The sequence below is a fragment of the Pseudomonas sp. SCT genome (assembly GCF_003864275.1).
GTDB classification, from domain to species: domain Bacteria; phylum Pseudomonadota; class Gammaproteobacteria; order Pseudomonadales; family Pseudomonadaceae; genus Stutzerimonas; species Stutzerimonas stutzeri_AE.
The window spans coordinates 1-45,804 of sequence record NZ_BDJA01000013.1 but is presented as its reverse complement, the minus strand read 5'-3'; the positions used below and the strand labels follow the sequence as shown (position 1 = coordinate 45,804).

Below are 45,804 nucleotides of genomic sequence, written 5' to 3'. Positions count from 1 at the left end.
TTAGTCGCAGGTGGAGTCGAAACCGTAGTAGATGTACTGGTCTTAGTGCCGTCTTTATATGTATTGGTTACGGTCTTATCGGTAGAGGTAACACTGTTGGGTTTAGTGCCGTAATCAAACTGTATAGGGGTGCATGCCGAGATAAGGGGAAATTTCACTCACTCCCGTTCTAACTGTTTGATTCCTAAGTGAATTCTACGCTCGAATACATTGACCGTGCCGACATACGCTACCCTCGTCACTTCGAGGTGATCTCTCGGGTCGCCTTTTTCAATGCCCCACATATCGATTGGTAAGTTGGAAGGCAGCCGAAAGCCTCCCTCTCCTTGGAGCTGATGATCATGCGCCACGTTGCTACCGAGCCGACGGAAACGACCTCAGACGTTACTTGCGACGCCTGTTGCCAGAGCACAAGCGTTGAAGGTTATGGTCACCAGTTCGGCGTTCTTCAAGCTTGCTGGGGGTACGGTTCAAAGCATGATGGCGAGCGCTATGAGATTCACCTTTGTGAATCGTGCTTTTTCCGAGCGCTGGCCATGCTTCGCCGCGAGCGAATGGTTAACACCATGTTCGATGATGAACCTGACACCAATCAGGATGAGTTTGGTTTGGTGCGAAAGGACGATTTCTGGGCCGAAGGTTGAGTGCGCCGATCAGGCAGCATTCGCAGTCACATGGTCAGTGACTCAACGGCGCCTGCAGGCTTTGCGTCCGCTGAGCCTGAAAATTGGTGAACATGGTTTGCCTGTCTGACCCGCCCACGGTACCGGTGTCTGTTTCTGGTCGCAGTGAGCCGGATCATGGGCTACTTGCGTCGCCGGGGACGGCAGGCGGCGCATGCCTGAGCAGCTTCAGCTGCGCGAGGGCTTCGGACAAGCGCTCCTGTAGGCCCTGGGCTCTTTGTGCCTGAGCATCGGTGGCTTCGCCAAGCCGGGCGACTTCATCCTGCAAAGCGTGGCAGCGCTGCTCCAGTGCATCATTCGTACGCTCCATTCCGGTCAATGTGCTCCGGGCGATCTCCAAGGCCTGAGTTTTCTGCGTGAGATGCTGTTCTTGAGCACGCTGATCCTTCTGCATCTGCCGCGCCTCGGTGAGTAGACGTGCATTGTCACGGTTAAGCTGGGTCAGCTCGTCCTGCTTAACTATCAGAGTCTGTCGGAGCTGTCGCAGCTCAACCTGCAGTTGCTGAACCTGGGCTTCGTGACGCCGCTGGTCTTGCTCGCGCTGATCCTTGCTGGCCTGCCGGTAGTGTTCCAGTGCATCACGGGCATGTTGGTGCTTGTCCTCCAGCGACACAATTTGGCTGTCGCGATCAATCAGGCGCGTCTCCTGATCGGCATTGGCCTGCGCTAACCGCGCATTTTCCAGCTCGACCTGCTTGCACTTCTGTTGCTCGTGCTGCAGTGCCTGCTGAGCAGCGTTGAGCTGCTCCCCGAGCGTAGAAGACTGACCTTCAAGCTGCTCTATTCGGCTTTCAGCCTGCCGCATCTGGTCCTGGTAATCGAGTCGCTCGCGTGCCAGCTGCTCGCGCTCCTGTGCTACGGCTGCCTGAGCCTCTTCTCTGAGCTGCTCAGCGAGCAGGCTCACCAAATTGCCCAATTGCTCGCTGAGAGACGGAGCCGTTTGCCGGCCGCGCTCAGCCTCCTCTATTTCTTTCAGGTAGCGGTGAATGGTGGTTTTCGAGCCGGTGTTGCCAAGTTCAACTCGCACCGCATCGATGCTGGGGTTCTCTCCCCGCGTCAGAATCACCTGTCGCGCCTTCTGAACCAGCGCTTTGTTGATGCCGCCCCGTGCCATGGTTGCTCCTACGATTTCGTAGTGTGTTACATACCATGTATTTACATATGAAAATCACCTGTTGTAAAGGAGGAATTTTCATATAATGTTAGACAGAATAATCTAGAATTATTCAATCGAAGCGGGAAAAAACGACTCGTTAACGCCATTTCTCATGTGATCATTTTTGAAAAAGTGGACTTTGGTTTTTAAAAACAAGACTGTCGAAAAATCAAACGCTTAGCAGATTTCGCTTGTCTCAAAGTGATGTCCTAATTTTTATAAAGTAGACACCGGTGCTATACGTCCAGGTTCATCTACGCGTCCGTCCCAGCTGTTATCCCAGCAGTTATCATTGTAGTCATGCATTAGGGAGTTCGTGGCGATCATGCGATCTGAGGGGCCGCTAGTCAGCTCCCCTGGACGTCTTCCTAGCCTGGGCGATGGCACTACTTACTGATCATTACATGCGGTTGCATGGCTTCCCTTGGCGGCTAATTAAATTGGGTGAGGAGTATCAGTCGCAAGCGGTTAGATGAGGCTGCTGCCAAAGCCCACTCAGGGGAGCTTAAAGCCCAGCTTAGCCAGTACAGGGCGCTCTGCTGGCTTGAGCTTCTTCACCGCCCAGATCAGTATATGCCGTGGTCTTGAGCTCGCTACGTAGGCAAATCGTGCTGCCTCCGACTCAGGATCGCGCAGCCAATCTTGCCAATGCGAGAGATGACTACCAGGTTGTAGGGACGAGACAACAACCGTCACGTCGTGGGTTTCTCCCTTTACGCCATGGATTGTCTCGTAGCGCATCGCGTCTGCCTGGTCGCCATGAACTTTCTGCCTCATCAGCCGGGCCGATACGAGCTTTGCGCCCTGTCCTTTTCGTGCCACGAGGTTTAGATGCCTCAGTGCCTCAAGGTATTTCCGAATCTCAGCGGGGACAAATACTTGATCGGGCAGTTGGCGGAGTGCCAATTTGGCGGTACGTACCCACATTGACCAGGTTTGGTCTGGGTTGCCTGCCCCATTAGCGACCATGAATTTAAGGCTTTCATGGATAAACTTGCGCCAAGCTAGCTTGGACTCCATCGCAATAGGGCAATGAGGGCCCACCTTGGTGACTTGCAAGTGGAGCCTTTCTGCTAGCCATTTGGCGAACACCCTCAGGTTTTCTTTGATGTCCTTCACGCTACCGGAGCCAGCACCAATACATGCAACCGCCAGCAGCTCAACGCCTTCGACGCTCTCCCCGTTGCGTAAACGATTAAGAGTCGTATATCCCCGGGCTACCACAACTACGTTGGTATACGCTTGAGTGAAGTTGCGAATCGTAGGCAGGAGTTCTGAGGGACAACGCTCATATTCGAGGATCATCGGCATCACGGAAGCGATGTTTTGATTACTCATCACCTGGCCAGTTCCTAAGATATTCGAGCAGAGATCAACGATAGCCTGCCCGCTTCGCCAGTTCGTGCTCAGTTCGTAGGACTCGAACTCAAGCTTCGCCATAAGCTTGCTAACGTTCTCTGGATTTGATTTGCGGAAGCCGTAAATAGACTGATTAAGATCTCCTACAAAGTGGAACCTCACTCCAAATTCGCTGAGTTTCTCCACGATCCGCAGTTGCTCAAGGGAAAGGTCTTGGCATTCGTCAACTATAACCACAGGGAAGCGGCGTGCTATGCGTGAAAAGTGAACCGCCAATTTTGGTTCCTTGAACGCCATGAGAGCGAGCATGTCGATGTCACCATGGGTGGCCAAGCCTGCTTGCCAGAGGTTTCGCTTGGTGGCAACAAGGTCGTCATGGATGTTTTTATCAAACACAGTTGAGTTCAGCTGATTGTCCAGGCCACGTTCGCCCGTAGAAAATATGAACCGCGCTCTTTCCAGATCAAAATTGTATCTGCAGGCTGAAATCTTACGGTCGCAAATGCTGTTGTGTGTGCGATAGATATTGGCTGTCTTTTCCACGATTCGGATGCGGAAATCGCCTTCTTTCCCTTTGTAGCCGGTGAGCTCGCTGGCGATGTTTGCCACTAGTCGTGTAAGAACGAAACCGTCAAATGTTGAGATGTAATGGGGGAAGCCGATCGGCTCCTTTAGATGCTTACGCACCCTGCCCCTGAGCTCATCCGTGGCACTGTTGGAAAAGGTCAATACCGCGATGCCAGAAGGGAACCGAGACCACTGCCGAACAGATTTGGACACCATCGCAGCAACCACTTCAGTCTTACCGCTACCAGGGCAAGCCTTCAGGTAAACATGCCGATCAAGCGGTGCGTCGATGTAGTCCAACTGTTCTTTGGTGAAGTCCATCGAATCGGCAGCCCTTTGCCCATCTCCATCGTCGAACGCAGCATTACGCGGGCCTTTGCTCCAACCCACAAGCCCAAAGGATGGCTAGTCGGATGTACTCCGGCACTACGAACTCACCATCTAGAGCATCCAGTGTATCCGCGAGCTCTTGCGCATACAGTCCCTTGCCGATTTCTTCGGAGTCAAGTCGGTGAAGCAAAGCGCCAGCGAAGACGGCCCTCTGAGCAGAACACGTGGCTGCGAAATCCAGTTTCGCGTCCTCTTCAAGACGCGCGACCACTTTGCCCTCTGGCACAGGCCAGAGTTTAGCCGCCACCGTCAGCATTGTTCTAAGGTTGCCGCCCTCAATAGCAAGGTCGTATTCGAATGTTTTGTATTTGCCAGCAAATAACCTCGCGAACTGAGACTGATTGATGGCGGCGGACAGCTCCAGTGCTGGGTTGTTTCCGATACGATACTCATCCGCATGTGGCAGGTACGGAACAGCGGTCTGTTCACCTTTTTCGCCTTCAACAGTCATGACAGTTTTAGGCGGGTCATTGTCAGTTAATCCGGCGCACCTTACAGGTATATTCTCGCCAGGTTGCTCACCCGTGACATCGCAGAACAACTGCATGAAGTGCTTGAAGTAGATCCCTCCCAGGTTGATGACTGAAACGCCGTAATCGTCCAAAGAGTCCTTACCCTTGCCGTAGGGGCGCAGAACAATGCGAGCGAGCTCAGGCAAAACGATCGCCTCGGCAATACCTTCAACCAAGAGCGCCCCCTTGGCGAACAGTAGATTTGACTTGGTTGCATCCAACCAGCGATCTACAAAGCGCCGACTCGGCTCGGGAAGCCCGCAGCTCCTGATTGACACCGCTTTAGGCGTGCGCTCATTAGAAATGTGGATGATGTGATCTACGGAGACCGCTGCGGAGATCACTGTCGAGTGGGTCGTAATGATCACCTGAATCCCCCGCTCCTCAGCTACTGTCTTCAGATGTCGCAGCAGGCGCAGCTGTAGCTGCGGATGCAGATGTGCTTCTGGTTCTTCAATCAGCAGTAGGCGCAGGTAGGTCTCCTCACCCCGATCCTCTTCGGCCTCAAGGATCAGCTCCGCCAGAATCGAGGCGATATACAAGAGATTGTTGTATCCGAGACTATTTTCCTCAAGAGACCTAAATTGGGCAGGGTCTGCCTGCGCGAGATCAGGGAAATACAGGAGCCTCAGTCCCTCAACGATGCGGGAGAAGCTGGCCTCTGAGAACTGGATCAAGGTGCCCTGAGATAAATGGATCCCGAGCGCGGCTTTGAGGTTGTCGCCGATCCTTTGGTTGGCCAATTTGATTGCAAACTCATCGCTTTCGGACAACTCACGGTTGAACTCACCTACGCGCTGTTCCAGAGCATGCGGTATGCGTGCTTCTCTGGCAGCCTTCAGGTCCTTACGGCAGAGTGCCTTTAAGAGGCGTGCCAGGCGAGAGTGGCGCCCCTCGCGCAGCTTGGTTTCGGCGTCACGCAGCGGCGGCAGATAGATACAGTGGATAAGGTCGAGCGTCTCGGTCTCCAGCGTCTTGGTGTACTCGTGACCACCATACGTGTAGTGCTTAAATCGGCCACGCGATTCTTGATTGAGCGCAGTGAAGGTCAGCTTCGCTTCGTCTTGATTTCCGCACCAGTCCTCAAAGGCAACGGCATCTTCCGCGTCCAAGCCTGAGAACGTCGCTTGAATCTGAATTGCTTCTGACGCAATCGCACCGGCGTTAAACCCTCTGTAAAAATCACGCTCGCCGATGATCCGCTTGCCCGACTCCGAGTCGTTGAATAGCTGGCGTATCGCGCTGATCACACCTGTCTTGCCTGCTCCGTTCTCACCTACCAAGACGTTCAGCCCATCATGTAGCTCGATGGCAAAAGACTCACCGAAGCACTTGAAACCGTTGATATTCAATGCTCGCAGATACATGAGCGCCCTTTCCTTCTACTTGCTTCCGCTCGCGGGCGGTGGCCTTACCTGACCGATGCTTTGGCAATACGCCGTTGTGAAGCTCGCTCCAATATTGACGATACGGTCTTCACTTTTAAGGAGCTTTGATGCTCTGGATCGCCACGGCTGGACGGCTCAGGGCAGCGGCAGCTAGGCGTGGCTTAACAGTCCGTACGTGCGATAGGTGATGTGCACATCGCTAAGGATGAAGCAGCGTGTGGCGTCAAATTGAGCTACCGAGCGAGGCGCTGGCACGGATGTGACCACAAATAGTGTCTGCTAGCCAATAGCCGTTGGTTTTCGCTGCCGTTTCGCCGGTATGGCCCGTGCGCGCTTTGCCGGCATCCGTTTGGCGAGTTGCTGCTCTAGGGTGCTTGCTCGGGCCTTCTCGGCGGCAGCGATCTGCCGTGCCTCACTGAGCTGCGTCAGTGTGATATCCAACCGCTGCCGCAACCCGTCGTGCTGCTTGAGAAGGGACTTGAGCTGCGCCGTTGCCCTCCTACTCTCCTCCCGGGCGCGATCGACCTCATGGTGGGCGCGATCCTCGACCCCACGTACATAGGTTGCCGTGGACTCTCGCTCCTGTGTCAACTGCTGCTGCACGGTCTGTAGCTCGTCCCGCACATGACCGGCCTCTTTCAGGGCCGTCTTACGCTCTTCAGCAAGTTCCGCGCAGCGGCTTTGCCGATCATCCAGCTGCGCCTGGCGCTGCACAAGCAGCAGCTCAAGGTCGTCTAGGCGGGTCTCGGCGTGCTGTTGAGCTGCCTGAGCGGTGGCTATCTGATCTCGGGCCTGAGCCATTATCTGGCGGGCTTCCTCCTCGAGCGCAGCGACCCGCAGCCGCTCTGCCTCCAGCAGGGCACGACGTTCCGCCATCGCCTGCTCGGCCACCCCCTCGGCCAATAACATGGCCTGCTGCCAAACTACGACAAAAGCCTGCGACACCTCCGCAGGCAACGCGGGCAGCCGCGTCTCGCCGCGCAGGCGTTGCGCCAGAAGCGCCCACCATTTGTCGAGCAAAGCTCCGACACGTGCCGGGCTGCCGCGACCCATCTCCTGGCGCACTCGCTCCACCGTCGGGCGTTCACCACGTTCCAGCACCGCATCCGCCGCTGCAAACACCACCTCTTCCGGTACGCCTACTGCCATGGGACACCTCAGGCTATATTAGGTCTGATAATTAAAGATTATCCGACCCTATTCAGTTGATTACGGAAATATAATACGTTGGACGTAGTAAATATTACAGATCAGATGCCGTTGATCGACGAGCCCACCCTAGACCCCCATAGATTGGCGTTGAAGGCTCAGGAAGCGGCAGCAGGCTTTGTTGCCAGCGGCACCGCTGAAAACACGGTGCGAAGCTATCGCAGCGCCCTCGCCTACTGGTCGGCTTGGCTGCACCTGCGCTACGGCCTTGCGATGGGCGATGCGCCTGTACAGTCGACCGTAGTCATTCAATTCGTAGTTGATCACCTGGCGCGACCACTGGCGGATGGTGCATGGAGCTATCTGCTACCATCGACCATCGATGCCGCGTTAGTCGCGGCACGTGTGAAGGCAAAGCCCGGACCTCTCAGCTACAACACAGTCTGCCATCGGCTGTCGGCACTGGGCAGATGGCATGGCTTCAACAACTGGGAAAGCCCTACTGAAGCGCTGGCAGTGAAAACGTTGCTGCGAGATGCGCGAAAAGCACAGGCGCGCCAAGGAGTAGTCGTCCGCAAAAAGACGGCAGCCGTGGTAGAGCCTCTGGAGGCCATGTTGGCGACCTGTACGGACGGAATTCGCGGTACTCGTGATTGCGCCCTCCTCCTGATGGCGTGGAGTGGCGGCGGGCGTCGCCGATCTGAGGTGACAGGTCTGCAGGTCGACGATGTGCGCAAACTGGATGAAGACACTTGGCTTTATACGCTGGGCGTCACCAAAACAGACACATCCGGATCCCGTCGCGAAAAACCACTGCTGGGTCGCGCTGCGCACGCGTTAACGGCTTGGCTCATCGCTGCGCCCGCCGATACCGGTCCGCTTTTTCGGCGTCTCTACAAGGGCGGCAAAGTCAGCCCATTCGGACTATCAACTGATCAGGTAGCACGGATCGTTCAGCGCCGCGCCAAATTGGCCGGCCTAGACGGTGACTGGGCCGCGCACAGCTTACGCTCGGGCTTTGTGACGGAAGCGGGTCGCCAGGGAGCCCCATTGGGTGAAGTGATGGCCATGACTGAACATCGCAGTGTCGAAACCGTTATGGGCTACTTCCAAGCCGGAGCGCTGCTGAGTAGCCGCGCCTCGATGTTGCTTCAACCCCTGCCGGCCCCATCTGGCCCAACCGACCTGCCTGACTAGCGGTCGACACATCGCGTCGACAAAAGCCGCGCAAGCATGTCCTATTGAGAGGTGAAGCTCTTGCTTATGAGTCGATTGCACGATAGCGGATTGTGAACCAGAACCAGATCAGCTAGCTGTCCAGTTTTATTACCGCTATTTCTGCGCACCTCTATTTCGGATCGAAATGCCCGGAGCCAGACCTGTATGAGAGAAAAATACGGATATGCAGAGAGGGTTGATGTGCACTTGCCGTCAGCGCCGCGCAAACCAACAAAGCTGAGCAAAAATACTAAATTTGCCTACCGGCAGGCGATCGAACACTTCGAGACCTCTTGGGGCGGGTATTTGCCGGCTACCACGGATAACATCGTCAGTTACCTAATTGGCCAAGCCGGGTTGCTGGCCACAGCCACGATCAAGTTACACCTCGCCGCGTTGTCCCATTGGCATGTCACGGGAGGCTTTTTCGACCCAACCAAGTCGCCGTTAGCAAAGGCCACCTTCAAGAGTATCTGCGTACTGCACCCAATCTCCCAGGCACAAGCCACGCCTTTGCAATTGGATCCGCTGGAGCTGATACATGGCGCTTTAGCGATGCAGGCTTCACTTGCTGAAAAGTCCGAAGACTGGGTTGAGGTAATGAGGTGCCGGCGGGATATCGCGATGCTTCTGATAGGTTTCTGGCGCGGCTTTCATAGCGATGAGCTCTGTCGTCTACACGCAGAACACATTAAATATGAAAACGAGGTGGCCATGTGGGTGCACCTGCCACGCATTGGGGATGGCCGCCGCTATGCTGAGCGTACGTTTTCTCTTCCTGCATTAAGCCGGCTATGCCCGGTACAGGCCTACTCGGATTGGCTAGCGGCGGCAGACATTATCTCTGGCCCGGTATTTCGCGCGATTAGTCAGCACGGGGCGCTGAGCGAAAGCGGTCTGTCCCGCGGCTCGGTAGATAGAATTATTAGATCAATACTTAAAAATGAAAATCATTCTTCTAAGCAGTTCTGTCGTCGTAGCGGGTTCGCACATTGGGCCAATTCAAGTGACTGGGACCTCAGATTTCTTATGAGCTATGTCGGTTGGAAGAATGAAAAGGCCGCTTTGCCTTACCTCGATTCAGCCATGAGCTTTGGCGATTTGATGCTCAACCCCAGCTGGGCGCTCCCGCCTCCGGGTGTAGCCAATATATGACCGCATGTCGATGCTTAAGCAGCCAGCATCGCAGGATCCTCCGTCCTACAGGGTAGAGTTATGCAGCTTAAGGTCCCGCACGACATAGCGAAGGCTCTATTGTGCAGGGCAAGATGGGCAAGTGTCTTAAACCAGCCGCTGTGGTCTGCACTCACCTTATGAATACACCCGGCCGGCACGTGCGCTTTAAATACCCACATTGAAAGTCTTACCAGACTCGACCTTGTGCTTGCCACATAAGTCGCGAAGCATTTCTTCCGAACCGTCGGGATGAATTTGTACGAGCCTGCCATCCTTCGCCATTATCAGGGAATGACCTGCCGCAACCGCACGCAAATACGCCGCATAAGTGGCAACGGCGGCCAGCCTAGGAATGATTGCCTCAAGTCGGTCGATTTCATCATCACTGAGTTCGCTCATGCTCCGCTCCTGCCAGGCTTATGCGGGTGCCGCCCGTAGAAAGATATCCATGAGCGACCTTACGCCCCGATCGCAGGTAAGTCGATCCCATCTTGACGCACGCAGCGGAGCATCGACTCAGCCGCTCAAATCGGAAGCACCCTTGAGGTGAAAAAGCCATCGTAGCCGTAGCAAGATGAGTGCATTCGCTCTAATCATCTGAGCTCTCTTCAGGTGGAAAACAATTGCCGTCAGCCTTTGGAAGGCTGGAGCGCCAGCTTTCACCGGGCATGATCCGGCACATGTACAGATCGAACATCGGCGTAGTGAAAGCGGTGCCGTTGTGGGTCGGCGTCCAGATCATTCCTTTGCTGATCAAGGAACTGCGAATTGAAGTAAGAGATTGGCTTGTACGGCCCAGGCGTGCCGCAATGCCGTCAAAGTGATGAGGCCCCTCCCCAAGCGAAGCCATGGCGCGTAGATAAATGCGTTCTGCCATGGTCATCCGGTCGAGCCTTACCCTAAAAAAACCTTCGTCCAAAGTAGCAATAACCTGCCCGGATGCCTTCTGGACGTCTGCAAGGGTGATGTGATTATTCTGCCCTGTGTTCCAAATATGCCTGCCCCACTCTTGAATGAAGTAAGGGTAGCCGCGTGTGAGTTGAGCAACCATGTCGGCCGCCTCTGAGTCTACAGTCACGCCCTCGGCCTCCGCTGGTTTTACAAAGGCCAGACGCGTCTGGTGTGGCTCCAGCGAGCCGACCTCGAGGTAGTCGAAGAGGCGCTCCGGGTGGTTTTTCACATTGCCAGCACGGTCTCGGAGTGGTGGCAGGCCTGCTCCGATGAGAGCAACCGGCAAGATCAATCGTGAAATGCGATGCAGCGCTGCGACAAGCGCGACGAGCTGTTCCTCTGCTACGTTTTGCGCCTCATCCAGGAAAATAACGAGGACGCTCTGAGCTGCTTTGGCGGCTTCACCGAGTTTTGTAAGCAGGGCAGCAAATTCCTCCTCGAGATCACCTTTGCCCGCCAGAGCTACCTCGGCTTCGTAGTCAATACCGACCTTGAGATCGCTAAACGTCGGCTCCAGAGCCTTGGCAAAACCGGCTAAAGCTCGCAGGCCGGTTATCGCTGCGTCCTTGGCTGCTTCGATACGGCTCAGCCGCAACAAGGCGAGGCGGAGCTGCGGCGCGAGTATCGCTGGCAGAGAGCGAAACTCGGATGACTCAACGTAGACGGTGTGAATGCCCGTGGCTTCGGCATCTCGCAGCATCAGATTCAACAGTACTGTTTTGCCGACACCCCGCAACCCAACCAGGATTATGCTTTTGGCAGGTCGGCCCACGCGAATGCCCCCGATCGACTGACGGACCCGCTCGCGCAGTTGATCGCGACCTGCCAGCTCCGGTGGAGGAGTACCAGCGCCAGGGGAGTATGGATTGCAGACGGGGTCCATGTGCACCCGCGTTAGTGGGAATAGCGAACAGCGAGAATAGGTCGATAAATTGCTAAATCCAAGCTTTCCACCCTGCCATCACCTGCAACCCGAGACCCGGCAATTGTTGGTCCAGCTGGAGCCGCCTATCAAGCCAAGCTGCCTCCGTCATTGAAAAAATCATCGCGAGCTACCCGTCCGAAATTGCCTAAATCTACGTCGACGTCGCTGAACATGGTATTCAGCATCCGCGCTCGCTTCAGGTCGGCCATTGTTCTGAAAAAACAGGGTTCGCAGAGATGGACCTCATAACGCTCACCATCATGAACCGAGCCGAATCCCCAACTGCCCTGAAGAGTCCCAAATTGCAACCCAAATCCTTCAACGCGCGTACTGCTCCCGCAAACGTCACAAAGGACGTCACTGACGCAGTCGAACTGTTCCGCCGCTCTGACTTTCATTAAAATGCCGCCTTTGGGGCCCATGATTCCGTTTGCTGCAGCGAGTCTGTTAAAGCTATCTGTCGGCACGGCCGGTTGTATTAGACCGCGTTTGGCAGCAGTGCCGACCGCCAACAGACGATCCTGGCTATCCATTCTGAGTGATTAGCAGATTGCACGGGGCAATGCGCGCTTTAGATGCCACGGCGCTGACACAGCGTCTCGAGCATTCCTTTAGTGCTTCCCTTCAGTCAGCAATCTACTCTTCAAACAGGAGACATAGAAACGCAATAAATTTGTTGCTTAGCTGCATCCAAGGTGTGGTGGCAGTTTCTTTGAGAATAGGTATGGCCTGAGGCCGTCTTAAAGTCGTATCCCAAGACTCGCTCGTCCTGATCATAGACCCTCACAAGCTCTGTGAGCATCTCCATCTTCCAATTATCGGATCCATTCAGTCGCGATGGCAGCACGACTTGAACTGCCTCAATCAGTGTTCCTTCAGCGCGTCTCACCAGCATTTGCTCAAACTCATCCTCCGTTGGAATCAAGAGCATCGTCCTCCATGCTGATGCCTTCTGGCGGCGGTTAATCATCACGTAAAACCATGGGCGATGATCCTCGAGTTCGACGAATCGCCACATCTGGGAGTCCTCTCCAAACAGCGTCGGATACGTGATTTCAGCGCGCTTGTACGTAATAAACATCAGCACACCCTCTTTTAAGCTGTATATAGCATAGCCCCAGAAGCACTAAAAAGGCTTCATCGTTCCTTTTGCGGGTCGGCAAATGGAACTTAATGAAGCGCTTGGTTTGGCAATCAAGAATCTGCGAATTTCTAAAGATATGCCTCAGGAAGGGCTGGGGCCTAGCCAGAGCTATATCAGTGCGATTGAACGCGGCAAGTGGAAGCCATCCATTGAAAAGGTTGAGCAGATTGCTGAGATTCTCGGCATTCATCCCCTGACACTGCTATTCGTGGCTTATCAAACGCAAACACCCGGATTAAAGCAGGAAGATTTACTGAAAAAAATTCAACGAGAAATCACGAGTTTGAAGGGCTGCCTAAGACTTGAGTAGGTTCGACATGGGATCGAATCAGCAACCGATAGCAGGGGCGCCATTGCGCTGCTGTCAGTCTCGCGGTCTTTCCTGCCCGTTACCAACCGCCAGTACTAGGTAACCCGAATAGCCGCTGCATGGATTCGGGGTGAAAATAGCCCTCGCCCATCGCTGCAACATTTAGAGGACACGTGCTCATCGAGAGCAGTGTTTCGTATATGGCGCTTGATTAGCTTACGCCCTCGCAGCTTGCTATTGATGGCGCTGGCTGAGGGATGCCATTAGCCCACCCGGCATGGCGCCCGTTAAGCGCCTGCACGGCTCGGAGCATCACGTTTCGTTGATCTGCACCTCCGCAGACTATTGATGGCATGAGCGATGGCGCCCTGCCGCGTCGGCAGATTTCTTGCTGATAGACTTTCCCATCGCCCCGCGCTGGCTGGTTAAAAAGCGACTAATTTTTGTTTATGAATGGACCTTTCAATTCGTGGCACAACCCCTCGAAAATCCCTTCAGAGCATCCGCCAGTTATCCAGTCAGCCAGCGAAACATTCGCAAACGCACGTCAGACCTGAGTCAGCGCCTCGACCCATTCATCCACCGAGATAGGTAGGTAACCGGTGATCTCCAGCGCGCGGTCCTCGAAGATATCCTCCCCGGGGTGCGTCGCCCGCCAGGCCTCGACAACCCGGTCGCGATGTTCGAGCAAAGCCTCGATATGCGGTCGGAACAGCTGCAGCAACGCGGTCAACCACAGATTGGTCGCCCAGGACGGATAGGCATGGTCAATCGAAAAGCCCGGCAGCATTTGTTTTACCGCCTCGGCGGGATACCAATTCTCGCCGGTCACCCAGCGATTGCAGGCGAACAGGCCTATTGGTTGCCCCCAAGCATCCATCGACACGGCGATTAGATGAGCGATGACCTCGTCGCCACTCGGCCAGGGTTCGCTGAATTCCGACGCCGACAAAAGTCGCACGTTACTAGGAATGCCCTGGCTACGAATAAAGGTATGAAAGTGGCCGTGCTCGACGCCGCCTTCACGATGGGCGTGGTAGTAATACTGGGCATGACTGTCCCGATCGTACACGTCGCCATCCGGATAGTGGTTCATCTCGTAGAACCCATCGTGCCCCTTGAGCAACTCGCCGACCACGTTCAGGTCAGCCTTGGATAGCGCCCGCTGACAGCGCTGAACCTCCTGCGCCGCAATCAACAGTGATTGGCGCTCAGTCGGCGTCAGCTGTTGGGCCTCGGGTAACTGGATGGTGAATTCTGGAAGCGCCGTAACAGAGGTGTGAAGTCGGGAATTCATCGCAAACTCTCAAAAAGGACCGGAACGGAGGAGCAGCCGCTCCGGCCAAAGCACGATGCTTACTTGGCCGCGCTGGGGCTCTTGGCAGCACAAGGATTCTTGGCCGCGCAGGGGCTCCTGGCCGCACAAGGATTTTTGGCGGCGCAAGGGTTTTTCGCGGCACAGGGATTAGCCGAACCGGGGTTCGGTTTGAAACTGGTCTGCAGGCTGGCCGTGTATGCGACCAGCGCCGCCAGCTCTTTCGACTCCCAATCCAGGGCTTTGGCCGCCATGGGTGCAACCATGCAAATCTGCACCATTTCGTCGAGGAACACCTGGGACATGCCGAACTGGTTCTTCGCCATGTCTACTTCGTGGGGATATGGCTTGGCAAAGCTCGCCTGGAAGAGGTTCCCGCCCTGGTGACAGGTTTCGCAGGACAGACCATTGGTACTCAGCTTCGTATCCCTGTAGAGCTTCTCGCCGTAGGCCCGAAGATCGGCGGCGGTGCCTTGGTAAGGTTTGTAGTCTGCTGGTCGTCTGACCGACTTGGCCGCACAAGGATTCATCTTCGCCGCGCAGGGGTTGGCAGCGCAGGGGTTCTTGCTGGCGCAGGGATTGGCCGCGTGAGGTTCACACTTCGCGGCGCATGGGCTTTTCGCAGCGCAAGGGTTCTTTGCTGCACATGGGTTCATTGCGACAGCTGCGCTTCCGGCTGCACAAGGGCTACAGGGATTCGCTGCGAGGGTGGGGCCGGCTAGTGCCATTGCCAGCACGCCGACCGACACCATTGCGGTGATCGGACGATGGCTTTGCCCACCGGGCTGGTCGGGACATAAGTAGCGCATGGTTCTTTCCTCTATTGAGTTTTGTTGGATCTTGTCCATGAGCATCGAAAAGACGTCTGGCCTTCGCCAGAGCAAAACAAAACCTATGCCTCTCTCGCGAGAGCGCCAGTACAGCCGGAGCTTGATGTCCGCTCCTAGCGGAGCGCTAGCGTTTCAACAACCGAGGGAACATTTACAACCGGTTAACCGCCAACATCGTCCTGCTCCTTGTTAACAAGCAGCGCTCTGAAACTGCAACTAACGCGTCGGTGGCGACAGAGCCGAGCTCCGCAGTTTTCACCAACCAAACGCTATGACCCGACAGAGCGCCACTCTAGAGCCGCTTATTGCTTCTTCGCCGCACAGGGCGATTTGGCCGCACAGGGATTTTTTGCTGCGCAAGGATTTTTCGCCTCGCAGGGATTTTTCGCTGCGCAAGGGTTCTTCGCGGCACAAGGGTTTGCAGAGCAAGGACTCATGGATGCCGGAGCGTCCTTAGCGGCGCAAGGGGAACAGGGATTGGCGGCTAGCGCCGGCCCTGCCAGAGCCAAACTCAAAGCGCTGGCGCATAGCATCGCAGCTAGTGGTCGGCGGGCCGCAGTGTTCGGTTTACCTCTTGGTTCATCAGACATAACGTTACCTCACGGGCTTAGGTGTGCAAGTGGCGGGGGCTGAACGTTGCGCTAGCCCCGCATCCATTAGCGCCAACGCCAAACCAGTCTCTTACCTGGCCAGCGCTTGCCCAACTCCGATGTAACAGCTGAGCTTTTGTTACAGCTTCGGCTTGAGCATAGGTGCACTTGCGCTCTGTCGCTGCCTCAGCTCGACTATCCTTTCCGCCACAGCGAAAAGCCTTGCAAATGCCGCCTCAGAGGCGAATCAATCGCGCTGTAACAACGGCGAGAAGCTTGCCTCTAATTAACGATGAGGCTGACTCCATACGATATTCCAGCCAACTGAGAGACGCCGATGGATGAAGAACAGGAAATACTCGTCAGACTAAGGCGGGGCGACAGCAGTGCCATGGAAAGCGTCATTAAGTTGCACCACTCCTTTCTGATAGCGATGGCCATGCCCTTGGTCGGGCCCGAGTCGGCCGATGATGTCGTCCAGGAAACGTGGATGAAGGCCTTTGCAGCGATAGGTAAGTTTGAAGGCCGCTCCAAGTTACGCACCTGGTTAGCGCGCATTGCAATCAATGAAGCTCACGCCATCAACCGCAAACGAGGCCGTGAGGTCTCGCTGGAAAACTGGGGTGTCGATAGTGGCTCGCCCATCGGTTCACGCTTCAACGAGAAAGGCGCCTGGGAGGCTCCGCCCAGCCAGTGGCACTATGAGACGCCAGAAGCGCTGCTAACCGAAGCCGAGCTGTATGAATGCATTCGCAAGCATCTACATAAGCTACCCAGCGACCAACAAAGCGTCGTAATGATGCGTGAACTGGGTGGATTGGATTGCCCCGAGATCGCCAAAGCTTTAGGCCTGGCCGAAGGCAATATTCGCGTACTGCTGCACCGAGGGCGACAGCGCATGCATGCAATGCTCAACCACTTCGAGGAGGACGGAACATGCTGACTTGCCGTCAAATGTCTGAGCTTGGTTCTGACATCATCGATAACCATCTGAGCGTCCGTACCCGACTGTCGGTGTTCATGCATTTGCATATGTGCTCACGCTGCAAGCGGTACATCAAGCAGCTCGAACTAACCTCCCAGGTGTTGCAACAGCTGCCGTTCAAGAACGAAGCTGTCGACAGCCAGTCCATCCTCAACAGACTGCAAGCGCCAGATTGATAGGCCGCGTTGTGCAGGGACATCAAATATTTGATTAACGTATCGTTGGGCTTCCGGACGAGCATTCCCCCGAGCACTCAGGAAAGTACTGTTGCTTTCAATAAATCCAGCCGTCCGTCATGCCTTTACTCTCCCGTCGGGCGCCTGCTCATCAGTCGATAGCATCCACCGAAGGGGCATGCCACTGACCGTTTCGGCCACCACCTTTCGGATCAATTCATGGTCAGCGTCGGGCTGTAAGTCCTGCGAGTTCCCAACCCGCCCCGTAGGCCGGGCGACGAGGTTGGCGTTGTCCCCTGCCGGCTCCAAAGCAAACTCTCCTCCACAGTTCCGGCAATAGATATGCTGGCCTGGCCGCAGACTGCGCTTGATCACTAATGTAGGGCCGCATACGGGACACGCCTGTAGCGGTATGCCGTCATCAGAATGCCCCATCGTATGGTCGAGCAGGCCACGTCTCCCCAGCTGTATAAAATGTCGACTCAACTCAGCGTCAAACTGGCTGGCGCTCTGACTTTGGATGATAGCCAGCGCCTGACCGCGGCTCATTCCCGTACGGTACGGACGACTACTAGTCATGGCGTCGAACGCATCGCATAGGCCGATGATTCGGGCGTCGATATGGATTTCTCCGGCCCGCAAGCCGCGTGGATACCCCTTGCCATCGGGGCGTTCATGGTGACTGTAGACCGCCTCCTTGACCAAGTCGGCTAAGGGATGCCCAGACAACATTCGCCAGCCCAGCTCCGGATGCGTGCGTATGATGCTGTATTCACCCTCGTTCAGTGCGCTGGTCTTGCGCAGCACTGCATCAGGAACGCCGATCTTCCCTAAATCATGCAAGAACCCGCCGAGGCAGACTCGAGCGACATCGGCAGTCGGTAGTCCTATTTCCTGACCGAGCAACCTGGCATAACGCGACACCCTCCAGAGGTGCCCACCCGTATAGGGATCTCTGGCTTCGACAAACCAAGCCATCAGCAGAAGGCTGCTGGCCAATGCTTTCGATGCGTCGTCGACTTCATGGGATGCCCGCATTGTCTTGTTCAACCAACCGGCGAGAAAGGATCGCATTCGGGATTACCCCTGTGCCAGTGCGAGGCATTCGGGCCTTCCCTCTGCCCAGCGCGTTGCCTTAGATAGCTATCTGCGACTTGCCGCTTATGGAACCTACCATCCAGAGATGGCCATCACTTCCTTGGGTCGTCGCTCCTCCAATCCGCCCCACCGCACTGCATCAACCTAAATGAGCTGTCTGTGCGAGCTACCTACAAACATGAATCGTGTGCTTTCGCTTGGTCGGCACGTCCTTGTACCTAAGGGCTGAGATACCTGCGTTGTTGGCGTCCCACCCAAGCCTCAAACGAAAACTGCGCACCAATCTATAGACATTCTCTTTGTCCCTCTTTATGACGGTGCCATTGTCCGTAGTTGCGAACCTAGCACTCGGACGGTTAGGGAGAATCTTTGTTACAACGATATCTGCCGAAGCGCCGATATCGTCTTCGATGCCCAAGCTGAGTCATCAGCGTCCCCAGAAGCAACGATCTTTCGGCCCGTTTCAGGTGCAACTCTGCTTCGATTAGCATCGACCTGCAAGCACAGGGCACTCCCGCCCCAAGCGCGTCCTGGCGCATGGGCCAAAACGGCCTCAACCACTGGTCAGTGCCGACAGCTAAAGCTGTAACGAGAGCGGGGCTGAATCTTCAAAAAACCGAACCCAGACTTGTGTCTGGATCGACTGCAAATCGACCGAAGGCTGTTCGAAGGGGAACGCGTCTGATCAGAGTGAATCGCATCTATAAGTGCTGCTGGTACGTCTTAGCCCAGAGGTCGCCTGGAGCACGCATAGAAACGACGCAATCTGCCGGAAGAGAATTCAACCATTAGGAGGATCTGATGAACAACTCGAAGACCGTCCAGGAACGAAATGTTTCAAAGGGAATACTTGCTGGATTCATTGCCACGTTGGTGTTGTCCGCCTTGATGATCATGAAGACGATGATGGGGGTAATGCCGGAACTCGATGTAATCGCCATGCTAAGCGGAATGTTGGGAGTAAGCAGCACGACCGCTTGGATGGTGCACTTGGCGATTGGCACGTTGGGTTATGGCATCACCATTGCGCTTTTGGCGCGCTCAATTCCAGGCTCAGCGGTCGTTACCGGGCTAATCCTGGGCACAGCAGGATGGTTGGTAATGATGGTCGTCATGATGCCAATGGCAGGCAAAGGCCTGTTTGGCATGAGCATCGGAATCATGGCGCCGATGATGACCCTTGTGCTTCACCTGATCTTTGGCGGGGTATTGGGTTGGGTCTATGGCCGAACCACCAAGCAGCTCCACGTCAATCATGATGCAACCGCTGCACGCGGCACGGGCCACTAAACCGTTGCCCTGTTACATCAGCAGGACCGACTCTGGCACGTTGCGCGTGCCTAGCAATAGGAGACTTCCCCATGCAAGCACCGCAAGCACACGAGCAAACCAAAGCCCAACAGACCCCAGCCACCTACAACTACGAACGATTTCAACCCAGTACGCTTGGTCAGGACGTGAAATTGGTAATGTCTTCACCAGGACCATTGCCTGGCGATATGGCTCCTGACTTCGCTCTGCAGGACATAGACGGCAACACATGGCGGCTAAGCGAGTTACGCGGCCAACCCGTCGTGCTTATTTTCGGCAGTGGCACCTGCCCCATGACGACCGGCAGCCTGCCAGGGCTCAATGCGCTGCATCAGGAGCGAGGGCATGACGGGGTGCAATGGCTTTTGCTCTATGTACGCGAAGCGCACCCAGGAGAAGAGATGCCTGCCCACCAGAGCATTGAGCAAAAAAATCAACAGGCTCGGCGCCTACGGGACGAGGACGGCGTGGCTTGGCCTATTTTGGTTGGGGAGCTGGACGGGGCCACCCATAGCCAATATACCGAGCTACCAAACCACCTCTTTCTCATCGATACGGAAGGTCGGGTTGCCTTTCGGAGTGAGTTCGCTCACGCCCCTACATTGTGGCGCGCGCTAAACCAACTGGAAGCCAGGGGCTGGCTTGGCCCGGTCGACGAAGGGGTGGATAAAACCATGCATATGGTCGGGCCCACCGCCTACGGCTGGACGGGACCCTCACGTGGCGGCAAGACTGCCATCAATGACCTTGTGAAAGGCGCGCCACCGCTCGCTGCCAATCTTTGGCTGGGACAATTCATGCGTCCGATGCTGGCCCCTATTGCGGCACGCAGTCGCCCGCTCCCACCTGGGGCAAAGTTTGGCCTGGCGGTGGCCGCCCTTGGCCTTGCTGCCATTACGGTAAGTATGCTCAACCGCAGAGATCCCGACTGAACCCCTAAACGTTGAGGAATCTCGGATGGCCTGCGTTGCAGGCCATCACGCCAGCGGGCTTGGACACTATGCATAAGGGCTATGCACAACGGTTAGATGTGTCTCCGCTATCGCTTGCGATTAAAGAGCAGATATTTCACCAGCGCGGCGACGCCGAGCAGCAGGAGCAATATCACCAACAGGCCAACGAGCCCCATCCCCCACATCATCGCCCCGCCACAGCAAGCCATCATTTCGTTCATCATCGTTTTCCTCAGCCGGTTCGTGTTCGCGTGCTAACAGAATAGATGCTCCGATACGTTGAGTACGTCAGGCCTTGTCCAGAACCATGCGGTCCTGATCCCGGAACGCGATCAAAAGCAAGCTGCTAGCGAAGATCACGAGTGAGGGATAGAAGAAAACGTTACTGCCTTCGAAGACCCAGCCCCATGGGTCAATGACAGACTGCATCACCGCCAACAGCGAAGCACCGTTGAGTAACACTTGTACGGGATAGACCCAGCGGCGTGCGAATCCAACGACTATCGCCACGCCAACAAGCATTTGCAGGACTCCACCCAGACGCAGCGCGTTTTCCATGGCCAGGAAACCAAAATAGTATTTGTTGGCGATCGCCATGCCATGTTCGGGGTTGAATGCCTTGTCGGCCCCCCAGATGACTAGCAACCAGCCAAGTGATGCGCGGAGAAAAAGCAGTGACCAGGTTTTCATTATGTGTCCTTTAGCTTTTATGCCGAGCGTAGGCCCGGGATTGGTCCAGTCCGGCGTTTCTGCCAGACACGGGTTGGCTTATGACTGGCGGGCCCCACCCAAGCGCCACCAGTGAAAGCGTGCCACCCAGCGCAAAGCAGCGGCCGGGGCATGGGCGCGCTTCCATTCGCCTGCCACCGATTTGTTGGCTTCGGTCAGCGTTGGATAGACATGAATGGTTCCGAGGATCTTGTTCAAACCGTAGCCGTGCTTCATCGCGGCGACGTATTCGGCGATCAACTCGCCGGCATGCGCGCCGACAATGGTTGCGCCGAGAATCCGATCTTTGCCTGGTTCGGTAAGGACTTTGATATATCCATAAGCGGCGTCATCGGTGATGGCGCGATCCAGTTCATCAATGCCGAATCGGGTCGTTTCGTAGGGAATTTGCTGCGCCTTGGCGTCTTGCTCATTGAGCCCTACCCGTGCGACTTCAGGATCGGTGAACGTTGCCCAAGGGATCACCCGATAATCGACTTTGAACCGTTTAAAGCCACCGAACAGTCCGTTCACCGCGGCAAACCAGGCCTGGTGCGATGCGGTATGGGTGAATTGATAAGGGCCGGTCACATCGCCGACCGCAAAAATATTGGGAAACCGCGTGGCCAGATACTCATCGGTCTCCAGGGTCCCCTTAGCACCTAGTGCCAGCTGCAGCGTTTCTACCCCGAAGCCGCTCGTGTTTGGCGCTCTGCCCAACGCGAACAGTACTTCGTCGAAGGGCAATACAACGTCGCTCTGGTCCGCCTTGTTTTTGCAGACTAGGTATTTATGCCCTTCGACTTCTTCGAAGCGCTGGGCCTCGTGGCCCAGGCGCAAGTCAATACCATCGGAGCGGAGGCTAGCCTCGACCGCTTCGCTGGCGTCCGGATCTTCTTTGGGAACCAAGCGCTGGTTTCGCTGCACCAGCGTCACGCTGCAACCCAAGCGCTGCAGAGCTTGCGCCAGCTCGCAGCCGATCGGGCCACCGCCAAGCACCAACAACCGCCTGGGTTGCTCGCGCAACGTCCAGAAGTTCTCGGACGTTAGCGGAGTGACAAGCTCGATGCCTGGAATATCCGGAACAGATGGTCGCGCCCCAGTGGCAATCACGATGGATCGGGTGCTCAAACTGCGCCCTCCAACCTCTACGGTCCACGGTGAAGTGATCGTTGCTTTGCCTTCGATAACTTCGACGCCAAGATCTGTATAGCGCTCAACCGAGTCGTGGGGCTCAATCTGCGCGATAGAGCGCTGCACACGCTCCATCACTGCGGGGAAATCCACCTCGCCCGTAACGCGCTTAAAACCGAGGTGTTCCGCCCTCTTTAATTCATGCGCCATCTTGGCGGAACGAATCAGCGTTTTCGATGGCACACAGCCCGTGTTCAGGCAGTCACCACCCATCTTGTGCTTTTCGATCAGCGTGACCTTGGCCTTGACCGCCGCCGCGATATAGGCAGTTACCAATCCTCCCGAACCAGCACCGACAACCACCATGTTGCGATCAAATTGCTTGGGTTTGGTCCACCCCGCATAGACCTTGCGCGCTTTGAACAGCCCAAGCAGTTTCCGTGAAATGATCGGCAGCAACCCAAGCAGCACGAAGGCGCCCAACACCCCGGGTGAAAGTACGCCGCTTAAGGATTCCAATTCGCTCAGTTCACGCCCGGCATTCACATAGATAAGCGTACCGGGCAGCATGCCCAGCTGGCTGACCCACCAGAAGGTTCGCACCGGCAACCGGCTCAGCCCCATAGCGAGATTAATGAGAAAAAAAGGAAAAACCGGCACCAGTCGTAAGGCGAACAAGTAAAACGCCCCTTCACGCTCCAATCCTTGGTTGATGCTCTTCAGGCGTTGCCCGAATCGATGTTGCACCCAGTCGCGCAAAAGAAATCGGCTGATCAACATGGCCAACGTAGCGCCCAGGGTGGAGGCTAACGAAGCCAGTAGCGTGCCGCCTAACAGGCCGAACAGCGCTCCACTTGCTAGCGTCAACAGGGCCGCGCCAGGTAATGAAAGGGCGGTTATCAATACATAAAACAGAAAAAACAGACCCGCTGCCATTCCAAAATTTGCCTCAACTTGAGCATCCAGAGTCTGCTGCTGCGCTTTCAGATAGTCCAAGTCCAAGTACTGGCCAAGATCGAAAAACCAGAACACTGCTATGAAGCAGACAACCGCCCCAAGCAGGGAAAGCTTACGTAAATTCATTATGATGAATGCTCGTTTGCATGGAGATGGGGCATTGTCGAAAACCACCCAACAACGCAGAGGAAGGACTGCCGGGCGAACAAGACAGCAGTCGCTCAGCGTAGGAAAGCGCCGCTGGGCTGCCCGCTGGCCATTGGCGGTGGAAGTCGATTAGAAATGCGGCGTGGTCGTATTGCAAAGCAATGGCTTCTACATACAACCCCTGCACGCGGGCCCTATACAAGGCCCTCGAGCATGGCGTAGATGCGATACGGCTGATGACGCCGTACTGCCCGCCGGTGAAGTTCGGCATACCAGCCGCACCGTTATTGATTACCGCCCCAATTCCCCAGCTCAACGCCACCGGCGCGCAGGTATGGCTGGTGGCAAACACGGAAATTTTCTGCTCATCCATCCAGGCGGTCAGTTGCCGCTGTCGCTCGGGGCGCTGGAGCGCCTGGCGCGAGCATTTCCACCCGGCCAACGAGAACTCATCGCCGTGGCTGACCGCAACCCGGTGTCCCGCCACTTCAAGCAACGCATGTGCCTTCCGCTCCATCATCTTCGCTCGGAGCGTTGGCATGTCTTGCAGTGTCTGCCGTAGGCTCTGGTGAATAAGATTCGACCATTCGACCGTTTCGTCGGCTACCTCATCCGGATAAGCACAGCCGCAGCCAGCTCCGGCATCAACAGCCCGTGCCAGCTCCGTCTCGACATTTCCGCGCAGCAATATATGTCGCGCAGCAAACTGCTCGACCTGTCGAAAAATGGCCGGATCTCGGTCAAACCAATGCAAATCGCCGTTGAATATCACCTGCGCGTGTGGCTCAGCCAACAAAAGCGAATCCAGCGCACGGAGCGCTTGCAGATTGCCGTACAGGCCGCCGATCACATACAGGCTTTCGCATTCATGCTGAGGTGGGCCATTGAACGCATCGGCCTTGATTCGGTAGTCCAACGGGCAGTCTCTACCAGGCCGAATCGCCGCGATATCAGGGGAAGCAGATATGCTCATGGCCGTGCCGCCCCAGCCCAGCGCAGGCTAAACACGCCAGGCAACAAGTAGCCAAGCGTGCAAAGAATCAAGCCATAAAGGTTGGTACCTAGCAGCGACGCATATTTGCCTTCGCCTATGGCCCAGCTTGACGGCACCCATCCGAGCGTCAACGCCAACCCGAGCCCCAAGCCGATCCAGAAACTCAAGTGAAACCCCAGCCGCGTCGGCCGCACCAGCCCATGTAGAAGGAACACCGGGGCCAGGCCGATAACCATGGTGCCGCTAATGGTGGTCGCCTTGAGGATATCGGTACCGGCCAGCATCGGTAGATTGCCGAGTAGTGCGAACGCCACCATGACTGCCATACCCACGCCGATGGCCTTCCGGCCTAGATCGCGCCCCGCAAGCAGTGGCAACTCCCGTCCAGCCAACTTGGCCAGGCTCGAAAACGTTGAATCAAGCGTCGAGCCTGCCGCAGAAACCATAACTACCGTCATCACCAGCAGCGCGATTACACCAGAAGACTTCGCCAAGGCGGCAGGCACGTTGTCCGACGCGCCGACGCCGGTAAGACTGGCGTGTACGCCAATCAGACTGAAGGCCAGAATGGCGAAGAACCCCAACACTCCGGCAATCAGAAAGGATCGGCGCACCGTCTTCTCGTCACTGATAAATCCACGGTCAGTCAGCACCGGGTCATGGAACGGGTAACTGAATATCTGCAGGCCAGCCACCAGTAGGAGGTCAACCCCTGCATCGAGCGCCCAATGACTTGTACTTACCAGAGCCGCCACGCTGTGTTGTGGCAATACCAAGCCAAGAACCCAGACCAGCGCGACCAGGAAAATAACCGCTTGCATCGCATCGGTCAGAATGGAACTGCGCAGGCCGCCACGCAGGCTATAAGCCAGGGTTACGGCTGTGAACAGCAACGCGGCAATGATGAACGGTGGGCTGCCGCTATCACCGTAGTAGCCGCCCACGACTGCGGTGTTGCTCCAGATTTCATTGAATAGCCGAATCAGAATGGCGGCGCTGAACAGGACAGCGGCAGCCCGGCCGTAGTGAGTGCTCAGAAAGCTGACCAGACCAGTCGCGCCGAAGCGCCGCCGCAAGCGGTAGATGACCAGTCCGGCCAAGGGGATCGAGAGCCAATAGGTGGCATAGGCCACCCCCCCGACCAGGCCGTAGCTGGCCCCCAGATTCGCCGCGTTGGTGACGGACTTGGCGAAAATCCAACTAATAAAAATGCTCGATGTCAGCAGCCAGGGCGCCGCCCGCCGCCCCTGGGCATCCTCACCATTAAAAAATCCGCCGAGCGTCACCGAGTGTGGCGACAGCGCGATCATCAGCGCGCCATACACCACCAGAAAACCCCAAAAAAATATCCCGATCAGCTGATGCGATTCCATAAAAACGTCACTCCCCAAGTGCGCCGCCACAACTAGACCCCTGCCCCGCCGTACAGGCATAGCAATGGTCGCGGGTGGTAATCGGGTTGCCCTGCAACACCGAGGGGTGGAGCAGATCGCGCAGGTGCGAGCGATCTCGGCCAATGGTTTCAAACTGCAGGGGCAGATCGAGCATCTGGTTGAAATCGCAGTCGTACAAATAGCCCTGCCAGTCCACGCTAACCAGATGGCGGCACATCACTGCATCGAGGTTCTCGAATCGGAAGCTGTCACGCAGCAATTGCATGTACCCGTTGAACTGGCCTTTGCTCACGAGAGTGCTGCCGAAGCGGGCAATAGGTTGATTGGTGATGGTGAGCAGATGATCGAAACGAATGCCAAAGTCTTCCGCCAGGTGGGTTTTGTAATCGGCTTCGAGCTCAGCCTGTGGAGGCGGAAGATTAGGGCCCTGGGGGTTGTACACCAGATTGAGGAGCAATCCGCTGCCCTCGGCAGCGTAGCCGAGGGCATTGAGCTTCTGCAGCCCGGTGATGCTGGCATCGAAGACACCATCCCCGCGCTGCCTGTCGACATTGCCACGTGAATAGCAAGGCAAGGACGCAGTGATCTCAACCCCTTGCTCAGCAAGAAACTCGGCGAGGTCTTCATAGCCCGGTTCGGAAAGAATCGTCAGGTTACAGCGATCGATCACCCGCAACCCCTCGCCACGGGCATGCACAACTAGCTGACGAAATCGTGGGTGCATTTCCGGCGCGCCGCCGGTGAGATCGAGAGTCTGCACGGAATGAGCGTCGATCACCTCGCGCAGCAGCGCCAGATTCTCATCGCTCATCGCCTCCTTTCGAGTTGGGCCTGCATTGACATGGCAATGAAGGCAACGCTGGTTGCAGCGGTAGGTAAGATTCACCTGCAGAGCCTGCAGATCACTACGCCGGATCGATGGAAAGCTCAAGGCATCAAGCAAAGGAAGAGTGGCATGCATTGCGGTTGTCCAGCTCCTGAATTGTAATGTTGGAGTCGAGAAGCACCTTGGCGTTACAGGCAATTTGTTGGATCTGTTGATATTGCCGGCGAGCCTTTCCGAGCAATGCCTGGCTCGCTTCCTCAGCGGCGGGTGCTGCGGAAGAGCTGCGGTAGCATCCGGTCGAGCTTGAAATCTCGTGCTTCGCGAAAGGTCTCGAGCCCCAGCGTCATGCCTAGATGACGCGCTGCAGGCTGGGCACGACAAGTGCCGAACAACCGGTCCCACCAAGGCAAGTTACAGCTGAAATTAGTATCGGCCTCTTGGCGCACTAGAGAATGGTGCATCCGATGTATATCTGGTGCGACGATGAGCAGTCGCAACCGGCGGTCTATCCACTACGAAGAACAAAACTGCACCGCGATGCGCCTAATCTCGTAACTGCGCTAATCGTTCCGGTCCTCACCGCATGGTTATCACGCAGGGAAGCCGGACGGTCTCGTCGGGTAACGACAAACAGCCACATGCATCGAGTACCAAGATAGCGAGCATCACCATTCATTTATGCAGCGATGCGTCGCTGGTTATCTCATGAGCAGCTTATTGTCTCGACGATGCTGCCAAAGTTCGCCACGGTCACGTCTGGCTCGATTTCCCATGGATCAAAGACCGCCTTCGGGTCACGGCGTAGCCAGGCCGTGCGCAGGCCGGCGTGCGCAGCGCCAAGAATGTCGAAGGGATTGCCTGATACTAGATAAACCTTCGACGCCGGTAAGTCGCAGACGCGAAGAAGGTGGGCATAGACTTGCGGGTCGGGCTTAAACGAGCGTACATCCTCGACGCTTACGACACCGTCGAAGTAATCGAGTATTCCGGCCCGCCGTAGCAGTCGCTCCACAGCCTCACGACTACCATTGGAAAAGGCATAAAGTTTCAAGCCATCTTGGCGAAGCGCTTCCAGGCCAGGCCGGACATCGGGAAACGCATCCAGATCGGCATAGGCTTGCATCGCCAGCTCGACTGCTGCCTCGTCGATATCCACAGCGGCTTCACGACAAGCGAAAATAAGGGCCTGGCGGGTGCAGACGGCAAAATCACAATAATCATGCATCAACCCACGGCGGAAGCTGTATTCGAGCTGCTTTTGTCTCCAAGCGCGGGATATCGCAGGGGCCTTTTCACCGATCAACTCTGCCAATCGGGCCGAAACCGCTTGGGTGTCGATCAACGTACCGTAAACATCAAACGCAATCGCATGGCTCATTGCCTCTCTCCTGTTTGACCGCATTACTTACTAAGTTTTGGTCGTTAATCCAAAGCCTTTGAAATTGGCCATCGCCAGATCAACGACGATGAGCAACTCCTGTTTGGGTAAACCAGACTTAACTTGGGTGCGCAGGCCAACCATCACGCAGTGCGTGTAAAGCGCCAGCGAATCCGGTGAATGGCTATCGCCTATTTGTCCGCAAGCTTGTGCCTGCTCGAAAGCACGCTCGAATACCTGGCGGAAGCGGCGTGTAGCGAGTTCGATTAGCCCTCGCACCGACGGGTCGCTGGTGGAAAATTCATTCGCCACATTGACTAGCATGCAGCCACGCGGCGTGCCCTGCCCCACCTCTTCGACTACGGACAGTAAGCAGTCATGAATGAAGGACAGCGGGGAACGGGCTTGCCCGAGTCTTTCATACATTTGTTTGGCTCGAGCATCGAAATACCGAGAAAACGCCGCCTCGAATAAGCTCTGTTTGTTGCCAAAGCTCTCATACAGGCTGCTCTTGGATAGGCCGGTGGCCGCAAGAAGCTCCTGCAGGCTCGTGGCCTCATAACCTTTGCTCCAGAAAAGCTGCATAGCGTTTTCTAAGACAAGGTCGGGGTCGAAAATTCGTGGGCGTCCGCGGTTCATGACCGCATTATGGACCGATCATTTCATAATTCAAGTCTAAGCTCCCAGGCATACACACGCCTTGGGGCCCGCTCAGAGTTTTGAGCAACGCAGTGTTGATCACTTGACATAAGGACCGATCAGTCCAGAATGAACGAAGGATCATCGGCCCCGATGCCCCGCTCTTGATCCACGATCTATCACTTGCAGAGGAATGAATCATGCTCAGCGAATATAAAATGAAGCTTCCTGAAGTAAGCCTCGACCACGCCGACGGCCGCGCTCGCGCGGTGCTAGAAAAAGCTAAAGCTCAGGTCGGATTCATCCCGAATATGTATTCGCGCATGGTGAATTCGCCAGGCCTACTCGATACCTATCTGAACGGATATAACGCGTTTCGCGAAGAGTCGGGGTTCACCCCTGCAGAGCAGGAATTGATCTTTCTTGTGATCAGCCGCGAAAATGGTTGTGAGTATTGTGTATCCGCACATAGCACCCTCGCCGACATGAAGGCCGGCCTGGCCCCTTCGGTCACTGATGCGGTCCGCGACGGGACCCGGATTGAGGATCCGAAACTAGCGGCGCTGGCTAAGTTCACGGCCACAATGTTCGACACCCGTGGCTTGCCTTCGCAAGGCGCGGTAGAAGAATTTCTGACGGCAGGCTACAGCGAGCGGCATGTGCTGGACATTGTCCTCGCGTTGTCCGTCAAGACCTTGAGCAACTACGCCAATCACCTGTTTCATACGCCAGTAGACAAGATGTTTGCAGGCCGGACCTGGCAACAGAAATGATGAAATGACTGTCGCTTTGCCTGGGTGGCTTCACGGTCAGCCTGCAATGTGGGCACTTTCCGCGACGCCATCGGGCTCGATCCGTTCATGGCGGGCCTGCTCGCCTCGGTGCTGGCGACCCGGGTGACCTTTGTCCCCTGTTTTCTGTGGATCTTCATCGGCGCGCCCTATGTCGAGTCTCTGCGGGACAACTAGGCACTTGGCGCAGCCCTGTCAGCGGTCACGGCGGCTGTCGTGGGCGTGGTGCAGAACCTCGCGATCTGGTTCGCGCTCCACGTGGTGTCGCTGAGGTCAACGTCGTCCGGTCCTTCGGATTGAAGCTGCAGGTACCGGTGTTTGCCACACTTGACGTAGCCAGCCTCGCCTGTCGACGGGGGCTTTTGTGGCCATGCTGCGCTTTCATGTCGGCATGATCCCGGTCATATTCGTCAGCGCCGCGCTGGGAGCGGGCTGGTATATGCTGGCGCGACGGCTACCTCTGCAAGAAGACTCGACCTGGGCCTATACAGACATGTCAATGAAGGCCGTGGAAAGCGTCCCGCGAGTTCTTGCAGGCAACTCAAAGCCTCATGACCCTACCCCGCGCAGCAGGACAACTGGTTAATATCCGTTGAAAAAGTCTGCGCGGCCAGCTTCAAGCCCTCGACCATCGTCAGGTAGGGAAAGAGCTGGTCGGCCAGATCCTGTACCGTCATGCGAGCACGGATGGCGATCACCGCGGTCTGGATGATTTCGCCCGCTTCCGGTGCCACTGCCTGCACGCCAAGCAGGCGGCCCGAGCCAGCCTCGGCGACAAGCTTGATGAAACCCCGCGTATCGAAGTTGGCGAGCGCGCGCGGCACGTTGTCGAGCGACAGCGTACGGCTATCAGTCGCAAAGCCGGCGCGCTCGGCTTCTGCCTCGCTGTAGCCAACGGTGGCGACCTGCGGATCGGTGAACACCACCGCTGGCATGGCATTCAAATCCAGCTCCGCATCGCCACCGGTCATGTTGATTGCCGCGCGAGTGCCTGCGGCAGCTGCGACGTAAACGAACTGTGGCTGGTCGGTGCAATCGCCCGCAGCATAAATGTGCGCTGCACTGGTGCGCATGCCCTGATCGACCAAGATGCCGCCCCGCTGATCCCTTTCCACCCCAGCACCTTCCAGGTGCAAGTCCTCCGTGTTGGGTGAGCGTCCGGTGGCTATGAACAGGTTGTCAGCCAGCAAATCGCCCTTTTCAGTCGAAAGGACGAACTCGCCGCGGGTATATGACACAGCGCTGGCCTGCGTGTGTGTCCAAACTTCGATGCCTTCGGCCCGGAAAGCGGCTGTCACGGCCTCGCCTATCGCTGGGTCTTCGCAGGAGAACAGCGTGCGCCGGGCAAGAACGGTGACTTGGCTGCCCAAGCGGGCAAATGCCTGCGCCAATTCCAGCGCGACGACAGACGAGCCAATCACTGCAAGCCGTTGTGGAATGGTCTTGCTGATCAACGCCTCGGTGGATGTCCAGTATGGAGTACCGTCGAGACCGGGGATCGGTGGGATGGTCGCGCTCGCGCCCGTTGCGACGAGGCAGCGGTCGAAGGTCACTTCTCGCTCACAGCCTTCGGCTGATGTCACCGTCAGCGTATGGCCGTCCTTGAACCGCGCAGTACCGCGGATAACGGTCACTGCATCGCTACTGTCCAAAATGCCTTCGTACTTGGCGTGGCGCAGTTCCTCGACGCGGTCTTGCTGCTGCTTTAACAGCCGGTCGCGAAGTACGGTCGGAGCTGCTGCCGAAAGCCCTTCATCAAATGGACTCTCGGCGCGTAGATGAGCAATGTGCGCGGCGCGGATCATTATTTTCGACGGTATACAGCCAGTGTTGACGCAGGTTCCGCCAATGGTGCCGCGCTCGATCAGGGTGACGTTCGCACCATTCTCGGCAGCCTTGAGAGCAGCTGCCATGGCGGCTCCGCCACTGCCGATGACGGCAACGTGCACCGGTTGCGCCCTGCCCGCCCGCATCGTTTGCCTGCTTGGCGCCTGGACGAATGGACCGGCAGAGTTGCCGACGACCTGCGCGCGATAACCGAGCGCCGCAACCACCGCGATAAGCAGCTCCAGGCCAACATGGCCATTGGTCGCTATCGCTGCTACCCCCTGCGGATAGGAAAGGCTCACCGAGCGCACGCCCGCCACCTTCTGCAGTGCCTGCTTGATATGTTCCGCGCACGATCCGCGGGTCATGTACTCCACGTTAAGCTGGATCATTAACTTTCTCCCTATGGGCATCGGCTGTGCAACACCCACCGGCTTTACGCTTTTCATGTACGGCGTAAAGGGTTAGGGCAATGAAGGCTGCTAAAGCCGGCAGCAGCACATAATCCAAGTGCCCCACCAAGGCGGATGAGCCGACAACCCCAAGGAGGACTACCAACACGGTTGTTACACAGACCACCGCCAACACCGATCCGGTCAGTCCAATTTTCATCAACGTATCGGAGTTGGCCATTGTGGCTTCTCCTTGATCGACGCCGGATAACCTGCGTTCGCGGTGGCTTTGATAAGCGCTTCCACACTGGTCCTGGCATCGTCAAAGGTGACGATGGCTTCACGATTCTCATAACTCACATCGGCGCCAGTCACGCCATTAACCTTGGTCAGTGCCTTTTTCACCGTTAACGGGCAGGCGGCACAGGTCATGCCAGGCACCGACAGGGTGATGGTTTGGGTGGCAGCCCAGATCGGCGCGGCGATGATGCTGGAGAAGATAAAGAAGAAGGCTGCGAGCACTTTTTTCATTGCGAAGTCCTGATCAGTAAAACAAAGGAAGAACGTAGGGGAAGCCAAGCGCGACCAGTACCAAGAACGCCACCAGCCAGAACAGCAACTTGTAGGTGGTGCGGATCCGTGGGATGGCACAGACCTCGCCCGGCTCGCAGGTTTGGACCGGACGGAAAATGCGCCGATAGGCAAAGAACATCGCGATCAGCGCCCCGCCAACGAAAAACGGTCGGTAAGGCTCTAGAACTGCCAGATTGCTGATCCATGCCCCGCTGATGCCTAGACTGATCAGAATGAGAGGTCCCAGGCAGCAAACGGAGGCGAGCATTGCGGCAAGTCCCCCAGTGATTAGCGCCGCACGACCGCTTGGTGGTCCCGTCATGGCTTCTTCCTTCCTATCGATGAGTGGATGGCCTAAGCTTCCTTCCGTAGTCAGCTACGGAGTCAAGCCTTATGAAAACAAAGCTCGACAACCTCACCATCGGGGTTTTCGCCAAGGCAGCCGGCGTAAACGTAGAGACCATTCGGTATTACCAGCGCAGGGGCCTATTACCCCAGCCGGAAAAACTCTACGGAAGTATTCGCCGCTACGGCGATTCGGATATAGCGCGCGTCAAGTTCATCAAGTTTTCGCAGCGCCTCGGTTTTAGCCTGGACGAAGTGGCACAGCTGCTTACGCTCGAAGACGGAACGAATTGCGCTGAAGCGGCGGGAATTGCAGAGCACAAGTTGGCGGATATAAGGTCGCGCCTGCAGGACCTGAAGCAAATGGATGCGGTATTGTCTAGGTTGGTGCGTCAATGCCACCACGGAGATAACAAGGTCTGCTGCCCCCTGATCGCCTCTTTACGGCAGGCCGCGAATACCGCTCGTTTTGCTTGATCTTATGGTTACTTGCTCCCCCGCCCAGGCCTGGGCCCAGCAAATTCTGCTGCAGTATTCTTGTTCATATCGCCTCTGGTCTGGCTAGCCCTTGAAGCCTCTCATGGCTAGCCCAGCACCGCCGAGCGCGCCTGCTGAAGTAGTCATTTGCTCCACCATCCCATTTGGGCTCATAGCGGGACCTGCGAAAGCTGCTCACCTCAACTGTCTATCATTCGATGACCGCTAGTCGCGATTGTGCATTGATAAAACGCAAATGACACAGCGGCAAAAAACCGAGTGATGCCTTGATAGGCGATAAGGCGCCGTACGTTGGTACGGTGCTAACGCTGAACGCTTTGTGTATGTGGGTATCAGTAAATAGACAATCGTTGCCTCTGGGCTCAGAGGCCGCTCGCGTTCCCAGCCCCAAGGGCATAACTAAGCGGCTTGGGATCCATCGTCGATGGAGGTTCTAATGACCGATAGATTGCTGGCAGGACAGCGAGCTTTAGTCACCGGGGCGAGTTCCGGAATTGGCTGAGCAATCGCCTGCGCGCTTGCAGACGCGGGCGCGGCGGTCTTGGTTAACTACCGTTCCAACCAGGAGGAGGCCGAACGGGTGGTGACAAATATCACTCAGCGTGGCGGTAAGGCTTTTGCGGTGCAGGCGGACGTGGCCAAACCTGGAGATTGCGAGAATATGTTCGGTGCGCTTGAGCAAAAGCTGGGCGGCGTCGACATTGTAATCGCAAATGCAGGCGTCCAACGTGATGCTGCTCTCACGGACATGACGCTGGAGGATTGGCATACAGTTATCGAAGTCAATCTAACCGGACAGTTCATATGCGCCCAAGAGGCGGTACGCCGCTTTCGTGATCAGGGGATCGATACCGAGCGTTCGCCGGCGCTGGGTAAAATCATTTTCACCAGCTCCGTGCACCAGGCGATCCCCTGGGCCGGGCATATCAACTACGCCGCCGCCAAGGGTGGGCTGAAGCTGCTCATGGAGAGCATGGCGCAAGAGTTGGCGCCGGAAAAAATTCGCGTCAATGCCATCGCGCCCGGAGCGATCAAGACGTCGATCAATCAGGACGCGTGGGAAACCGCAAAGGCCAAAGAAAAACTGCTAAAGCTGATCCCCTACGGGCGAGTCGGTGAGGCCGAGGATGTCGCCAAGGCTGCCGTTTGGTTGGCCTCAGATGAATCCGACTATGTTGTCGGCACAACCTTGTTTGTCGACGGCGGCATGCTGCTCTACCCCGCCTTCCGTGAAGGCAGCTAAGCGTGGCCCCAGCAAAACCACTAGCAACAGACAAGCCAGAAACTAGGGGATACCAACCTATCCGCGACTACGCCCTGATGGATTGTGTCGCCCTCAACGCGCCAGCCTGGTCGGTGCGTCTCGTGGAGAGCCTAGAGGGGCGCAGCGAGCTTCGCGTTGAATATCGAAGCGCCGCGCAGGCATTGGTAGAGGTTTCAGCCAGGACAGCGAAGCGCCGATGCTCTATTGCGATTCGGTGCCGACTGCTGGAGCTCCGATGCTGGACGCGGTGCTGACAGTAGTGGCTGGCGAGCGGCGAGTGTTCGTCATCGCCCCGAAATCGGTTGCTGCTCGCGCCCCTCTGGCATGGGCCGGCCGGTTGCAGGCCATAACGCGTGCTTTCTGGGACGCAGTGGAGGCGGTGGATGAACAATTACGTGTGGGTGACCACGTTCACCTCTACCTCACTGAGGAAGGTCTTCCGGGTGGCCAGGGTACGTTTCTGATCTGCAGCTTCTGGCTGGTTGATGCGCTAATGATCCGTGGCCGTACCGAGGTGACGCGCGCATTGTTCGAGCGGCTTTTGACCAAAGCCAACGACGTCGAGCTTTATGCCGAGGAAGTCGATCCGATCAGCCGGACCGTACTTAGCAACTATCCCCAAGCATTCACCCATCCGGCGCTGATCAACAGCGCTACCCAATGGCGGCTCCATGAGGAAGGCGGGGCCGAGGCGCTCAGCGGCACTCATGCTGACCGTTCGAAACGAGCCGCTGGGCGGATGGTTCATAAGCAGGCTTTGCGGCGCGACACCATTGAGGTGCCGGAGGAATCTGAATCCAAGCGATCCATTCTGTATCTGCGGGACTTGTTAGAGGCAGGCCCCCACGCTCGATCACCAAGAGGAGGAAACCATGACCAAACAATACGGGCTTATCGTTATCGGTGCGGGGACGGCAGCCATGGGAGCTGCAGTGCGGATTCGGCAAGCCGGCCGCACAGTGGCCGTTATCGACTACCGACCGTTTGGAGGGACCTGCGCCCTGCGTGGCTGTGACCCGAAAAAGATGATGATAAACGGCGCCCACGCGCTGGATCATGCGCGGCGCATGCATGGCAAGGGCGTTACCGGAGAGGTGAGCCTCGACTGGCCGGAATTGATGGGTTTCAAGCGCAGCTTCACTGATCCGGTCCCTGAAAAGCAGGAACGCCGCTACGCCGACAAGGGCATCGATACCTATCATGGGCGCGCCCGGTTCACCGGTCCCAATACGCTCGACGTCGAAGGCCAGTCACTCGAGGCGGAGAATATCCTTATCGCTTCGGGTGCGGAGCCGATTCCGATGGGCATTCCCGGTGAAGAGTATTTGATTACCAACGAAGGGTTCCTGACCCTGGAAAAACTGCCGAAAAAGATCGTCTTGGTCGGCGGCGGCTATATTGCAGCAGAATTTTCGAACCTTGCCGCCCGGGCGCGTGCAGAAGTTGTGGTCCTGCAACATGGTGCTCAGATGCTGAAACACTTCGATCCGGAACTGGTCGGTTGGCTGATGGCATCGTTCAAGGAGGCAGGGATCCAGGTGCACACCGGGACACAGGTCGAAGCCATCGAGAAAAGTGGCGAGGGTTACCGGGTGCAGGCGGCCAGCGGGGCGCAAAAGCTGCAGTTCGAGGCCGACTGCGTGATCCATGCCGCCGGACGGGCACCCGATCTTGACGCCCTGAATCTTGAGGCTGCAGGAGTCGCAACGGAAGGTGGCAAACTCAAGCTCAACGAGTATCTGCAAAGCGTCTCCAACCCCGCCGTTTATGCCGCAGGCGATGCTGCCCAGATAGGCCCACCCCTCACGCCGGTGTCGAGCCATGACGCCAAAGTAGTCGTAGCGAATTTGCTAGAAGGTAATCATCAAGTGCCCAACTACCAGGGCGTTCCAAGCGTGGCCTTCACGATCCCACCCATTGCGAGCGTCGGTTTGAGCGAGGCGCAGGCACGTGAGCAGGGCCTCAAGTTTAGTCTCAAAAGTGAACTGGCCTCCGGCTGGTTCACCGCGCGGCAGGCCGCCGAGTCGGTATATGGATTCAAGGTGCTGGTCGAGCAGGAATCCGGCCGGATACTTGGCGCGCATCTGGTGGGACCAAATGTCGATGAAGTGATCAACCTGTTCGCCCTGGCGATCCGTCATGGGCTGAAGGCTGACGACATCAAATCGACAATGTTTGCCTATCCCACCGGCGCCTCCGATATCGGCTACATGCTGTGAACACCGGACCCAGCCTCGTGATGAGATCTGGCGAAAATGAGTAAAGCTTTACAGCGCGTTCAGGGCTGGGCCAAGGCGCTTAAGCGTCAGGTCATGGTGTTGTGGTTCGCCTGTAGGCATCCGGCCACACCATGGCTGCCCAAGCTGGTGGCCATTGCAATCGTCGCTTACGCCCTGAGCCCCATTGATTTGATCCCAGACTTCATCCCGATTCTAGGCTACTTGGATGACGTGATCTTGTTGCCGTTAGGGATCTGGCTCGTGATCCGTCTATTGCCCCCTCTGGTCCTGGGGCATCGCCGTCAGCAGGCCGCCGACTGGGAGCGCAGCCAGTCACCGCGCCCGGTGAGTAAGAGCGCGGCGATTGTGATCATGCTGATATGGCTGTCACTAGTAGGAGGGATCTGGGCACTAGTCGCGCGCGATTGAGCGAAACCGTCGCAAGCGGCGAACCGATGCAGCCTGCAGAAAATGGCAGCCGGAGATGCTCGCCGCTGCTAAACGCAGAAAAGGCGGATGGCTCAAGCGTTTTGCTCAAATTGACCGCCTTTAAAAAAGTAACTGCTGAAAACAGCCTGCAACATGTGGCTATCTCAGGCCATCCCTAGCAATAGTCAATGACCTCCGCTGAACGATGGCTATTATCGGTCACTTATTTTTTAGTGATGGAGGTAATGGTCGAATCCATACCTTTGGAAGTGAACTCAAATTCCACTTCGTCGCCTTCTTCGAGTTGTTTGAGTTGTTCGGATTCGGCTTTGAAGCCCATTGTCATCGACGGCCAGCTGAGTTCAGCCACCGGCCCATGAGCGATGGTCACAGTGCCCTTGTCCGAGTTGATCTTCTTCACCGTGCCGGTGGCCTGAGCGGTTTTGGCATCAGCTTTGTGTTCCATCGGCATGTCTTTCATATTTTTGTGATCCATGGACATTCCTTCCATCTGCTTTTGCTCGGCATAAGCGGTGGGTACCAGGGCAAGTGCAGCGAGGATGCAAAGGGTGGTTTTCATGGTTGTACTCCGGTTTCATCGGTGGGTTGCGATTGCTTGAGGGCACGGATTCGTCGACGGTGCATCAATAGATACGCTGCCGGCAGGACGAACAGGGAAAGCAACGGCGCGGTGACCATCCCACCGACCATCGGTGCCGCGATGCGGCTCATGATTTCACTCCCGGTACCGCTGCCCAAGAGGATAGGTAGCAAACCGGCGATGATGACCGCGACGGTCATTGCCTTGGGTCGCACGCGCTGGACCGCGCCTTCGCGGATCGCATCGAGCAATGCATGCTCATTCTGCGATCCAGCATCCACACGATCAGTCCATGCGTTCTTAAGGTAGAGCAGCATGATCACGCCGAATTCGGCCGAAACCCCGGCTAGGGCGATAAAGCCGACCCCGGTCGCTACTGATAGGTGAAAGTCCAGCAGGTAGAGGAACCAGACACCTCCCGTCAGGGCGAAAGGAAGGGTGGCCATGATCAGCAACGCGTCGCTGAACCGAGCAAAAATCAGGTACAGCAGTACGAAGATAATCACCAAAGTAGCCGGCACCACGAGCTTCAGCTTTGCGTTGGCACGCTCCATGAATTCGAACTGGCCGGAGTAGCTGATGCTCATGCCGCTCTCGAGCTTCACCTCGTCGTTGACTTTAGCGCGGAGCTCTTTCACGACCGTGGCCATGTCACGGTCACGCACGTCGACATAGACCCAGCCGGTCAGGCGCGCATTTTCGCTCTTCAGCATCGGTGGGCCATCGGTGACCTGGACGGTTGCCACCGTTCCCAAAGTGATCTGGCTGCCCTGCGGGGTGTAGATTGGCAGGTTGCGCAAGTCACTCAGCGAATCACGCCATTCGCGCGGGTAACGCAGGCTGATCGGGTAGCGTGCCAGCCCCTCGACCGTCTCCCCGATATTCGCGCCGCCTATTGCTCCGGAGACGATGGCTTGCACCTCAGCTATGTTCAACCCATAGCGCGCGGCAGCCGCCCGATCAATATCGACATCAATATATCGCCCGCCTGTCATCCGCTCCGCCAGCGCTGAGCTGACCCCAGGCACCGTCTTGGCGATCCGTTCCACGGCCTGGGTAGTCTTGTCTATTTGAGCCAGATCAGTGCCGTACACCTTGACCCCGATGGGGCTCTTGATTCCCGTGGCGAGCATGTCGATACGGTTGCGGATCGGTGGAATCCATAGATTAGCGAGGCCCGGCACCTGTACTGCCTGGTCCAGCTCCTTGACCAGCTTATCCGGCGTCATGCCGGCGCGCCATTGGTCCCTTGGCTTGAACTGAATGGTGCTCTCGAACATGGTCAGCGGTGCCGGATCTGTCGCGGTATCGGCGCGGCCGGCCTTGCCGAACACATGGGCGACCTCGGGCACGGTCTTGATCAGGCGGTCGGTTTGCTGCAGCAGCTCTGATGCCTTCTGTGGCGAAAGGCCCGGCAGCGCGGTCGGCATATAAAGCAGATCACCTTCGTCCAACGGCGGCAGAAATTCACCACCAAGGCGAGCAACGGGCCAGAGACCGGTGAGAAATACCAGGACAGCCACCAGGAGGGTTGCCTTCGGCCAGCGCAGCACGGCGTTCAGGGCCGGCTGGTAGACCCAGATCAGCCCCCGGTTGATCGGGTTGCGGTGTTCATCGGGAATTTTTCCTCGGATCCAATAGCCCATGAGCACCGGGACCAGCGTCACCGAGAGGCCGGCGGCCGCCGCCATGGCATAGGTCTTGGTGAATGCCAGCGGGCCGAATAATCGTCCTTCCTGAGCCTCAAGGGTAAATACTGGAATGAAAGACAGGGTGATGATCAGCAAGCTGAAGAACAGCGCCGGACCGACCTCCATAGCCGCATCGGTGATTATCCGCCAATGCGCTTCGCCTTCGAGCTTGCTGTTCGGGTGTTTTTTGTGCCACGCCTCGATGTGCTTGTGCGCGTTTTCGATCATTACGATCGCAGCGTCAACCATCGCGCCGATGGCAATAGCGATTCCCCCCAGGGACATGATATTGGCATTGACCCCTTGCCGCTGCATGATAATGAAGGCGATCAAAATGCCCACCGGCAACGAGACGATCGCCACCAGAGATGAGCGCAAGTGCCAAAGAAACAGCGCGCAGACCAAGGCGACAACAATGAATTCCTCGATCAGCTTGTGGCTAAGATTCCTCACCGCGCTGTCGATCAGCTTGCTGCGATCATAGGTAGTGACGACTTCGACCCCCTCCGGCAGGCTTTTCTTCAGCTCTGCCAGTTTCGTTTGAACGGCGGCAATGGTTTCACGTGCATTTTTCCCGCTACGCAGAATCACCACTCCGCCGACCACCTCGCCCTCCCCGTCGAGCTCGGCAATGCCTCGGCGCATTTCCGGACCGAGCTGGATATGCGCGACATCTCCGAGCGTCACCGGTACGCCGCTGTTGTCCAGGCGCAAAGGAATGGCCCGAAAGTCACTGAGCGTTTGCAGATAGCCAGAGGCGCGGACCATGAATTCGGTCTCCGCGAGTTCCAGCACACTGCCGCCGGTTTCCTGGTTAGCGTCCTCGATCGCCTTGGTGATCTGCTGCTGGGTCACGCCAGCGCTGGCCATGCGGACAGGGTCGAGGACCACCTGATATTGCTTGACCATCCCGCCGATGGGCGCCACCTCGGCGACGTTGGGCAGGGTTTTCAACTCATAGCGCAGAAACCAATCTTGCAGGGAGCGCAGCTGGGATAAGTCGTGGCTGCCCGTGCGGTCGACGAGAGCGTACTGGTAGATCCAGCCCACGCCGGTGGCGTCCGGTCCTAAGGCGGGCTTGGCCGCCGCCGGCAGCCGGCTCTGCACCTGACTCAGGTATTCGAGTACGCGCGAGCGCGCCCAGTAAAGATCGGTCCCGTCCTCGAACAGCACATAGACGTAACTATCGCCAAAGAACGAATAGCCACGCACCGTCTTGGCACCAGGCACCGAGAGCATGGTGGTGGTCAAGGGATAAGTGACCTGGTTCTCGACAATTTGCGGCGCCTGCCCCGGATACGGCGTGCGGATGATGACCTGCACGTCGGAAAGGTCTGGCAACGCATCGACCGCGGTATTCTTCACCGACCATACGCCCCAGGCGACGGCGAATAGGGTCGCTAGCAGGATCAGGAACCGGTTGGCCACTGACCAGCGGATCATCGCCGCGATCATGGCTGACCTCCAAGCTTCTCGATGCGCTTGATCACCAGCCCCTCGTCGCTTTCGCTCACACCGACACGCACGCGATCACCCTCCTCCAGGCCTTCCAGCGGAGCATCGCTTGCAACCGCAAAGGACATGGTCATACCGGGCATGTTGAGCGTTTTGAAGGGACCGTGAGAGAGACCGACCATGCCATCTTCGAGGCTGACGACGGTGCCTTCGGCTTCATGCAGGGCCGGCTCAGCGTCGGGTTGCGCCGCCCCCAGCTCTTGAGCGGTCAACCCGCGCAGGCTCGCTTCGGAATCGAGCAGGAACTGGCCGGACGCAACGACCTGCTGACCGGCTTTCAGCCCCTCAAGCACTTCGGTCTTGTCGTTGTATTCGCGGCCGGTGCGGATCACTACAGGGCGGTAACGGCCTCCTTCTTCGGCTACCATGACCAGGGCGCGCCGGCCGGTACGGATCACCGCTTCGGTCGGTATCACCAGGGCGTCGTCAATATCGCGACTCAGGGTAACTTCAGCGGTCATGCCCGGACGCAAGCGCTGATGTGGGTTGGGTAGTTCCACCCGCACACGTACCGTGCGGCTATCCAGATTGGCTTGTGGCAGCACGGCCTGAATGGTGCCTTCCAACGTCTCGCCAGCAAATGCAGGCAACCGCGCTGTTACCGTTTGGCCTTGCGCAAGATGAGCGACCTGCGCCTCCGGGACTGCGATCTCCAGCCAAACGCTGTCCAACCCATTTATCCGTGCCAGCGGTGCACCCGCTGACATAATCATGCCCTCTCGCACGTCCAGCGATTGGATAACTCCACCGATCGGGCTCGTCACGGTCCAGACTGGTCGAGCTTTACCACTGCGTTCGAACTGTGCGATGAGGTCTGATGGCATACCGGCCAGACGCAAGCGCTGGCGAGCCGCTGAAAGCAGCTGCGGCTGACCGGCTCCCCGTAACGCCAGATATTCTTCCTGGGCTGCAGCCCACTCGGGCACAAAGAGATCGGCAAGCGGCGCGCCCTGCTCAATAACGTCTTCGGGCGCATGCTCGTAGACCCGCTCGACGAAGCCGCCGCTACGCGCCTGGACTATCGCCACATCACGCTCATCGAAGGTCAGCGCACCTACCGCATTGAGTGACTGACTAATAGATTCGCGCGTGGCGGTAGCCAGGCGCATGCCGAGATTCTGCATGATGCTGGAATCAATCGTCATGGACGCACTATCGCCACCCTCATCGGCGTATCGCGGCACAAGGTCCATATCCATGAAAGGTGAAGGGCCAGGTTCATCGAAACGCTGCTGCGGATACATGGGGTCGTACCAGTACAACACTTCCTTGTCCTTTTCCTCGGCGGCTTGCACGCTCCCAGCCATCAAGGGCAGAGCAACGAAGCCTGTCGTATTGATAAGCACCGGGAGGCTTATGAGCAGCGCCAGCCGCTTAAGTCGAAATATCATGGTCGGGTATCTCCAAAGGCGAAATGCAGGCTGGCGTTGCTCTGGGAGCGATCACGGGCAATATCGATGCGCCGCAAACGGGTCTCGATCAGCTGGCGGCGGGCGTCGATCACAGCGGTCAGTTCGCCGCGGCCGCCGCGATAGTCCGCCATGGCCAGGCGTACCTTTTCTTCCGCGAGCGGCAACAGGGCTTGCTCGAGACGAACCAGCGCTCGATCGAGGCGCTGATACTCAGCCAGGTCCGCAGAGAGCTCCTGGTTATGCATGCGCAACGTCGTCTCGCGCTCTGCCTCAACTTGCGCAAGGCGGGCGCGCTCGGCGGCAATCTTCGGATCCTGGCGGGCGCCGGCGAACAGCGGCAAGTCAAAGCTAACGTTTAGACTGACCATGTCGCCAAATTCCCGGCCGCGCTTCTGATAATCGACGCCCCAACTCCAGTCCGGCGTCTTTTCGGCGATGGCCTGGCGTACGTTCGCCTCCGCCTGACGGGTCAGGGGATCGAAAGCCAGCAGGCTCGGATGACGGTACAGGTTGTGCTGATAGTGTTTAAGGTCGGCCAGCCATTGCGGCCAGTCTCCAGTAAGCGGCTCGCTTGCAGCATCACCGATCCAGCGCCGGAGTTCGGCACGGGCAATTGCCTCATCACGCAGAAGTTCGTCCTCCTGCTCGGCCAGTAGTGCCGCCTCTTGCTTCGGCGATACAGCGTCCACTGCCAAGCCACGGCCACCTGCAATTCGCGCGGTGATCGCCCGGGCAAAAAGGCGGTTCTCGCTAAACAGCTCCCTGAGCAGGGTCAGCTTTTGCTCGACCGCCAGGACGGCGATCCATGCCTCGGCAGTTTGCTGGCGTACCTTTAGCCGCTCGATGGTTTGCTGAACGTCAGCCAGCGCGACACCAGCCTTTGCGGCCTCGACACGTGCGCGGCGCTTATCGCGGTTAGGAACGTCCTGCACAATTCCAATCATGCGCATGGTCATCGCCTCTTCATCCAGGCGCCAGCGCGCGTCGCCTTCGATAGGCACGTTTTGAAGCCCGAGTTTCAGCTTGGGGTCGGGTAGCTCGCCGGCGGGGATGGCAGCGCTTCGCGCCGCTTGGAGATTCGCCGCCTGGGCATCCAGCGAAGGGGCTTCACGTTCGGCCAGGCTCATCGCCTGCTCCAGCGTAAGAGCGGTTGCCAGCCCGGGAAAAGCCAACGCGCACGCCATCAGGGCAGCCGCATGTCGGCGCGCCCAAAAAAATCGGAGTTTCATTGAGAAGTTATTCCTGATCTTCCATGCGAGCCGAAAGGTTCGCAGTAACCAGCCCGATGCTTAAAACTTCGAGATGGTGCTTAGGATGTGATCGGAATCAGGCCCGGGGGGGATGCCAGACGGCATCGGGCGCAAGAGAAGGAATGAGGTCAGTGTAAGGGGCCGAAACGTGCTGCCCAAGGACCACCAAGGGCGCTTTCATGCTTACGACTTTCAGCAGACTGCTGGTCTTGCATTCCTGACCAGTCTTGCAGACGGTAGGATCGCCTTGCTCGTGCTGCCCACAGCATTCATGCTCGGCGTCGGCCATGGACATGTTGGTCATACTAGCCTGATGGTGCATCTGCTGTATCGGAGAAGATCCGGCTGTCATGAGTATCTGCGCCATTCCCGTCACGGGAAGCGCGATGCTCAAAATCACTAAAAGGCAGAGCCGGATACAGATTTTCATAACCGGCGAGTCTATTAAAGGCCAGTCCAAACCGCAAGCGCCGCATCGCCTGTTCGGTCGGATATCGGCGCCGGGCGACCTGCCCCAGGACGTAGGCCAAGCGTTATTATTGGAGAAATACATTGTCATCTCGAATATCACCAGCCGAATATCCGTCGATTGCCTCACACGCAGCCATCGGTGACGGGCGCTCCATGGCCCTGGTAGGGTCGGACGGCAATATCGAATGGTTCTGCCCGGGACGCTTCGATGCTGCCCCGCTGATCTGGCCATTGCTTGACCGTCAGCGTAGCGGTCGGCTTCAGCTGAAGGCGCAGGAGGCTGACAGCCGAATCCGTTACCTGGACGAAACCGCCATCCTCGAATTCGACATCAAGGGCTCGACCGGTCGGGCGCGGGTGACGCTGTGCATGGGATGGCCGGAATCAACAGACGGGCAGCACCTTCTCTGGCAGATAGAGGGCGTTGCCGGACACTGCGACTTCGAGCTGATCTTCGAGCCTCGGCCAGATTTCGGAAATATGCCCGGCGAGGCGAGCCTGTCAGCCGAAGGGCTCTCTTTCGGCTATCAAGGACAACAGCTACTGCTTCATGCAGATTGCCCGCTCCACCCTCATGGCGATGGCTGGGCCGGGCAGCTATCGGTGGCTGCTGGCGAGCGGCGGCGCTTGCATTGGCGGCTCCTAGCTGGCTTGTATAGTGGATTCGGCTCGGCGCACGTCTTCTAGCAGCAGATGGATCTGCTCCGCGATGACGTCAGGATGATCCTCTGGAGTGAAATGCAGGCCACCCTCAATGCGCAACAGCGGAGCCTTTAGATCCCGGGCGAAGCGCTCTCCATACTCAAGCTTCTGAAACTTGTCATCTGCCCCCCAGACCACGCGGGCCGGTATGTTCAGCGACGGCAAGGCATCGGCAACCGCCAGGGTATCGTTCACATCCAGCGCCTCGACCTGACGGATTAAGCTCGCAGCTCCCTCATGCCGGGCGTAGCGTTGCCAGTGCAGATCCAGGGATTCGCTGGCAAGCGCGTTGTCGTCATGTCCGCGGTACATCATGGTGCGAAGAATCTGCCTCCCCGCGGTGTCCGGCAGATGTTTGACTAATGCTGCCGCTGCGTTTAACGCCTTGACGCTAGGAATCGGCCATGAGTCGTAACCAATAGAATTGGTTAGCAACAACCCGGCGCAGAGTCCCGGTTGACGCACCGCCGCGATCTGCGCCACACCACCGCCGAGATCGTGTCCGACAAAAACCGCTCGCTCGATACCTAGATGCTTGAGCCAGGCCACTAGATAATCGGCCTGCCGCGCAACCGAGATATCGTGCCCCTCGCCCGCTTTCATCGAGTCGCCATAGCCAACCATCTCGAAAGCCATACAACGGACGCCGCTAACCTTCGGCATTACGTGGCGCCACAACACCGGGGAGGTCGGAATGCCGTGGATGAAAACGACAGGAAACCCCTCGCCCTGCTCGGTCCAACGCATAGTGATGCCGCCAATGGTTGCGGTTTGGTTTGTCATAATTTGCCTCTCTTCGGTCGGGGCGCTGTCTGGCGTCTGAGGCCTTTCGGCAGCTACAGAACGACCAAGCATGAACGCCAATGGCTGTATTCCAAGCTGCTATGGGCGATTCGCCAGATAATTGGGGTTAGCCACAATCCACGCTGTTACACCTGTGACAAAGACAGTGCTCGGAAATTCGGGTACGAATAGCCCCGGTTAAGCGTAGTCATTGACCTAAACCAGATCAGGTTGTGCCTAAAGTTCTCCTTATCGATCAGGAGGAGATAGATTGTTGCCAGAAGCGCACGGGGGTAATGCGTAGGAATCCGCCAAGCAGAGGGAGAATTGTTTTTCAGGGTCCACGACACATCAGGCAGAACTTCCACCGAAATAAAGTTGGACCGACCCGGACTTCGACACAAAGGAACAGACCGATATGAGGCGTAGACAGAATCGCTTCAGTAAGCCGAGCGGCCTATCCATGGCCTGTCATCCTTCGCGGCGTCGAGCGATGAGCCTGTCAGCTCCGGGCCATGGCATGGACAACATATGAGCGATGCACATCGAGCTGTAGTGGTCAACCCATCCCGGACAGTGGGTTAAGTTTTTCTTCGGCCACCGCAGGCGGCAGCCCGTCGTTGAATTGATGCGGTCTGATCCAGTTGTAGCGATGCATCAGGTAATGGCTGATGTCTC

At 57.1% G+C, this 45,804-nt stretch carries 44 protein-coding genes and 1 pseudogene; 17 read left to right on the top strand and 28 right to left on the bottom strand.

From position 1 onward, the window contains the following. The first annotated feature begins 335 nt into the window (after positions 1-335). Positions 336-644: a hypothetical protein gene (locus BHD08_RS22155; protein WP_044463159.1), complete on the top strand. Its 309-nt coding sequence runs from the start codon at positions 336-338 to the stop codon at positions 642-644. A 154-nt stretch (positions 645-798) separates the two neighbouring features. Here the strand turns inward: BHD08_RS22155 and BHD08_RS22150 are convergent, their stop codons facing one another. The 4 genes from BHD08_RS22150 to BHD08_RS22135 all read right to left on the bottom strand — a co-directional run bounded on the left by BHD08_RS22150 (position 799) and on the right by BHD08_RS22135 (position 7,204). Beyond that, positions 799-1,797 carry a DNA-binding protein gene (locus BHD08_RS22150; RefSeq protein WP_044463160.1) on the bottom strand — a complete coding sequence of 333 codons (999 nt, stop codon included), beginning with the start codon at positions 1,795-1,797 and terminating at the stop codon, positions 799-801. A 537-nt stretch (positions 1,798-2,334) separates the two neighbouring features. Next, the gene (locus BHD08_RS22145) at positions 2,335-4,086 is read right to left on the bottom strand and encodes a UvrD-helicase domain-containing protein (RefSeq protein ID WP_125025051.1); all 1,752 of its coding nucleotides are present in this window, start codon (positions 4,084-4,086) and stop codon (positions 2,335-2,337) included. 43 nt (positions 4,087-4,129) lie between these two features. Then, positions 4,130-6,034, bottom strand: a complete 1,905-nt coding sequence (locus tag BHD08_RS22140) for an ATP-dependent endonuclease (RefSeq protein WP_125025049.1) — start codon at positions 6,032-6,034, stop codon at positions 4,130-4,132. A 300-nt stretch (positions 6,035-6,334) separates the two neighbouring features. Then, a complete protein-coding gene (locus tag BHD08_RS22135; protein ID WP_125025047.1) occupies positions 6,335-7,204 on the bottom strand; it encodes a DNA-binding protein in 870 nt (289 codons plus the stop codon). Positions 7,205-7,282: 78 nt separating this feature from the next. Here BHD08_RS22135 and BHD08_RS22130 point away from each other — a divergent pair, with 78 nt between their 5' ends. Both BHD08_RS22130 and BHD08_RS22125 read left to right on the top strand, forming a co-directional pair. Next, positions 7,283-8,401 carry a site-specific integrase gene (locus BHD08_RS22130; RefSeq protein WP_177412711.1) on the top strand — a complete coding sequence of 373 codons (1,119 nt, stop codon included), beginning with the start codon at positions 7,283-7,285 and terminating at the stop codon, positions 8,399-8,401. A gap of 186 nt (positions 8,402-8,587) precedes the next feature. Then, on the top strand, positions 8,588-9,577 hold the full coding sequence (locus BHD08_RS22125; protein ID WP_125025045.1) for a hypothetical protein: 990 nt from the start codon (positions 8,588-8,590) through the stop codon (positions 9,575-9,577). Positions 9,578-9,763: 186 nt separating this feature from the next. Here BHD08_RS22125 and BHD08_RS22120 read toward each other — a convergent pair whose 3' ends face one another. The 4 genes from BHD08_RS22120 to BHD08_RS23105 all read right to left on the bottom strand — a co-directional run bounded on the left by BHD08_RS22120 (position 9,764) and on the right by BHD08_RS23105 (position 12,555). Next, complete coding sequence (locus tag BHD08_RS22120; protein WP_125025043.1) at positions 9,764-9,997, bottom strand: hypothetical protein; 234 nt, start codon at positions 9,995-9,997, stop codon at positions 9,764-9,766. Positions 9,998-10,187: 190 nt separating this feature from the next. Then, complete coding sequence (locus BHD08_RS22115; protein WP_125025042.1) at positions 10,188-11,432, bottom strand: ATP-binding protein; 1,245 nt, start codon at positions 11,430-11,432, stop codon at positions 10,188-10,190. 128 nt (positions 11,433-11,560) lie between these two features. Then, positions 11,561-12,007, bottom strand: coding sequence for a hypothetical protein (locus tag BHD08_RS22110; RefSeq protein ID WP_307719194.1), 447 nt, complete (start codon positions 12,005-12,007; stop codon positions 11,561-11,563). Positions 12,008-12,117: 110 nt separating this feature from the next. Then, positions 12,118-12,555: a hypothetical protein gene (locus BHD08_RS23105; RefSeq protein WP_177412710.1), complete on the bottom strand. Its 438-nt coding sequence runs from the start codon at positions 12,553-12,555 to the stop codon at positions 12,118-12,120. Between the two features lie 82 nt (positions 12,556-12,637). On the opposite strand from BHD08_RS23105, the gene BHD08_RS22100 reads away from it, so the two are divergent. Continuing rightward, positions 12,638-12,928 carry a helix-turn-helix domain-containing protein gene (locus BHD08_RS22100; RefSeq protein WP_125025040.1) on the top strand — a complete coding sequence of 97 codons (291 nt, stop codon included), beginning with the start codon at positions 12,638-12,640 and terminating at the stop codon, positions 12,926-12,928. Between the two features lie 547 nt (positions 12,929-13,475). Here the strand turns inward: BHD08_RS22100 and BHD08_RS22095 are convergent. Both BHD08_RS22095 and BHD08_RS22090 read right to left on the bottom strand, forming a co-directional pair. After that, the gene (locus BHD08_RS22095; protein ID WP_125025038.1) at positions 13,476-14,225 is read right to left on the bottom strand and encodes a DUF6969 family protein; all 750 of its coding nucleotides are present in this window, start codon (positions 14,223-14,225) and stop codon (positions 13,476-13,478) included. Positions 14,226-14,284: 59 nt separating this feature from the next. After that, positions 14,285-15,091: a hypothetical protein gene (locus BHD08_RS22090; RefSeq protein ID WP_218567516.1), complete on the bottom strand. Its 807-nt coding sequence runs from the start codon at positions 15,089-15,091 to the stop codon at positions 14,285-14,287. Between the two features lie 909 nt (positions 15,092-16,000). Between BHD08_RS22090 and BHD08_RS22080 the strand changes: the two genes are divergently transcribed. Both BHD08_RS22080 and BHD08_RS22075 read left to right on the top strand, forming a co-directional pair. Next, positions 16,001-16,606 carry an RNA polymerase sigma factor gene (locus BHD08_RS22080; protein WP_125025034.1) on the top strand — a complete coding sequence of 202 codons (606 nt, stop codon included), beginning with the start codon at positions 16,001-16,003 and terminating at the stop codon, positions 16,604-16,606. After that, positions 16,600-16,824 carry a zf-HC2 domain-containing protein gene (locus BHD08_RS22075; RefSeq protein WP_125025032.1) on the top strand — a complete coding sequence of 75 codons (225 nt, stop codon included), beginning with the start codon at positions 16,600-16,602 and terminating at the stop codon, positions 16,822-16,824. Before BHD08_RS22080 ends, BHD08_RS22075 begins: the two co-directional genes overlap by 7 nt. Positions 16,825-16,941: 117 nt before the next feature. On the opposite strand, the gene BHD08_RS22070 is transcribed toward BHD08_RS22075, so the two are convergent. Further along, complete coding sequence (locus BHD08_RS22070) at positions 16,942-17,898, bottom strand: HD-GYP domain-containing protein (RefSeq protein WP_218567515.1); 957 nt, start codon at positions 17,896-17,898, stop codon at positions 16,942-16,944. An 825-nt stretch (positions 17,899-18,723) separates the two neighbouring features. Here BHD08_RS22070 and BHD08_RS22065 point away from each other — a divergent pair. Continuing rightward, positions 18,724-19,212, top strand: a complete 489-nt coding sequence (locus tag BHD08_RS22065; protein ID WP_125025030.1) for a DUF6789 family protein — start codon at positions 18,724-18,726, stop codon at positions 19,210-19,212. A gap of 71 nt (positions 19,213-19,283) precedes the next feature. Next, entirely contained in the window at positions 19,284-20,165 is an 882-nt protein-coding gene (locus BHD08_RS22060) for a peroxiredoxin (protein WP_125025028.1), read from the top strand. 107 nt (positions 20,166-20,272) lie between these two features. Here BHD08_RS22060 and BHD08_RS23290 read toward each other — a convergent pair whose 3' ends face one another. From BHD08_RS23290 to BHD08_RS22025, 8 genes are all read right to left on the bottom strand, one after another. Next, entirely contained in the window at positions 20,273-20,407 is a 135-nt protein-coding gene (locus tag BHD08_RS23290; protein WP_256678758.1) for a hypothetical protein, read from the bottom strand. 67 nt (positions 20,408-20,474) lie between these two features. Continuing rightward, entirely contained in the window at positions 20,475-20,876 is a 402-nt protein-coding gene (locus BHD08_RS22055) for a DoxX family membrane protein (protein WP_125025026.1), read from the bottom strand. Positions 20,877-20,954: 78 nt separating this feature from the next. Next, positions 20,955-23,111, bottom strand: coding sequence for an FAD-dependent oxidoreductase (locus BHD08_RS22050; protein ID WP_125025024.1), 2,157 nt, complete (start codon positions 23,109-23,111; stop codon positions 20,955-20,957). Continuing rightward, the gene (locus BHD08_RS22045) at positions 23,098-24,048 is read right to left on the bottom strand and encodes a hypothetical protein (protein ID WP_125025022.1); all 951 of its coding nucleotides are present in this window, start codon (positions 24,046-24,048) and stop codon (positions 23,098-23,100) included. The genes BHD08_RS22050 and BHD08_RS22045 overlap by 14 nt, the downstream gene beginning before the upstream one ends. 53 nt (positions 24,049-24,101) lie before the next feature. After that, positions 24,102-25,499 carry a sodium:solute symporter gene (locus tag BHD08_RS22040; protein WP_125025020.1) on the bottom strand — a complete coding sequence of 466 codons (1,398 nt, stop codon included), beginning with the start codon at positions 25,497-25,499 and terminating at the stop codon, positions 24,102-24,104. Positions 25,500-25,506: 7 nt separating this feature from the next. Then, positions 25,507-26,481 carry an arsenosugar biosynthesis radical SAM (seleno)protein ArsS gene (arsS, locus tag BHD08_RS22035; protein WP_125025018.1) on the bottom strand — a complete coding sequence of 325 codons (975 nt, stop codon included), beginning with the start codon at positions 26,479-26,481 and terminating at the stop codon, positions 25,507-25,509. Positions 26,482-27,049: 568 nt separating this feature from the next. After that, positions 27,050-27,724 carry a haloacid dehalogenase type II gene (locus BHD08_RS22030; RefSeq protein WP_125025016.1) on the bottom strand — a complete coding sequence of 225 codons (675 nt, stop codon included), beginning with the start codon at positions 27,722-27,724 and terminating at the stop codon, positions 27,050-27,052. Positions 27,725-27,754: 30 nt separating this feature from the next. Next, positions 27,755-28,309, bottom strand: a complete 555-nt coding sequence (locus tag BHD08_RS22025) for a TetR/AcrR family transcriptional regulator (RefSeq protein ID WP_125025014.1) — start codon at positions 28,307-28,309, stop codon at positions 27,755-27,757. A 254-nt stretch (positions 28,310-28,563) separates the two neighbouring features. Here BHD08_RS22025 and BHD08_RS22020 point away from each other — a divergent pair, with 254 nt between their 5' ends. Together BHD08_RS22020 and BHD08_RS23000 are read left to right on the top strand one after the other, a co-directional pair. Continuing rightward, the gene (locus BHD08_RS22020) at positions 28,564-29,136 is read left to right on the top strand and encodes a carboxymuconolactone decarboxylase family protein (RefSeq protein ID WP_125025012.1); all 573 of its coding nucleotides are present in this window, start codon (positions 28,564-28,566) and stop codon (positions 29,134-29,136) included. Between the two features lie 48 nt (positions 29,137-29,184). Further along, positions 29,185-29,331 carry a hypothetical protein gene (locus tag BHD08_RS23000; RefSeq protein ID WP_160128689.1) on the top strand — a complete coding sequence of 49 codons (147 nt, stop codon included), beginning with the start codon at positions 29,185-29,187 and terminating at the stop codon, positions 29,329-29,331. 380 nt (positions 29,332-29,711) lie between these two features. Here the strand turns inward: BHD08_RS23000 and merA are convergent, their stop codons facing one another. The 4 genes from merA to merT are packed head-to-tail and all read right to left on the bottom strand — an operon-like array spanning position 29,712 to position 32,268. Then, the gene (gene merA / locus BHD08_RS22015; protein WP_125025010.1) at positions 29,712-31,373 is read right to left on the bottom strand and encodes a mercury(II) reductase; all 1,662 of its coding nucleotides are present in this window, start codon (positions 31,371-31,373) and stop codon (positions 29,712-29,714) included. Then, on the bottom strand, positions 31,360-31,614 hold the full coding sequence (merF, locus tag BHD08_RS22010) for a mercury resistance system transport protein MerF (RefSeq protein WP_125025008.1): 255 nt from the start codon (positions 31,612-31,614) through the stop codon (positions 31,360-31,362). The genes merA and merF overlap by 14 nt, the downstream gene beginning before the upstream one ends. Further along, the gene (gene merP, locus BHD08_RS22005) at positions 31,593-31,904 is read right to left on the bottom strand and encodes a mercury resistance system periplasmic binding protein MerP (RefSeq protein ID WP_125025006.1); all 312 of its coding nucleotides are present in this window, start codon (positions 31,902-31,904) and stop codon (positions 31,593-31,595) included. The genes merF and merP overlap by 22 nt, the downstream gene beginning before the upstream one ends. Positions 31,905-31,917: 13 nt before the next feature. Beyond that, positions 31,918-32,268: a mercuric ion transporter MerT gene (merT, locus tag BHD08_RS22000; protein ID WP_125025004.1), complete on the bottom strand. Its 351-nt coding sequence runs from the start codon at positions 32,266-32,268 to the stop codon at positions 31,918-31,920. A 71-nt stretch (positions 32,269-32,339) separates the two neighbouring features. Here merT and merR point away from each other — a divergent pair, with 71 nt between their 5' ends. The 5 genes and pseudogenes from merR (at position 32,340) to BHD08_RS21980 (ending at position 36,701) form a co-directional block, all read left to right on the top strand. Beyond that, complete coding sequence (gene merR, locus BHD08_RS21995; protein ID WP_125025002.1) at positions 32,340-32,768, top strand: Hg(II)-responsive transcriptional regulator; 429 nt, start codon at positions 32,340-32,342, stop codon at positions 32,766-32,768. Positions 32,769-33,225: 457 nt separating this feature from the next. Beyond that, positions 33,226-34,032: pseudogene (locus BHD08_RS21990) on the top strand (glucose 1-dehydrogenase). 256 nt (positions 34,033-34,288) lie between these two features. After that, positions 34,289-35,068 carry a hypothetical protein gene (locus BHD08_RS23285; protein ID WP_256678756.1) on the top strand — a complete coding sequence of 260 codons (780 nt, stop codon included), beginning with the start codon at positions 34,289-34,291 and terminating at the stop codon, positions 35,066-35,068. Next, the gene (locus tag BHD08_RS21985) at positions 34,974-36,272 is read left to right on the top strand and encodes an NAD(P)/FAD-dependent oxidoreductase (protein ID WP_256678759.1); all 1,299 of its coding nucleotides are present in this window, start codon (positions 34,974-34,976) and stop codon (positions 36,270-36,272) included. Before BHD08_RS23285 ends, BHD08_RS21985 begins: the two co-directional genes overlap by 95 nt. Before the next feature lie 36 nt (positions 36,273-36,308). Beyond that, the gene (locus tag BHD08_RS21980) at positions 36,309-36,701 is read left to right on the top strand and encodes a YkvA family protein (RefSeq protein WP_125024998.1); all 393 of its coding nucleotides are present in this window, start codon (positions 36,309-36,311) and stop codon (positions 36,699-36,701) included. A 223-nt stretch (positions 36,702-36,924) separates the two neighbouring features. On the opposite strand, the gene BHD08_RS21975 is transcribed toward BHD08_RS21980, so the two are convergent. From BHD08_RS21975 to BHD08_RS21960, 4 genes are read right to left on the bottom strand one after another with little or no spacing between them, the layout of a single operon-like run. Further along, positions 36,925-37,281, bottom strand: a complete 357-nt coding sequence (locus BHD08_RS21975; protein ID WP_125024996.1) for a copper-binding protein — start codon at positions 37,279-37,281, stop codon at positions 36,925-36,927. Continuing rightward, positions 37,278-40,448, bottom strand: coding sequence for an efflux RND transporter permease subunit (locus tag BHD08_RS21970; protein WP_125024993.1), 3,171 nt, complete (start codon positions 40,446-40,448; stop codon positions 37,278-37,280). Before BHD08_RS21970 ends, BHD08_RS21975 begins: the two co-directional genes overlap by 4 nt. Beyond that, entirely contained in the window at positions 40,445-41,899 is a 1,455-nt protein-coding gene (locus BHD08_RS21965; protein WP_125024991.1) for an efflux RND transporter periplasmic adaptor subunit, read from the bottom strand. Before BHD08_RS21965 ends, BHD08_RS21970 begins: the two co-directional genes overlap by 4 nt. Continuing rightward, complete coding sequence (locus BHD08_RS21960) at positions 41,896-43,149, bottom strand: TolC family protein (protein WP_125024989.1); 1,254 nt, start codon at positions 43,147-43,149, stop codon at positions 41,896-41,898. Before BHD08_RS21960 ends, BHD08_RS21965 begins: the two co-directional genes overlap by 4 nt. A 169-nt stretch (positions 43,150-43,318) precedes the next feature. Between BHD08_RS21960 and BHD08_RS22995 the strand changes: the two genes are divergently transcribed. Beyond that, on the top strand, positions 43,319-43,573 hold the full coding sequence (locus BHD08_RS22995) for a hypothetical protein (RefSeq protein WP_160128687.1): 255 nt from the start codon (positions 43,319-43,321) through the stop codon (positions 43,571-43,573). 149 nt (positions 43,574-43,722) lie between these two features. Then, positions 43,723-44,328, top strand: coding sequence for a trehalase-like domain-containing protein (locus BHD08_RS21950; RefSeq protein WP_256678755.1), 606 nt, complete (start codon positions 43,723-43,725; stop codon positions 44,326-44,328). On the opposite strand, the gene BHD08_RS21945 is transcribed toward BHD08_RS21950, so the two are convergent. Next, complete coding sequence (locus BHD08_RS21945) at positions 44,284-45,126, bottom strand: alpha/beta fold hydrolase (protein ID WP_125024983.1); 843 nt, start codon at positions 45,124-45,126, stop codon at positions 44,284-44,286. The two genes, BHD08_RS21950 and BHD08_RS21945, sit on opposite strands and share 45 nt — an antisense overlap. Positions 45,127-45,804 lie beyond the last annotated feature (678 nt).

Coding starts and splice junctions, on each gene's coding strand:
- BHD08_RS22155 (WP_044463159.1), top strand. CDS start 336: ATGATCATGCGCCACGTTGCTACCGAGCCGACGGAAACGACCTCAGAC.
- BHD08_RS22150 (WP_044463160.1), bottom strand. CDS start 1,797: ATGGCACGGGGCGGCATCAACAAAGCGCTGGTTCAGAAGGCGCGACAG.
- BHD08_RS22145 (WP_125025051.1), bottom strand. CDS start 4,086: ATGGACTTCACCAAAGAACAGTTGGACTACATCGACGCACCGCTTGAT.
- BHD08_RS22140 (WP_125025049.1), bottom strand. CDS start 6,034: ATGTATCTGCGAGCATTGAATATCAACGGTTTCAAGTGCTTCGGTGAG.
- BHD08_RS22135 (WP_125025047.1), bottom strand. CDS start 7,204: ATGGCAGTAGGCGTACCGGAAGAGGTGGTGTTTGCAGCGGCGGATGCG.
- BHD08_RS22125 (WP_125025045.1), top strand. CDS start 8,588: ATGAGAGAAAAATACGGATATGCAGAGAGGGTTGATGTGCACTTGCCG.
- BHD08_RS22120 (WP_125025043.1), bottom strand. CDS start 9,997: ATGAGCGAACTCAGTGATGATGAAATCGACCGACTTGAGGCAATCATT.
- BHD08_RS22115 (WP_125025042.1), bottom strand. CDS start 11,432: ATGGACCCCGTCTGCAATCCATACTCCCCTGGCGCTGGTACTCCTCCA.
- BHD08_RS22110 (WP_307719194.1), bottom strand. CDS start 12,007: ATGGATAGCCAGGATCGTCTGTTGGCGGTCGGCACTGCTGCCAAACGC.
- BHD08_RS23105 (WP_177412710.1), bottom strand. CDS start 12,555: ATGTTTATTACGTACAAGCGCGCTGAAATCACGTATCCGACGCTGTTT.
- BHD08_RS22100 (WP_125025040.1), top strand. CDS start 12,638: ATGGAACTTAATGAAGCGCTTGGTTTGGCAATCAAGAATCTGCGAATT.
- BHD08_RS22095 (WP_125025038.1), bottom strand. CDS start 14,225: ATGAATTCCCGACTTCACACCTCTGTTACGGCGCTTCCAGAATTCACC.
- BHD08_RS22090 (WP_218567516.1), bottom strand. CDS start 15,091: ATGGACAAGATCCAACAAAACTCAATAGAGGAAAGAACCATGCGCTAC.
- BHD08_RS22080 (WP_125025034.1), top strand. CDS start 16,001: ATGGATGAAGAACAGGAAATACTCGTCAGACTAAGGCGGGGCGACAGC.
- BHD08_RS22075 (WP_125025032.1), top strand. CDS start 16,600: ATGCTGACTTGCCGTCAAATGTCTGAGCTTGGTTCTGACATCATCGAT.
- BHD08_RS22070 (WP_218567515.1), bottom strand. CDS start 17,898: ATGCGATCCTTTCTCGCCGGTTGGTTGAACAAGACAATGCGGGCATCC.
- BHD08_RS22065 (WP_125025030.1), top strand. CDS start 18,724: ATGAACAACTCGAAGACCGTCCAGGAACGAAATGTTTCAAAGGGAATA.
- BHD08_RS22060 (WP_125025028.1), top strand. CDS start 19,284: ATGCAAGCACCGCAAGCACACGAGCAAACCAAAGCCCAACAGACCCCA.
- BHD08_RS23290 (WP_256678758.1), bottom strand. CDS start 20,407: ATGAACGAAATGATGGCTTGCTGTGGCGGGGCGATGATGTGGGGGATG.
- BHD08_RS22055 (WP_125025026.1), bottom strand. CDS start 20,876: ATGAAAACCTGGTCACTGCTTTTTCTCCGCGCATCACTTGGCTGGTTG.
- BHD08_RS22050 (WP_125025024.1), bottom strand. CDS start 23,111: ATGAATTTACGTAAGCTTTCCCTGCTTGGGGCGGTTGTCTGCTTCATA.
- BHD08_RS22040 (WP_125025020.1), bottom strand. CDS start 25,499: ATGGAATCGCATCAGCTGATCGGGATATTTTTTTGGGGTTTTCTGGTG.
- arsS (WP_125025018.1), bottom strand. CDS start 26,481: ATGCATGCCACTCTTCCTTTGCTTGATGCCTTGAGCTTTCCATCGATC.
- BHD08_RS22030 (WP_125025016.1), bottom strand. CDS start 27,724: ATGAGCCATGCGATTGCGTTTGATGTTTACGGTACGTTGATCGACACC.
- BHD08_RS22025 (WP_125025014.1), bottom strand. CDS start 28,309: ATGCAGCTTTTCTGGAGCAAAGGTTATGAGGCCACGAGCCTGCAGGAG.
- BHD08_RS22020 (WP_125025012.1), top strand. CDS start 28,564: ATGCTCAGCGAATATAAAATGAAGCTTCCTGAAGTAAGCCTCGACCAC.
- merA (WP_125025010.1), bottom strand. CDS start 31,373: ATGATCCAGCTTAACGTGGAGTACATGACCCGCGGATCGTGCGCGGAA.
- merF (WP_125025008.1), bottom strand. CDS start 31,614: ATGGCCAACTCCGATACGTTGATGAAAATTGGACTGACCGGATCGGTG.
- merP (WP_125025006.1), bottom strand. CDS start 31,904: ATGAAAAAAGTGCTCGCAGCCTTCTTCTTTATCTTCTCCAGCATCATC.
- merT (WP_125025004.1), bottom strand. CDS start 32,268: ATGACGGGACCACCAAGCGGTCGTGCGGCGCTAATCACTGGGGGACTT.
- merR (WP_125025002.1), top strand. CDS start 32,340: ATGAAAACAAAGCTCGACAACCTCACCATCGGGGTTTTCGCCAAGGCA.
- BHD08_RS23285 (WP_256678756.1), top strand. CDS start 34,289: ATGCTGGACGCGGTGCTGACAGTAGTGGCTGGCGAGCGGCGAGTGTTC.
- BHD08_RS21985 (WP_256678759.1), top strand. CDS start 34,974: ATGGGAGCTGCAGTGCGGATTCGGCAAGCCGGCCGCACAGTGGCCGTT.
- BHD08_RS21980 (WP_125024998.1), top strand. CDS start 36,309: ATGAGTAAAGCTTTACAGCGCGTTCAGGGCTGGGCCAAGGCGCTTAAG.
- BHD08_RS21975 (WP_125024996.1), bottom strand. CDS start 37,281: ATGAAAACCACCCTTTGCATCCTCGCTGCACTTGCCCTGGTACCCACC.
- BHD08_RS21970 (WP_125024993.1), bottom strand. CDS start 40,448: ATGATCGCGGCGATGATCCGCTGGTCAGTGGCCAACCGGTTCCTGATC.
- BHD08_RS21965 (WP_125024991.1), bottom strand. CDS start 41,899: ATGATATTTCGACTTAAGCGGCTGGCGCTGCTCATAAGCCTCCCGGTG.
- BHD08_RS21960 (WP_125024989.1), bottom strand. CDS start 43,149: ATGAAACTCCGATTTTTTTGGGCGCGCCGACATGCGGCTGCCCTGATG.
- BHD08_RS21945 (WP_125024983.1), bottom strand. CDS start 45,126: ATGACAAACCAAACCGCAACCATTGGCGGCATCACTATGCGTTGGACC.